54 protein-coding genes (2 of these 54 cut by a window edge) are annotated in these 57,082 nt (G+C 71.9%); 36 read left to right on the top strand and 18 right to left on the bottom strand.

Going from position 1 to position 57,082, the window contains the following annotated elements:
- From HW566_RS05550 to HW566_RS05505, 10 genes are all read left to right on the top strand, one after another.
- Window positions 1–822: the 3' portion of a carbohydrate ABC transporter permease gene (locus HW566_RS05550; RefSeq protein ID WP_178011102.1), read on the top strand. Its footprint begins 120 nt before the window's first position; 822 of the gene's 942 nt are visible here — the last part of the coding sequence; its start codon lies beyond the left edge, outside the window; its stop codon occupies window positions 820–822.
- Window positions 819–1,754, top strand: a complete 936-nt coding sequence (locus HW566_RS05545) for a carbohydrate ABC transporter permease (RefSeq protein WP_178011100.1) — start codon at window positions 819–821, stop codon at window positions 1,752–1,754. Before HW566_RS05550 ends, HW566_RS05545 begins: the two co-directional genes overlap by 4 nt.
- A gap of 3 nt (window positions 1,755–1,757) precedes the next feature.
- Window positions 1,758–4,190, top strand: a complete 2,433-nt coding sequence (locus HW566_RS05540) for a glycosyl hydrolase family 95 catalytic domain-containing protein (RefSeq protein WP_178011098.1) — start codon at window positions 1,758–1,760, stop codon at window positions 4,188–4,190.
- Window positions 4,187–6,418, top strand: a complete 2,232-nt coding sequence (gene yicI, locus HW566_RS05535) for an alpha-xylosidase (protein WP_178011096.1) — start codon at window positions 4,187–4,189, stop codon at window positions 6,416–6,418. The genes HW566_RS05540 and yicI overlap by 4 nt, the downstream gene beginning before the upstream one ends.
- Before the next feature lie 112 nt (window positions 6,419–6,530).
- The gene (locus HW566_RS05530) at window positions 6,531–6,758 is read left to right on the top strand and encodes a hypothetical protein (RefSeq protein ID WP_178011094.1); all 228 of its coding nucleotides are present in this window, start codon (window positions 6,531–6,533) and stop codon (window positions 6,756–6,758) included.
- On the top strand, window positions 6,755–7,117 hold the full coding sequence (locus HW566_RS16020) for a hypothetical protein (RefSeq protein ID WP_178011092.1): 363 nt from the start codon (window positions 6,755–6,757) through the stop codon (window positions 7,115–7,117). The genes HW566_RS05530 and HW566_RS16020 overlap by 4 nt, the downstream gene beginning before the upstream one ends.
- Before the next feature lie 120 nt (window positions 7,118–7,237).
- Window positions 7,238–8,701, top strand: coding sequence for an MFS transporter (locus tag HW566_RS05520; RefSeq protein ID WP_178011090.1), 1,464 nt, complete (start codon window positions 7,238–7,240; stop codon window positions 8,699–8,701).
- 60 nt (window positions 8,702–8,761) lie between these two features.
- Window positions 8,762–9,910 (top strand): exonuclease SbcCD subunit D, encoded by a 1,149-nt coding sequence (locus HW566_RS05515; protein WP_178011088.1) that lies wholly within the window; start codon window positions 8,762–8,764, stop codon window positions 9,908–9,910.
- Window positions 9,907–12,933, top strand: a complete 3,027-nt coding sequence (locus HW566_RS05510; protein WP_178011086.1) for an AAA family ATPase — start codon at window positions 9,907–9,909, stop codon at window positions 12,931–12,933. Before HW566_RS05515 ends, HW566_RS05510 begins: the two co-directional genes overlap by 4 nt.
- A gap of 9 nt (window positions 12,934–12,942) precedes the next feature.
- The gene (locus HW566_RS05505; protein WP_178011085.1) at window positions 12,943–13,125 is read left to right on the top strand and encodes a hypothetical protein; all 183 of its coding nucleotides are present in this window, start codon (window positions 12,943–12,945) and stop codon (window positions 13,123–13,125) included.
- Here the strand turns inward: HW566_RS05505 and HW566_RS05500 are convergent.
- Window positions 13,113–13,679, bottom strand: coding sequence for a phosphorylase family protein (locus HW566_RS05500; RefSeq protein ID WP_178011084.1), 567 nt, complete (start codon window positions 13,677–13,679; stop codon window positions 13,113–13,115). The genes HW566_RS05505 and HW566_RS05500 overlap by 13 nt on opposite strands.
- Window positions 13,676–13,807, bottom strand: a complete 132-nt coding sequence (locus HW566_RS16015; protein WP_256728881.1) for a hypothetical protein — start codon at window positions 13,805–13,807, stop codon at window positions 13,676–13,678. The genes HW566_RS05500 and HW566_RS16015 overlap by 4 nt, the downstream gene beginning before the upstream one ends.
- A 129-nt stretch (window positions 13,808–13,936) precedes the next feature.
- Between HW566_RS16015 and HW566_RS05495 the strand changes: the two genes are divergently transcribed.
- On the top strand, window positions 13,937–14,518 hold the full coding sequence (locus HW566_RS05495) for a hypothetical protein (protein WP_178011082.1): 582 nt from the start codon (window positions 13,937–13,939) through the stop codon (window positions 14,516–14,518).
- Between the two features lie 18 nt (window positions 14,519–14,536).
- On the opposite strand, the gene HW566_RS05490 is transcribed toward HW566_RS05495, so the two are convergent.
- Window positions 14,537–16,606 (bottom strand): NAD(+) synthase, encoded by a 2,070-nt coding sequence (locus HW566_RS05490; RefSeq protein WP_178011080.1) that lies wholly within the window; start codon window positions 16,604–16,606, stop codon window positions 14,537–14,539.
- A 70-nt stretch (window positions 16,607–16,676) separates the two neighbouring features.
- Between HW566_RS05490 and HW566_RS05485 the strand changes: the two genes are divergently transcribed.
- On the top strand, window positions 16,677–20,207 hold the full coding sequence (locus HW566_RS05485) for a TM0106 family RecB-like putative nuclease (RefSeq protein WP_178011079.1): 3,531 nt from the start codon (window positions 16,677–16,679) through the stop codon (window positions 20,205–20,207).
- A gap of 38 nt (window positions 20,208–20,245) precedes the next feature.
- Here HW566_RS05485 and upp read toward each other — a convergent pair whose 3' ends face one another.
- The gene (gene upp, locus HW566_RS05480; RefSeq protein WP_178011077.1) at window positions 20,246–20,881 is read right to left on the bottom strand and encodes a uracil phosphoribosyltransferase; all 636 of its coding nucleotides are present in this window, start codon (window positions 20,879–20,881) and stop codon (window positions 20,246–20,248) included.
- An 87-nt stretch (window positions 20,882–20,968) separates the two neighbouring features.
- Between upp and HW566_RS05475 the strand changes: the two genes are divergently transcribed.
- Window positions 20,969–21,400: a nucleoside deaminase gene (locus HW566_RS05475; RefSeq protein ID WP_178014714.1), complete on the top strand. Its 432-nt coding sequence runs from the start codon at window positions 20,969–20,971 to the stop codon at window positions 21,398–21,400.
- A gap of 60 nt (window positions 21,401–21,460) precedes the next feature.
- Here HW566_RS05475 and HW566_RS05470 read toward each other — a convergent pair whose 3' ends face one another.
- On the bottom strand, window positions 21,461–22,579 hold the full coding sequence (locus tag HW566_RS05470) for an alpha/beta fold hydrolase (RefSeq protein ID WP_178011075.1): 1,119 nt from the start codon (window positions 22,577–22,579) through the stop codon (window positions 21,461–21,463).
- A 109-nt stretch (window positions 22,580–22,688) separates the two neighbouring features.
- Here HW566_RS05470 and proC point away from each other — a divergent pair, with 109 nt between their 5' ends.
- Complete coding sequence (proC, locus tag HW566_RS05465) at window positions 22,689–23,531, top strand: pyrroline-5-carboxylate reductase (RefSeq protein ID WP_178011073.1); 843 nt, start codon at window positions 22,689–22,691, stop codon at window positions 23,529–23,531.
- A gap of 169 nt (window positions 23,532–23,700) precedes the next feature.
- Here proC and HW566_RS05460 read toward each other — a convergent pair whose 3' ends face one another.
- A complete protein-coding gene (locus HW566_RS05460) occupies window positions 23,701–24,372 on the bottom strand; it encodes a potassium channel family protein (RefSeq protein WP_091500290.1) in 672 nt (223 codons plus the stop codon).
- The gene (locus HW566_RS05455; RefSeq protein ID WP_178011071.1) at window positions 24,365–25,807 is read right to left on the bottom strand and encodes a TrkH family potassium uptake protein; all 1,443 of its coding nucleotides are present in this window, start codon (window positions 25,805–25,807) and stop codon (window positions 24,365–24,367) included. Before HW566_RS05455 ends, HW566_RS05460 begins: the two co-directional genes overlap by 8 nt.
- 100 nt (window positions 25,808–25,907) lie before the next feature.
- On the opposite strand from HW566_RS05455, the gene HW566_RS05450 reads away from it, so the two are divergent.
- From HW566_RS05450 to HW566_RS05425, 6 genes are all read left to right on the top strand, one after another.
- Window positions 25,908–26,315: an ArsR/SmtB family transcription factor gene (locus HW566_RS05450; RefSeq protein WP_178011070.1), complete on the top strand. Its 408-nt coding sequence runs from the start codon at window positions 25,908–25,910 to the stop codon at window positions 26,313–26,315.
- 96 nt (window positions 26,316–26,411) lie between these two features.
- Window positions 26,412–26,603 carry a helix-turn-helix domain-containing protein gene (locus HW566_RS05445; protein WP_178011068.1) on the top strand — a complete coding sequence of 64 codons (192 nt, stop codon included), beginning with the start codon at window positions 26,412–26,414 and terminating at the stop codon, window positions 26,601–26,603.
- A gap of 83 nt (window positions 26,604–26,686) precedes the next feature.
- Window positions 26,687–26,785 (top strand): 30S ribosomal protein bS22, encoded by a 99-nt coding sequence (locus HW566_RS05440; protein ID WP_003792170.1) that lies wholly within the window; start codon window positions 26,687–26,689, stop codon window positions 26,783–26,785.
- Window positions 26,786–26,877: 92 nt separating this feature from the next.
- The gene (locus HW566_RS05435; RefSeq protein ID WP_178011066.1) at window positions 26,878–27,171 is read left to right on the top strand and encodes a rhodanese-like domain-containing protein; all 294 of its coding nucleotides are present in this window, start codon (window positions 26,878–26,880) and stop codon (window positions 27,169–27,171) included.
- A 13-nt stretch (window positions 27,172–27,184) separates the two neighbouring features.
- Window positions 27,185–27,484 (top strand): glutaredoxin family protein, encoded by a 300-nt coding sequence (locus HW566_RS05430; RefSeq protein WP_178011065.1) that lies wholly within the window; start codon window positions 27,185–27,187, stop codon window positions 27,482–27,484.
- Window positions 27,481–27,783 carry a Dabb family protein gene (locus HW566_RS05425; protein ID WP_178011063.1) on the top strand — a complete coding sequence of 101 codons (303 nt, stop codon included), beginning with the start codon at window positions 27,481–27,483 and terminating at the stop codon, window positions 27,781–27,783. Before HW566_RS05430 ends, HW566_RS05425 begins: the two co-directional genes overlap by 4 nt.
- 28 nt (window positions 27,784–27,811) lie before the next feature.
- On the opposite strand, the gene HW566_RS05420 is transcribed toward HW566_RS05425, so the two are convergent.
- The 6 genes from HW566_RS05420 to aspS form a co-directional block, all read right to left on the bottom strand.
- Entirely contained in the window at window positions 27,812–28,927 is a 1,116-nt protein-coding gene (locus HW566_RS05420) for an ABC transporter ATP-binding protein (RefSeq protein WP_178011061.1), read from the bottom strand.
- Window positions 28,924–29,724: an ABC transporter permease gene (locus HW566_RS05415; RefSeq protein WP_178011060.1), complete on the bottom strand. Its 801-nt coding sequence runs from the start codon at window positions 29,722–29,724 to the stop codon at window positions 28,924–28,926. Before HW566_RS05415 ends, HW566_RS05420 begins: the two co-directional genes overlap by 4 nt.
- A complete protein-coding gene (locus HW566_RS05410) occupies window positions 29,721–30,626 on the bottom strand; it encodes an ABC transporter permease (RefSeq protein WP_178014712.1) in 906 nt (301 codons plus the stop codon). The genes HW566_RS05415 and HW566_RS05410 overlap by 4 nt, the downstream gene beginning before the upstream one ends.
- 2 nt (window positions 30,627–30,628) lie before the next feature.
- On the bottom strand, window positions 30,629–31,759 hold the full coding sequence (locus tag HW566_RS05405) for an ABC transporter substrate-binding protein (protein WP_178011058.1): 1,131 nt from the start codon (window positions 31,757–31,759) through the stop codon (window positions 30,629–30,631).
- A gap of 142 nt (window positions 31,760–31,901) precedes the next feature.
- On the bottom strand, window positions 31,902–33,098 hold the full coding sequence (locus HW566_RS05400) for a mechanosensitive ion channel family protein (protein WP_178014710.1): 1,197 nt from the start codon (window positions 33,096–33,098) through the stop codon (window positions 31,902–31,904).
- 90 nt (window positions 33,099–33,188) lie between these two features.
- Complete coding sequence (aspS, locus tag HW566_RS05395; protein WP_178011056.1) at window positions 33,189–34,529, bottom strand: aspartate--tRNA(Asn) ligase; 1,341 nt, start codon at window positions 34,527–34,529, stop codon at window positions 33,189–33,191.
- Between the two features lie 99 nt (window positions 34,530–34,628).
- Here aspS and HW566_RS05390 point away from each other — a divergent pair, with 99 nt between their 5' ends.
- The 6 genes from HW566_RS05390 (at window position 34,629) to ccsB (ending at window position 40,297) form a co-directional block, all read left to right on the top strand.
- Window positions 34,629–35,333, top strand: coding sequence for a DedA family protein (locus HW566_RS05390; RefSeq protein ID WP_178011054.1), 705 nt, complete (start codon window positions 34,629–34,631; stop codon window positions 35,331–35,333).
- Between the two features lie 67 nt (window positions 35,334–35,400).
- The gene (locus HW566_RS05385; RefSeq protein WP_178011052.1) at window positions 35,401–36,030 is read left to right on the top strand and encodes a histidine phosphatase family protein; all 630 of its coding nucleotides are present in this window, start codon (window positions 35,401–35,403) and stop codon (window positions 36,028–36,030) included.
- Entirely contained in the window at window positions 36,030–36,632 is a 603-nt protein-coding gene (locus tag HW566_RS05380) for a TlpA family protein disulfide reductase (protein ID WP_178011050.1), read from the top strand. The genes HW566_RS05385 and HW566_RS05380 overlap by 1 nt, the downstream gene beginning before the upstream one ends.
- 53 nt (window positions 36,633–36,685) lie before the next feature.
- Window positions 36,686–37,471 carry a cytochrome c biogenesis CcdA family protein gene (locus HW566_RS05375; protein ID WP_372955794.1) on the top strand — a complete coding sequence of 262 codons (786 nt, stop codon included), beginning with the start codon at window positions 36,686–36,688 and terminating at the stop codon, window positions 37,469–37,471.
- Window positions 37,452–39,230, top strand: coding sequence for a cytochrome c biogenesis protein ResB (gene resB, locus HW566_RS05370; RefSeq protein WP_256728880.1), 1,779 nt, complete (start codon window positions 37,452–37,454; stop codon window positions 39,228–39,230). Before HW566_RS05375 ends, resB begins: the two co-directional genes overlap by 20 nt.
- A 5-nt stretch (window positions 39,231–39,235) precedes the next feature.
- Entirely contained in the window at window positions 39,236–40,297 is a 1,062-nt protein-coding gene (gene ccsB, locus HW566_RS05365) for a c-type cytochrome biogenesis protein CcsB (protein WP_178011047.1), read from the top strand.
- 146 nt (window positions 40,298–40,443) lie between these two features.
- Here ccsB and HW566_RS05360 read toward each other — a convergent pair whose 3' ends face one another.
- Complete coding sequence (locus HW566_RS05360; protein WP_178011045.1) at window positions 40,444–42,576, bottom strand: YhgE/Pip domain-containing protein; 2,133 nt, start codon at window positions 42,574–42,576, stop codon at window positions 40,444–40,446.
- Complete coding sequence (locus tag HW566_RS05355) at window positions 42,573–45,398, bottom strand: MMPL family transporter (protein ID WP_178011043.1); 2,826 nt, start codon at window positions 45,396–45,398, stop codon at window positions 42,573–42,575. The genes HW566_RS05360 and HW566_RS05355 overlap by 4 nt, the downstream gene beginning before the upstream one ends.
- 125 nt (window positions 45,399–45,523) lie before the next feature.
- On the opposite strand from HW566_RS05355, the gene HW566_RS05350 reads away from it, so the two are divergent.
- Entirely contained in the window at window positions 45,524–46,141 is a 618-nt protein-coding gene (locus HW566_RS05350) for a TetR/AcrR family transcriptional regulator (RefSeq protein ID WP_178011041.1), read from the top strand.
- Between the two features lie 11 nt (window positions 46,142–46,152).
- Here HW566_RS05350 and HW566_RS05345 read toward each other — a convergent pair whose 3' ends face one another.
- Window positions 46,153–47,142 carry an o-succinylbenzoate synthase gene (locus HW566_RS05345; RefSeq protein ID WP_178014706.1) on the bottom strand — a complete coding sequence of 330 codons (990 nt, stop codon included), beginning with the start codon at window positions 47,140–47,142 and terminating at the stop codon, window positions 46,153–46,155.
- A 46-nt stretch (window positions 47,143–47,188) separates the two neighbouring features.
- Between HW566_RS05345 and HW566_RS05340 the strand changes: the two genes are divergently transcribed.
- The 3 genes from HW566_RS05340 to HW566_RS05330 are packed head-to-tail and all read left to right on the top strand — an operon-like array spanning window position 47,189 to window position 50,242.
- Window positions 47,189–48,088, top strand: a complete 900-nt coding sequence (locus HW566_RS05340; RefSeq protein ID WP_178011039.1) for a 1,4-dihydroxy-2-naphthoyl-CoA synthase — start codon at window positions 47,189–47,191, stop codon at window positions 48,086–48,088.
- Window position 48,089: 1 nt separating this feature from the next.
- Window positions 48,090–49,262, top strand: coding sequence for an AMP-binding protein (locus HW566_RS05335; protein ID WP_178011037.1), 1,173 nt, complete (start codon window positions 48,090–48,092; stop codon window positions 49,260–49,262).
- 11 nt (window positions 49,263–49,273) lie between these two features.
- Window positions 49,274–50,242, top strand: a complete 969-nt coding sequence (locus HW566_RS05330; RefSeq protein WP_178011035.1) for a 1,4-dihydroxy-2-naphthoate polyprenyltransferase — start codon at window positions 49,274–49,276, stop codon at window positions 50,240–50,242.
- 9 nt (window positions 50,243–50,251) lie between these two features.
- On the opposite strand, the gene HW566_RS05325 is transcribed toward HW566_RS05330, so the two are convergent.
- A complete protein-coding gene (locus HW566_RS05325; protein WP_178011034.1) occupies window positions 50,252–50,512 on the bottom strand; it encodes a DUF4229 domain-containing protein in 261 nt (86 codons plus the stop codon).
- 53 nt (window positions 50,513–50,565) lie between these two features.
- Here HW566_RS05325 and HW566_RS05320 point away from each other — a divergent pair, with 53 nt between their 5' ends.
- Complete coding sequence (locus HW566_RS05320) at window positions 50,566–50,967, top strand: PLD nuclease N-terminal domain-containing protein (RefSeq protein WP_178011032.1); 402 nt, start codon at window positions 50,566–50,568, stop codon at window positions 50,965–50,967.
- A gap of 2 nt (window positions 50,968–50,969) precedes the next feature.
- Window positions 50,970–52,790, top strand: a complete 1,821-nt coding sequence (menD, locus tag HW566_RS05315; protein ID WP_178011030.1) for a 2-succinyl-5-enolpyruvyl-6-hydroxy-3-cyclohexene-1-carboxylic-acid synthase — start codon at window positions 50,970–50,972, stop codon at window positions 52,788–52,790.
- A 31-nt stretch (window positions 52,791–52,821) separates the two neighbouring features.
- Here the strand turns inward: menD and HW566_RS05310 are convergent, their stop codons facing one another.
- Window positions 52,822–54,114, bottom strand: coding sequence for an isochorismate synthase (locus HW566_RS05310; RefSeq protein WP_178011029.1), 1,293 nt, complete (start codon window positions 54,112–54,114; stop codon window positions 52,822–52,824).
- A gap of 22 nt (window positions 54,115–54,136) precedes the next feature.
- Here HW566_RS05310 and HW566_RS05305 point away from each other — a divergent pair, with 22 nt between their 5' ends.
- The 4 genes from HW566_RS05305 to HW566_RS05290 all read left to right on the top strand — a co-directional run.
- Window positions 54,137–54,670 carry a DUF402 domain-containing protein gene (locus HW566_RS05305; RefSeq protein WP_178011027.1) on the top strand — a complete coding sequence of 178 codons (534 nt, stop codon included), beginning with the start codon at window positions 54,137–54,139 and terminating at the stop codon, window positions 54,668–54,670.
- A 196-nt stretch (window positions 54,671–54,866) separates the two neighbouring features.
- Complete coding sequence (locus tag HW566_RS05300; RefSeq protein ID WP_256728940.1) at window positions 54,867–55,547, top strand: class I SAM-dependent methyltransferase; 681 nt, start codon at window positions 54,867–54,869, stop codon at window positions 55,545–55,547.
- A gap of 48 nt (window positions 55,548–55,595) precedes the next feature.
- Window positions 55,596–56,651, top strand: a complete 1,056-nt coding sequence (locus tag HW566_RS05295) for a polyprenyl synthetase family protein (RefSeq protein WP_256728879.1) — start codon at window positions 55,596–55,598, stop codon at window positions 56,649–56,651.
- Window positions 56,652–56,702: 51 nt separating this feature from the next.
- Window positions 56,703–57,082, top strand: the 5' end (the start) of a protein-coding gene (locus tag HW566_RS05290) for an FAD-dependent oxidoreductase (protein WP_178011023.1). The gene runs 1,009 nt beyond the window's last position; 380 of the gene's 1,389 nt are visible here — the first part of the coding sequence; it begins with the start codon at window positions 56,703–56,705; its stop codon lies off the right edge, out of view.

Genomic DNA, 57,082 nt, shown 5'->3' with positions numbered 1-57,082 from the left:
ATCCTGCCGATCCTCACCGCGATCTGGATGAGCTTCTTCGCCGTGCAGCGCGGCGGTCTGGGCTTCGGCGGTGCCAACGAGCTGGCCTTCGTCGGCCTCGAGAACTACCTGCGCGCGTTCGGCGACGCCGGATACCTGGCCAGCTTCGGTCGCGTGCTCCTGTTCGGGGCCGTCCAGGTGCCGGTCATGATGGTGCTCGCGATCACCCTCGCGCTGCTGTTCGACTCGGCGGTCGTGCGCGCCAAGCGCTTCTTCCAGCTGAGCGTCTTCCTCCCGTACGCGGTTCCCTCGGTCGTCGCGGCGCTCGTGTGGGGTTTCCTCTACCAGCCGCGCGTCAGTCCCATCGTGGAGGGCCTGCGCGGTCTCGGCATCCCGGTCGACTTCCTCGCTCCGGGGACGGTGCTGTGGTCGATCGCGAACGTGTCGGTGTGGACCGTCACGGGCGTCAACATGATCATCATCTTCGCGGCGCTGCAGACCGTTCCGCGCGACATGTACGAGGCGGCACGGATCGACGGCGCAGGCGAGCTGCGCACGGCACTGCAGATCAAACTGCCGATGGTGCTGCCGGCCGTGGTCCTGACGACGCTGTTCTCGGTGATCGGGACGCTGCAGCTGTTCAACGAGCCGATGACGATGCGGTCGATCACCTCGAACGTCACCGGCGACTACACCCCGAATATGGCGATCTTCCAGGCCACGACCCTCGGCGGCAACATCAACCTCGGGTCGGCCATGGCCATCATCCTGGGCATCGCCACCTTCATCCTCTCGATCGTCCTGTCCCGGTTCCAGAACCGGAAGAAGGGAGCGGGCGCATGACCGCCCCGGCCGTCCTCCCCGTCGTCACCGACCCCGTCACCCCCGATCCGCCGCGCCGCGCCCGTCGCCCGCAGGTGCATGCCGAGGGTGAGCGGCCCAGCCGCACCGCGCGGATCCTCGCGGGGGTCTTCCTCGTCGCCGTGGCGCTGTACTTCCTCGTCCCGGTCTACTGGCTCGTCGTCGCCTCGACGAAGTCCACGGGCGATCTCTTCTCGACGCCGGGCTTCCTGTTCGCCGACTTCCAGTTCGTCGAGAACCTCGTGCGTCTGAGCGAGCAGGCCGACGGGATCTTCTGGCGCTGGATGTTCAACTCGCTCATCTACTCCGGGCTCGGCAGCGTGCTGATGACCTTCATCAGCGTCATCTCGGGCTATGCGCTGGCGATGTACCGCTTCCGCGGCCGCACGGTGATCCTGGCGGCTGCCCTGGGGAGCATGCTGGTACCGCAGACGGTTCTGGCTCAGCCCACGTACGTGCTGCTGGTCGAGATGGGGCTGAACAACACGATGCTCGGCGTGCTGCTGCCCAGCCTCGTGTACCCCTTCGGCGTCATGCTGGGGTTCGTGTATTCCCAGACGAGCGTCCCGATGGAGCTGCTCGAAGCGGCGCGGCTGGACGGCGCGAGCGAATGGCGCGCCTTCTGGTCGATCGCGCTGAAGCTGCTGAGTCCGGGAGCGGTGACGATCCTGCTGTTCGCGTTCATCGGGAGCTGGAACAACTTCATGCTTCCGCTGCTCGTCCTCAGCGACGCGCGGCTGCAGCCGGTGACCGTGGGCCTGTCGGGATGGAGTCAGGCTGCCATCACCGTGCCGGGGCTGCAGTCGCTCGTGATCATCGGATCGCTGCTGTCTATCCTCCCGATCATCGTCGTCTTCGTCTCACTGCAGCGGTACTGGCGATCGGGCCTGGCGGCCGGCGGCGTGCGGTTCTGATCGGTGTCGACGCTCACCTTCACGACGCCGACCGGCACCTGGCTCGAACGGCTGCCGCTCGGCAACGGCCGCATCGGGGCGATGGTCGGGGTCGCTCCCGCAGAGACCCGGATCGGCCTGAACGAGGCGTCCGCGTGGTCGGGTTCCCCGGCCAGCGCCAGGCGCGACGCCGTGGATCCGGCCGCCGCCGCGTCGGCGCTCGCGGCAGCACGCGCGAAGCTCGACCGCTCCGACCCGATCGGCGCCGAAGCCGAATTGCGCGTGCTCCAGCACCGGTACGCACAGGCGTTCCTGCCCGTGGGTGAGATCGTCCTCGCCGCGGGCGACGCCGGTGCGGATGCCGGGGCCGGTGCGGTGCGCCGGTCGCTCGACCTGCGCGACGGCGTGCATACCGCGACGGCGGCGGGGCTGGCGGCGGTGACGGCCTGCCCCAGCGAGCCGGACCTGCTCGTGCACGCGGTGCGCTCGGCGCGCCCCGTCGACATCTCGGTTCGCTTCGCGACACCGCTGCGGGTGCGGGACGAACGCGCCCCGATGGCGGAGAGGCGGGAGTGGGTGCTCGATCTGCCCGCCGACGTGGCCCCGGCGCATGAGCCCGGCGACGCCGCGATCAGCTGGGATCTGCCCGGCATCCACCCCGGGGGGATCGTCGTGGCGTGGCTCCTGCGGCACGACGGCTCGGCCGAGGCCGACGGCGAGGCCGTGATGGTGCGGGGCGCGACCCGGCTCGAGGTGCTCGTGGCGATCGAATCCACCGTGTCCGGTCTCGGGGAGGAGCCCGGAGGAACGGCCCGGGCGCGCCGTCGGGCCGCGGCGCTCCTCGCCGACGCGGCCGACGCCGAGGGCCTCGTCGCGGAACACCGGGCGCGCCACCGCGCGGCGTCGGGCTTCCGGTTCGAGCTCGGCCGTCCTGCCCCGTCGCTGCGCGGCCGAGAGGCCGTCGATCCTCTCGGGGCGGGAGCGGATGTCGCTGCGATGCCGACGGAGGCGCTGCTCGGCATCGTCGTCGAGTACGGTCACCACCTGCTGCGCGCGTCCAGCCGCGCGGGGGGCGCGCCGGCGAACCTGCAGGGCATCTGGAACGCCGAGCTGCAGCCGCCGTGGTCATCGGCCTTCACGCTCAACATCAACACCCCGATGAACTATTGGGGTGCCGAGGCGTCCGGCGGCTCCGCCGCCCACCTCGCTCTGCTCGAGCTGCTGGAGGCGCTCGCGCGGCACGGAACCGACACGGCCGCGCGTCTGTACGGGGCCCGCGGCTGGGTCGCCCATCACAACACCGACATCTGGGGGTACTCGCTCCCGACCCGGGGGGATGCCTCCTGGTCGCAGTGGCCGCTGGGCGGGGCATGGCTCGTGCGACAGTTCGACGAGCACCGCAGACACGGCGCCATGTCGCCGCGGACGCTCGAACGCTACCGCCCGATCGTCGCCGGCTGCGCACGGTTCCTGCTCGACGTCCTCGTGGCCGACGGCGACGGCGCGCTCGCGACCTCGCCGTCTACGTCACCCGAGCACCGATTCCTGACCGCACACGGGCCGGCATCGCTGACCCGCTCGTCGGCGCTCGATCGCGCGCTCGTCGGCGACGTGCTCGAGATCGCCGCCACGGTGCTCGGCGCATCCGATCCCGGTCTGGCCGACGAGGCGCGCGCCGCATCCGATCCCGGTCTGGCCGACGAGGCGCGCGCCGCGCGTGGACGCATCCCCGGTCCCCGGATCGCTCGGGACGGCACGATCGCCGAATGGCAGGGCGAGCCGGACGAGGAGGATCCGCGCCACCGTCACCTCTCGCACCTTTTCCCCTGGTTCCCGGGAGACCGTGTCGGCGACGCGGACGAGCAGGCGGCCGTCCGGGCCAGCCTCGATCGTCGGGGGGACGACTCGACGGGATGGTCGCTCGCTTGGAAGATCGCTCTCCGCGCGCGCCTGCGCGACGCCGCCGGCGTGGAGCGGCTGCTCGCGCTCGCCCTGCGTCCGGTCGCCTCGGGCCCGCGCGCGGGCGCGGCCTCGGAGCATCGCGGCGGTCTGTACCCGAACCTCTTCGCGGCGCACCCGCCCTTCCAGATCGATGGGAACCTGGGTCTGGTCGGCGCCGTGCTCGAGTGCCTCGTTCAGAGCCATCGTCCCGGCCGCATCGACCTGCTGTCGGCGGTACCGGCCGTCCTCGAGACGGGACGGCTGCGCGGCGCGGTCGCGCGTCCCGGTGTCCTGCTCGACCTCGACTGGGCCGGCGGCCGGCTCGAGCGGGTGCGCCTGCGTGCCCGCTCGGCCGCTCAGGCGGGCAGATACCGCGTGAGCACGGGCGAGCACGGCGTCGACGTCGACGTCGACGCGGATGCCGACACCGTCCTGACCGGCGCGGGCCTCACCGTCGCGCCGCCCGCGGCCGGTCCTGATCCCGACTTTCCCACCCCCGACAGGAGCACCACGTGAAGTTGACCGACGGATTCTGGGGCCTGCGCCCCGGCGTCACCGCGCTGTACGGCCACGAGGCCCACGACATCTGGGAGACCGCCGACACGGTCGACGGGCCGGGGCTGATGGTGACGGCGCCGACGAAGATCATCGAGGGGCGCGGCGACACGCTCAACCGCCCTGTCCTGACGGTCACCCTCTCGTCCCCTCTCGACGGCGTCGTCCGGGTGCGCATCGCCCATCACACCGGCGGCGTCGCCCCGACCGGCTTCGAGCTGCCGGGTGCCGTCGGCGGCGCCGGGCGGGTCGAGGTCACCGACGACGGCGGCGTCGTGCGCACCGGGAGCCTCGCCGCCGTCGTCCGCCGCGGCGACCCGTGGTCGCTGGAGTTCCGCTCCGCCGGGCGTCGCCTCACCGGCAGCGGTCGCAAGGCGCAGGGCTACGCCCGCGTCGACGCGGACGCCCCGATCGACCGCGGACCCGTCGACCTGCCGGGCCGCAAGGACGCACCGCGCGAGCGCACCTTCGTGCACGAGCAGCTCGACCTCGCGGTCGGGGAGCTCGTCTACGGATTGGGGGAGCGGTTCGGCCCGCTGGTCAAGAACGGTCAGACGATCGACATCTGGAACGCCGACGGCGGCACCGCCAGCGAGCAGGCGTACAAGAACGTCCCGTTCTACGTCTCGAGTCGCGGTTACGGGGTGCTCGTGAACGACCCCGGTCGGGTGTCGTTCGAGGTCGGCTCCGAAGCGGTGGAGCGCGTGGAGTTCGCCGTCTCCGGCGAGGTCCTCGAGTATTTCGTCTTCGACGGGCCCACTCCGAAGGACGTTCTCGCGCGCTACACGGCGCTCACGGGCAGGCCCCCTGTCGTGCCGGCCTGGTCGTACGGGCTCTGGCTCTCGACGTCGTTCACCACCGACTACGACGAGGCGACCGTCACGCGCTTCCTCGATCAGATGGCCGCGCGCGCGCTGCCGATCTCGGTGTTCCACTTCGACTGCTTCTGGATGCGCGAGTTCAACTGGTGCGACTTCGAGTGGGACCCCCGGGTCTTCCCCGACCCGGACGGGATGCTGCAGCGTCTGCACGACCGCGACGTCCGCGTCAGCGTGTGGCTGAACCCCTACATCGGGCAGCGCTCCCCGCTGTTCGAGGAGGCCCGCCGCGCCGGCCATCTCGTGCGGCGCGCGGACGGAACGGTGTGGCAGTGGGACATGTGGCAGGCGGGCATGGCCCTGGTCGACTTCACGAACCCGGACGCCGTGACGTGGTACCAGTCCAAGCTCCGCAGCCTCGTCGCTCAGGGCGTCGACTGCTTCAAGACCGACTTCGGCGAGCGCATCCCCGTCGACGTGGTCTGGGCCGACGGCACCGACCCCGAGCGCATGCACAACCTGTATGCGCAGCTGTACAACCGGGCCGTGCACGATGTCCTCGTCGAGGAACGAGGAGCGGGCGAGGCCGTCCTTTTCGCCCGCTCGGCGACCGCGGGCGGGCAGACGATGCCGGTGCACTGGGGCGGTGACTCGACGTCGACCTACGCGTCGATGGCCGAGACGCTGCGCGGCGGGCTGTCGCTCGCGATGAGCGGCTTCGCCCACTGGAGTCACGACATCGGCGGGTTCGAGGGCACGCCGGATGCCGGGGTGTACAAGCGCTGGACGGCGTTCGGGCTGTTGTCGAGTCACAGCCGCTTCCACGGCTCGCAGTCCTATCGCGTGCCGTGGATGTTCGACGAGGAGGCGGTCGAGGTGACCCGGCGGTTCACCTCGCTGAAGATGCGCCTCATGCCCTATCTGTACGCGGCGGGGCTCGAGGCGGCGTCCACCGGTGTGCCGGTGATGCGACCGATGGCCCTGGAGTTCCCGGACGACCCCGCGACGGCGTACCTGGACCGGCAGTACATGCTGGGAGCGGACCTGCTGGTCGCGCCGGTGTTCGCGGCGGACGGCGAGGTCGATCTGTATCTGCCGGACGGCGTCTGGACGCACCTCCTCACGGGGGAGCGCGTGCCCGGTGGCCGATGGCGTCGCGAGCGCCACGACGTGATGAGCCTGCCGTTGTACGTCCGCCCGGGTGCCGTGCTGCCCTGGGGGGCGCGGGAGGACCGTCCCGACTACGACTACCTCGATGGCCTGTCGCTGCGGGTCTTCGCGGGCGGTGAGGGAACGGCACGGGTCAGGGTGACGGCACCCGACGGGCGCAGCGAGAGCTTCGAGGTCGATCGGGCCAGTGTCACGGAGTGATCCCGCGGGCTGGGCACGCGCGGCTTTAAGCCGCGCGTGCCTCGGCTGTCAAGACGGTGATGGCGCACGGGCGGCCGGGTGAGACTGAGGCGAACGATCGAAGGAGACAGTCATGAACCGCGATCTACCCGAGGGCATCGTCGATCCCGATGGCGCCGGCGCCACGTCGCTGGCTGCCCAGGAAGCGAAGGACGACGCCGTGCGCGAGGCCGACACCCCCGCCGATGCGGCACCGGCCCCCGACGGCGACACCCCCGACGGCTTCGTCGAGAGCGCTGAGATCCAGCAGGGGCTCGACCCCGACCTGGTGACCGACGCGCAGGCGGAGGACGAGCGGTGAGCGGCGAAGCGGACGAGATCGACACGAGCGTCTCGGACTCTGCCACGCAAGACGCCCCCGAGACGGGTCGCGGCGGAACGCGTGCGACCTCGGCCGGGACGGACGGCGAGGTCACCCCGCCCCAGGCCGACACCCCGGTCTCGCCCGACGGCGAGCAGGATGGGCCCGCCCTCGCGATGCACACCACCGACGACGCCGAGCGCCTCGACGGGCTGCTCGCGCAGGTGCGTGCCGATCTCGCCGGACAGAACCGCTCGACGGTCGAACACGGTCTGCGGCAGCGGCTCGGCCAGGTCGGACTGCAGCTCGACGACGACGAGGTCGCACGCCTCGTCGACGAGCTGGCCGGGACGGACTGACACGGCTGTCGGACCGGGGATGTGCGGTCCGCGCCGCATCCGGAGCCGAACAGGTGAGCGGATGCGGGGACGAGCGCAAGGGCGGGGTGCGACATCCCGGACGGGCATAGCCTGTTCTCGATGAGCGACACGGCCACCATTCCCCTGTCGGTGCACCAGCGATGGCGGGCCTTCTGGGTCTGCGTCGCGGTCGCCGCCTTGACGATCCTCGACCTGACGAAAGTCAACGTCGCACTGCCCTCGATCGAGCAGGCGTTCGGCGCCGGGTCGACCGAGCTGCAGCTCATCGTGTCGGGATACGTGCTGACCTTCGGTCTCACGCTGGTTCCCGCGGGCCGCATCGGCGACCAGCGTTCGCGGCGCGCGCTGTTCATCGTCGGACTCACCCTCTTCGCCCTGACCAGCATCGTCTGCGCGCTCGCCCCCGACACCTCGACGCTGCTCGCGGCGCGCCTCGTCCAGGGCGTCGCGGCCGGCATCCAGATGCCCCAGGTGATCGGGCTGGCCCAGGAGATGTTCCAGGGTGCGGAGCGCGGGAAGGCATTCGGGCTCTTCGGCGCGACGATCGGCATCTCGACCGCGTTCGGCCCGACGCTCGGCGGCCTCATGATCGCGCTGGGCGGAGCCGACGACGGGTGGCGGTACATCTTCTGGATGAACGTGCCGCTGACGATCGCGGTGCTCGCGGGGGTGATCTGGCTGCTGCCCAAGACCCGCGAGTCGCGACCCGCGAGGCTGCAGCTCGATCCGGTGGGCCTGCTGCTGTTCGGCCTGGTCATCGTCGCGCTCATGGCGCCGTTCCTGCTGACCACGGGCTCACCCGACGACAACCCGCAGCGCTGGTGGCTGCTCGTGGCGTTCGCCGTCTTCGCGGCGGCTTTCGTGGGATGGGAGCGCCGCTACGCGGCATCCGGGCGTCACCCGCTGGTGCCGCTCAGCCTGTTCGCGATCTCGTCGTACCGCAACGGGACGCTGATCCAGGCGGTGTACTTCATGGCGCTGCCGGCCATGTTCCTGCTGACGACCCTGTTCCTCCAGCTCGGCGTCGGGCTGGCGCCGGTGTTCGCCGGAATGGTGTCGATCGGTTTCGCGGTGGCCAGCGCCGCGGCCTCCTACATCGGCGGCCGGGTCGTGACCCGCATCGGGCGACCGCTCGTGGTGTGGGGCCTCGTCATCATGCTGTCGGCCGTGATCGCGCTGACGCTCGTGGCGTACTTCGTGCCCCCCGGCATCGTCGAGATCGCCATGGCGGTGGTGCTGACGGTCGGCGGCTTCGGCGGTGGGCTGGTGATCTCGCCCAACCAGACGCTGACCTTGGCCGACATCCCGGTCAAGCAGGGCGGCCTGGCGGGCTCGGTGGGACAGCTCGTGCAGCGCATCGGAACCGCGGTCGGGACGGCCGTGGCGCTCTCGCTGTTCTACTCGACGGTCTACCGCGAGGACGACGGGGCGACGCCCGCGCTCGAGGTGTACCACGACGCCTACGCGTTCGGGATGATCTCGGTCGGGCTGTTCCTCGCGGTGGCGCTGGTGCTCGGTGTGAGCGACCTGTCGTCGCGTCGCCGCCGCGCTCGGCGCAGCTGACTCCGCGCCGCACCCGCGGGGCTCCCGGCGATGTCGGAGGGCTCTCCTAACCTGGATCGCATGCGGATCCTGCACACCTCCGACTGGCACATCGGGCGGACCTTCCACGGTCACTCCACGCTCGACGCGCTCCGAGGGGTGCTCGAGGCGCTCACCCGCCAGGTGAGCGAGAACGACGTCGACGTGGTGATCGTCGCCGGCGACGTGTTCGACTCCGCCGCGCCCGCGGCCGGATGCTATGCGCTGCTGACGGACGTCCTGCGCGGCATCGCCGACACCGGCGCTCAGGTCGTCGTCACCAGCGGCAACCACGACTCCGCCGCCCGGCTCGGCTTCCAGGCGGGCCTGCTGCGCGACGGCATCCACGTCCTCACCGATCCGAGCGCCGTCGGTTCGCCGGTGACGGTGACGGATGCCGCGGGGCCGGTGCACTTCTACGGGATCCCCTACCTCGAACCCGCGCTGCTGCGTCACCTGTGGCCCGAGGCGCGGTCGCAGGCCGCGGTGCTCGACCGGGCGATGGGACTGGTGCGCGACGACCTCGCCGCGCGCGGGGGCCGGTCGGTCGCGATCGCCCACTGCTTCGCGGCGGGGGTCGAGCCCACGCCCCACCTCGAGCGCGACATCCAGCAGGGCGGCCTCGACGTCGTCCCGCTCGCCACCTTCGCCGGCGTCGACTACACGGCACTCGGTCACATCCACGGACGGCAGCAGCTCGCGCCGTCCGTGCGGTACGCCGGTGCGCCGCTGCACTACAGCTTCGGCGAGGGCGACAAGCCCCGGGGCTCGTGGCTCGTCGAGCTCGACGCCGACGGTTTCGCGGGGGCCTCGTGGCTCGAGCTGCCGGTGCCGCGCCCCGTCGTCACGCTGCGCGCGCCTCTGGCCGACGTGCTCGCCGACCCCGCCTACGACCGGTTCGAGCAGGCGTGGCTGTGCGTGGAGTACACCGACGCGCTGCCCGAGCGCGACCCGATGCGTCGCCTGCAGGAACGGTTCCCGTTCTGCGCGAAGGTCGTCCACGTCCCGGCGGCGGCCGCCGAACGCGAGAGTCTCACCTACGTCGAACGCGTGCGCGCTGCGCGCAGCGACGCCGAGCTCGTCGAGGCCTTCCTCGTGCACGTGCGCGAGGGTGCCGGTGCCGACGACCGCGAGCGCGAGCTCCTCGCCGATGTCCTCGACGAGCGGGTGCGCGTCGAGGCGCTCGCGTGAAGCTCCACCGGCTCGAACTCACCGGTTTCGGCCCGTTCCGGGAACGGCAGACAGTCGACTTCGATGCCTTCGACCGCGACGGTGTCTTCCTGATCTCGGGGCGCACGGGCGCGGGCAAGTCGAGCATCCTCGACGGAGTGAGCTTCGCCCTGTACGGATCGGTGCCGCGCTACGAGAGCGGCGAGCGGCGGCTGCGCAGCGACCACAGCTTCCTCGGCGATCCCACGGACGTGCGCCTGGAGTTCACCGTGGGCGACCGGCGCTGGCGGGTGACGCGCGCGCCCGATTACGAGCGTCCCGCGAAGCGCGGTGACAAGCTGACGACCGAACCCGCGCGCGCGGAGCTCGACGAGCTCGTCGGCGGCACCTGGGTGGGGCGCGCGGCGAAGCCCCGCGAGGTCGGACTGCTGCTCGACGAGGTGCTCGGGCTGAACGCGCAGCAGTTCCAGCAGGTGATCCTGCTCGCCCAGAACAAGTTCTCGCGCTTCCTGCTCGCCCGCAACGACGAGCGCCAGCAGCTGCTGCGCACGTTGTTCGGCACGCGCCGGTTCGAGCAGTACAAGGACGATCTCGAGCAGCGCCGTCGCGCGGCGCAGCGCGAGCTGGAGGCCGCCGGCGACCAGACCCGCACGCTTCTCGAGCTGGCCGAAGCCGCCGGTGCCGCTCCGGACGGCCGCCCCGCGGGGGAGGGCGAGGCCGATGACCGCTCCCGCGCGCATCCTCGCCCGGCCGACCTCGATCTCGCCGCGCGTCGCGACGCCGTCGTGCGCGCGCACCAGCGCGCACTGTACGCGGTGGAGCAGGCCGCGCAGCTGCAGGAGCAGGCCGACGCCGAGCATGTCCGTGTCGCCGCCGCGCACGCCGAGCTCGTCGATCGCGTTCGCACGCTCGACGACCTCGCGTCCGCGCGGGCGCGGATGGACCGGCTCGACGCCGATGCGCCGAGCATCGCCGCGGACTCTCGTCGGATCGAGCGCGCGCGTACCGCCGAGGTGCTGCGGGCGACCCTCGAGGTCGCCGAGCGTGCCGAGGCCGCCGTCGCCACGGCGCGCGCCGACGTCGACGGCGCCGACGAGCGGTGGCGCGACGCGGGTGGCGACCTCGACGGAGATCTCGCGGCCACCGTCGAGGCACTCACCGGTGACATCGCACGGTGGACGGATGCGGCCGCCCGCGAGCGCGAGCTCATCCGCGCCGCCGCCGATCGAGAGGCGTGCGAGAGGTCAGCCGCCGATCTCGCCGCCCAGCTCGCCGGGCTGGACGAGCAGCACTCCCGCGTCCCCGCCGAGCGCGAGCGGCTCGAGGCCGAACATGCGACGGCATCGGTCGAGGCCGCGCGCGTCGACGACCTGCGAACGCGCCGCGACGAGCTGGCCGCCCAGTCCGAGGCCGCCTCGACCGCCCGGCGACTGGCCGATGACCTCGCCGCAGCCGAGACCTCGTACCTCGAGGCCAGTGCGCGCGCCGACGCGGCGGGCGCCGCCGTGACCGAGCTGCTGCGGCGACGTTTCGCCGGTCGGGCGGCCGAGCTGGCGGCCGAGCTCGTCGACGGCGAGCGGTGTCCGGTGTGCGGTGCCGTCGAGCACCCGCATCCCGCCCCCGCGGCCCGTGATCTGGTGACCGACGACGATCTCGCAGGCGCGGAGCACCGCCGCGACATCGCCGTCACGGCCGCGCAGACGGCGGGGGAACGGGCGGCGGGTATCCGCGCCGAGCAGGCCGCGGCGGCCGCTCGAGCCGCCGGTCGCACCGTCGACGACCTCGCCGCCGCGAGCGCCGTCGCCGCCGAGGCACTCGATCGGGCCGTCCAGGCGTCGACGCGCGCGACCGAGCTCACCGCCCAGCGGGCGGCGCTCGACGAGCTCGACGCGGCGGCGAGCGTCGAACGGGACCGCCTGGGCGACGCCCTCGCCCGGGCTCGCGAGCAGATGGCGGCCACATCGGCGACGGTCGCACGGCTGGAGAAGGACGTCGCCGAGGCCCGCGGCGACGCCGCGACGGTCGCCGATCGCCTGGCGGCGGCCCGCGAGCATCGCGATCTCGTGCGTGCCGCGCTGGAGGCCCGCAGCAGGCTCGCCGAGCGCGAGCGTGCCGCGCAGACCGCCCTCGCCGACCGTTTCGAGCGCGTCGCCGCATCCGATTTCGACGACCCCGACGCGGTACGCGCGGCTCTTGTGCCGGCAACCGATCTCGCGTCGCTCGAGAACCGTCTCGCCGAGCACACCGCCGACGTCTCGGCGACGCGGGCGCGCCTGCTCGAGCTCGAGCTCGCCGCCGCCGGCCTCGGCGACGAACGACCCGACCTGGAGGCCTCGAGCGCGCGGGTCGCCGCCGCCGACGCCGCGCGGGGAGCCGCCATCGCGGCGCACCGCGACGCGGTCCACGCCACCGACCGGCTGCGCGATCTCCTCGTGCGCATCGACGAGTCGTTCGCCGTGGTGGCCGAGCGCGCCGAGAGCACTGCGGCCGTCACACGCCTCGCCGACACCGTGGCCGGACGCGCGCCCAACACGCGCAAGATGGACCTCGAGACGTTCGTGCTGGCGGCGGAGCTCGAAGAGATCGTCGCCGCGGCGAACCTCCGCCTGCGCGACATGTCGTCGGGCCGCTACACGCTGCACCACAGCGATGCGTTGCAGGCGCGGGGCGCCGCATCGGGCCTGGCGCTCGAGGTGCTCGATGCGCACACCGGTCGGCTGCGGTCGCCCCAGTCGCTCTCCGGCGGTGAGACCTTCCTCGCCTCGCTCGCCCTCGCACTGGGGCTCGCCGAGGTCGTCACCGGCCGCGCCGGCGGCATCCGTCTCGACACCCTCTTCGTCGACGAGGGCTTCGGTTCGCTCGACCCCGAGACCCTCGAGCTGGCGATGCGCACGCTCGACGAGCTTCGGGCGGGCGGGCGCACGGTGGGCGTCATCAGCCATGTAGAGGGGATGAAGGAGCAGCTCGCCGCGCAGATCGTCGTCGAGGCGACCCGTGAGGGGCCGAGCATCATCCGTCAGGACGCTCGCAGCGACGATCGGTAGGATGCGGGCGTGAGGACTTTCTGGACCGTCGTCGGAGTGATCGCTGCGATCCTGATCGCCTGGGTGGTCGTCGACGTGGTGCTGCGTCTCGCGGTCTTCGCCGTGAAGCTCGGCCTCGTCGCCGTCGTGGCGCTCGTGGTGTTCCTGCTGCTGCGCCGGCTGTTCGCCCGTCGCGGCGATCAGACCCCGTAGTCGTTGCGGACGCGTGCGTACAGCGCCGCGCTGCACGCCGCAACCGCATCGTCCCAGCCCGTCGTCGCGCCGTCCTGCGCGTCGTCCGAGACGGCCTTGAGCACGCGGATCGGGATGCCGAACCGCTGCGCCACCCAGATGTAGACGTAGGTCTCCATGTCGACGAGCTCGGCGCCGAGCGAGCGGATCAGCTCGACCGCCTCGGCGTCGTCGACGAACACGTCGCCCGTCGCGATCGTGACGCCGCTCGAGCCGGTCTCGACGCGCTCGGGCATCGAGAGGTGACGGCCGCGCACCCCGGCGAGGTCGAAGACGTCGTGCTGGACCGCTGCTGCGATCTCGTAGATCCCCGGACCGAGTGCGCCGCCCACGGCCCCGGCCGTTCCCACGACGACGACCTCGTCGTAGTCGGCGCGATCGAGGGCCCGGGTGAGCTCGTGCGCGGCGGGCAGCTTTCCGGGGCCCGTGAGCAGGATGTCGAAGCCCGGGATGCGGTCGGGGAACGCCGCGAGCTCGTCCCGGTGGGCGACGACGAGCAGACGCTGTCCGCTCATGCCCCGCCTCCGGCGACGATGCCGAGGATGCCCGAGATCAGCATGTACGCGCCGACCCCGCCGGCCACGACCCAGATCGCGATGCGTGCCGAGGTCGGACGTTTGCCGCCGTCGTTGTCGAAGCTCATCCCGTCAGCCTAGGCGAGGGGCGCCGCCCGCCGGGCTCGCTTAAGCCCGGCCGACGACCCTGGCGCCTGCGGCAGGGCTCGCTAGACTCGCCGGTGAGGTCAGACCATCGACAGGCGGGAGCTGGCGACATGCAGACGGTACTTCTCGACACTCCGACGGGCATCACGGCGCGGTTGGGCTGGGACCCCGCGATCACGGTGCACGACCGACGACGGATGATCGCGCGCGAGGTGGTCGCGGCGGAGCTGCGCTGCGACGAGAAGGACGTCCGCATCGAACGGGAGGCCCCCCGCGGTTTCGGCTACCACACGCGCCTGGTGGCCTCGCGCAACGGCACGGAGGTGCCTCTCCTGGTCACGACGGCGAGCTACCGCGCTGCCACGGTGGTCGCGATCAGCGACCCGGGGCTGCCGATCGGCATCGACATCCGCGACGCCCATCCCGAACCCGCCGACCTCGCGCGTATGCGCAAGCACTCGCGTCTGTTCTCCTCGGCCGACACCCTCGACCTGATCGACCACTGGGTGCACGTGCAGGCCGTGCTCGAGGCGGACGGCCGTGGCGTGCGCGTGGCTCCCGAGCAGGTGCGACTCGACCCGGGCCGACACCGGGGCTGGATTCCCGATCGCAACATGCGCTACTCGCTGGTCGACGTCTCGCGCGACGGCTGGATCATCACCCTCGCGTACGGCACGCTCCCGGTCGGCTGAGCGCGGGTCGCTCGCGCCTCAGTCGACCAGGTCGGGGAGTGCCCGCCGCAGCTCGGCCAGCCAGGCCGTCGCGTTGCCGTCGGACGGCGCCCGCCAGTCGCCGCGGGGCGACAGCGAACCCGCCGCCGCGACCTTCGGTCCGTTGGGGATCGCGCTGCGTTTGAACTGCGCGAACCCGAAGAAGCGCTTCAGGAAGACCTGCAGCCAGTGGGCGATCTCGGGCAGGTCGTAGGCGTAGCGCTCGTCGAGGGGGAAACCGGCCGGCCAGTCGCCGGCATCCGCGTCCGACCACGCGTGCTGTGCGAGGAAGGCGATCTTCGACGGACGGAACCCGTAGCGCAGCACATGGTGCAGCGCGAAGTCGTGGAGGGCGTACGGGCCGATCGTCGACTCGGTGGACTGCACCTTGCCGTCCTCGCCCGCCGGAACCAGCTCCGGGCTGATCTCGGTGTCGAGCACCGACTGCAGCACCGCGACCGCCTCGTCGGTGAGGTCGGTGCCGGTGCCCTCGCGGTGCGCGATGACCCAGCGAATGATGTGCTGGATCAGAGTCTTGGGGACGCCGGAGTTGACCGCGTAGTGGCTCATGTGGTCGCCCACGCCGTACGTCGCCCAGCCGAGGGCGAGCTCCGACAGGTCGGAGGTGCCGATCACGATCCCGCCCAGACGGTTGGCGAGGCGGAACAGGAAGTCGGTGCGCACCCCCGCCTGCACGTTCTCGAACGTCACGTCGTACACCGGCTCGCCCGAAGCGTAGGGGTGCCCGATCCCGCGCAGCAGCTCACCGGCCGCGGGGCGGATGTCGATCGTCTCGATCGTCGCGCCGACGGCCTCGGCGAGGGCGACGGCGTTGGACCTCGTGTGGTCGCTCGTGGCGAATCCGGGCATCGTGTACGCCAGGATGTCGCTGCGCGGCCGTCCCATGCGGTCCATCGCCCGCGCCACCACGAGCAGGGCGTGCGTGGAGTCGAGGCCACCCGAGACGCCGATCACCGGGCGCGGTCCGCCGATCGCGCGCATGCGCTGCTCGAGCCCCGAGACCTGGATGTTGAACGCCTCGTAGCAGTCCTGGTCGAGTCGGGCCGGATCGTCGGGGACGAACGGGAACCGATCGAGCACCCGGCGCAGGCCGATGTCCTCGGCGGGCGGGTTCAGGAACGTCTCGACGGTGAGGAAGTCCGTGGCCGTCGAGCGCCGGTTGTCGTCGAAGGTGCCCTGTCGGAAGCGGTCCTGCCGCAGACGGTCGAGGTCGACGTCGGCCACGCTGCGGCGCGGACCGTCGGGGAAGCGCTCGGTCTCGGCCAGCAGCGATCCGCCCTCGTAGATCATCGTCTGGCCGTCCCACGACACGTCGTTCGTCGACTCGCCGAGCCCGGCCGCGGCGTAGGCGTAGGCGGCGAGGCAGCGCAGCGACTGCGACTGCACGAGCGTGCGCCGGTCGTCGGCGCGGCCGATCGTGATCGGGGAGCCCGAGAGGTTCACCAGCACCGTCGCGCCCGCCAGCGCCGCACGCGAGGACGGAGGCACCGGCACCCAGACGTCCTCGCAGACCTCGGCGTGCAGCACCAGGCCCGGAACGTCGCGCACGTCGAAGAGCAGGTTCGTGCCGAACACCGCCTCATGTTCGCCGATGCGGACGCCCTCGCCGTCCCACTCCTCGCCGGCGGCGTACCAGCGGCGCTCGTAGAACTCCCGGTAGGTGGGGATGTGCGCCTTGGGGGCGACCCCGAGGATCGCGCCGCGGTGGATGACGACGGCGCAGTTGTAGAGGCGGTTGCGGTGGCGCAGCGGCGCCCCGACGACCAGAACCGGCATCAGGTCGGCGGAGGCCGCGACGATGCGCTCGATGGCCGCCTCGACGGCATCCAGCACCGCGTCCTGGAGCACGAGGTCCTCGATCGCGTAGCCGGTCAGGCACAGCTCGGGGAACACCGCGATCGCCACCGACTCGGCGTCGCAGGCGCGTGCTTCGGCGAGTACCGCGTCGGCGTTGGCCGCGGGGTCGGCGATCGCCACCGGTATGGTGCAGGCGGCGACCCGTGCGAAGCCGTGGGCATAGGCGCTGGCGAAGGGGAGCGGGGTGGTCACCCTCCCCAGTGTGGCACCGGCGTCGGCGGTGTCGCACCCCGCGGCTAGGGTCGTTGAACGGAAGGGGATCATGCGATACATCGAGGACGAGGGCCGCATCGTGTGGAGCGCGAGCGACCTGAAGGCAGCCGCCGAGTGCGAGTTCGCGTGGCTGCGGGCCATCGACGCCAAGCTCGGTCGGGTCGCTCCCGTCGATGATCCCGTCGACCTGACGCTCGAGCGCGCGGGTCGCCTCGGCGATCAGCACGAGCGCCGCGTGCTCGCGGCCTACCAGCGCGATCTGCCGGGCGAGGTGGCGGTGGTCCCCGAGACCCGTTCGTCCGACGCGGCCGGCCTGGCCGAGGCCGTCCGCCTCACGCGTGAGGCCCTCGCCTCCGACGCGCGGGTCGTGTACCAGGCGGCGTTCTCCGATGCCGACTTCGTCGGATTCGCCGACTTCCTCGTGCGCGACGAGGCCGGGCGCTGGGTCGTGCAGGACACCAAGCTCGCGCGGCACGCCCGGGTCACCGCGCTGATGCAGCTCGAGGCCTACGCCGTCCAGCTCGACCGCGAGGGCGTGTCGGTGGCAGACCACGTCGAGCTGCTCCTCGGCGACGGCACGGTGTCGCGGCACGCGCGCGCCGACATCGGTCCCGTCTTCCGGCTGCGGAGGGAACGACTGCGCGCTCTGATCGCCGACCGCGACCTCGCCGCCGGAGCGGCCGGTGCGCCACTGGCGTGGGGCGATGACCGGGGCGAGCTCCGGATCCTCGCGTGCGGGCGGTGCGCCACCTGCGACCTCCAGGTCGTGGCGTCGCGCGACCTGCTGCTGGTGGCCGGGATGCGCCCGATCCAGCGCGAGCGACTGCGCGCGGCCGGTGTGACCACCATCGACGAGCTCGCCTCGGCCCGCGAGGCCCCGCCCCGGATGTCGTGGGACGCCTTCTCGGGCCTGCGCACCCAGGCCCGCCTGCAGCTCGTGAGCCCGGCCGGTGGCATCCCGCGAGACGCCGCGCCGTCCGCGGACGATCATGCTGCGGCGGTCGGGACCGGCACTGCGGTCCCGACGTACGAGGTCGTGTTCGCCAAGGCCCTCGGAGCGCTGCCGCGGCCCGATCGGGGCGATCTGTTCTTCGACTTCGAGGGCGATCCGCTCTACACCGAGGGTGCCGCCCAGCACTGGGGGATCGACTACCTGTTCGGATGGGTCGATCAGGACGAGCAGTACTCGGCACTGTGGGCCCACACCTTCGACGACGAGAGACGTGCCTTCGAGACGTTCCTGCAGATGATCGATGTGCAGCGGGCGGCCCACCCGGGCATGCACATCTACCACTACGCCCCGTATGAGCCCACGCATCTGCTGGCGATGGCGGCGCGTTACGGCGTCGGTGAGGCTGCGGTCGACCGGCTGCTGCGCGACGGCGTCTTCGTCGACCTCTACCCGATCGTCCGGCGTGCGCTGCGCGTCGGGTCGCGCTCCTACTCGATCAAGAAGCTCGAGCCGCTCTACATGGGCGCCGAGGTGCGCACGAGCGATGTGCAGAAGGGCGACGACTCGATCGTCCGGTACGTCGAGGCCCGCGCGCTCGCCGACGTCGGCGAGCGGGAGGCGGCGGATCGCATCCTCGCCGACCTGGCCGACTACAACCGCTACGACTGCGTCTCCACGCGTCGCCTGCGCGACTGGCTCGTCGATCGCGCCCGCGAGGCCCAGTTGCGCCCGTCCGCCGACGTCGAGCCCGAAGAGCGCGCCTACGAGCCCTCGCCCCGGGCCGCCGCCCTCGGTCGCCTCGCCGATGCGGCGGCCGACGAGGACACCGCGGCGCGGGAGGCGCCCGCCGCGGTCGCCCTGCGGCTCGGCGCCGCCGCGATCGACTACTACCCTCGGGAGGCGAAGTCTTTCTGGGCCACGCACTTCCTGCGCCTGCGCGAGCCGCTGTCGATGTGGGACGAGACCCGCGACGTGGTCTCCGTCGCACCAGACCGCAGCGGCGTCGTCGAGGACTGGCACCGGCCCGAGGGAGCCCGAACCGACCGCAGGCTGATCGAACTGCGCGGGGATGTGGCCCCGGGGACGCGCCTCGCGGTCGACTCGTCGCCGTTCGCCCTCTACGAGACGCCGGCTCCTTTCCCCACCGAGCCGCGCCCGCGCTTCATCCATGCGGATCGCCGCGTGCGGATCGTCGAGGTGCTCGACGACGGCGCGGTGGTCGAGGAGCTCGCGCTCGGCGGGTTCACGTGGTCCGAGCTGCCGATCGCGCTCACCCCGGCGGCGCCCCCGCCGGCGGGAAGCCAGCAGGCGGCCATCGACGCCTGGGCCGACACGGTGATCGCCGCGGCGCCCGTCCTCCCGGCCGACCCGGCCACCGACCTGTTGCTGCGCCGCGCGCCCCGCACCCTCGGCGGCGCGCTCGTCCGGGGCAGCAGCGACGATGTGTCCGACATCGCCCGCACCATCCTCGATCTCGACCGGAGCTATCTCGCGGTGCAGGGGCCCCCCGGCACCGGCAAGACCTACGTCGGATCCCACGTGGTGGCCGAGCTCGTGCGCGAACGCGGCTTCCGCGTCGGGGTCGTCGCGCAATCCCACGCCGTCGTCGAGAACATGCTCGACCGCATCGCGGCCGCGGGCGTTCCCCGAGCGCAGATCGGCAAGGCCGTCAAGGGCGAGCCGTCGGGCGACGAAGCGTTCACCGTGATCGCCAAGAACGGCGTGGCCGATTTCACCGCATCCCGGCCCGACGGTTTCGTCGTCGGCGGCACGGCCTGGGATCTCACGCATGCCGGGCGCATCCCACGGGGGAGCCTCGACCTGCTCGTGATCGACGAGGCCGGGCAGTTCTCGCTCGCCTCCACGATCGCTGTCTCGGTGGCGGCACCGCGGCTGCTGCTGCTGGGCGACCCGCAGCAGCTTCCGCAGGTGAGTCAGGGCACCCACCCCGAGCCCGTCGACACATCGGCCCTCGGCTGGATCATGGACGGCGCGCACGTCGTCCCCGAGGAGCGCGGCTTCTTCCTCGCCGAGACGCGTCGCATGAGGCCGGAGGTCGCCCGGCCCGTGTCGGTGCTGTCGTACGACGGCAAGCTCGCCGCGCACCCCTCGACGGCGTCGCGATCGCTCGACGGTGTTCCCGCGGGTGTCGTGCCGCTGCCGTTGCGTCATCGACGCAACGCGACCGCGTCGCCCGAGGAGGCGGAGCGGGTGGTCGATCTGGTCCGCGATCTCGTGGCGCGCTCCTGGACACCCGACGACGGCGCCGTCGCCCGTGCGCTCACGCCGCGCGACATCATCGTGGTCACGCCCTACAACGCGCAGCAGGTGCTCGTGGAGGAGGCGCTTTCTGCTGCAGGCTTCGCGGACGTCCCCGTCGGGACGGTCGACAGGTTCCAGGGGCAGGAGGCCGCGGTGGCGATCGTCTCGCTCGCCGCCTCATCCGGGCGAGACGCCCCCCGCGGGCTCGAGTTCCTGCTGCTGCAGAACCGGCTCAACGTCGCGGTTTCGCGCGCGCAGCACACGGCATACGTCGTCTACGGCACCGGCATCCTCGACGATCTTCCCCGCACGCCCGAAGGGGTGGCGCGGATGAGCGCTTTCGCGCGCCTCGTCGGCGTGGCCTGATCGATCGGATGCCGCGGGCCGGGCGGCACCCAGGGGGATCAGCCGACGGTGCCGTACAGGCGGTCGCCCGCGTCGCCGAGACCCGGGACGATGTAGCCCCGCTCGTCGAGCCGCTCGTCGAGCGAGCCCAGCACGAGGGTGACATCGCGGTCGCCGACCTGCCGTTCGATGGCGGCGACACCCTCGGGCGCCGCGAGGATGCAGATCGCGGTGACGTCCTGAGCCCCGCGCTGGAAGATGAAGTCGATGGCCGCGCCGAGCGAGCCGCCGGTCGCGAGCATCGGGTCGAGCACGAAGCACTGCCGGTCGCTGAGGTCGTCGGGAAGCCGCTCCGCATAGGTCGTCGGCTCGAACGTGACCTCGTTGCGCGCCATGCCGAGGAAGCCGACCTCGGCCGTCGGGAGCAGCTTGGTCATGCCCTCGAGCATGCCGAGCCCGGCGCGGAGGATCGGCACCACCAACGGGCGCGGGCGGGCGATCGCCAGGCCCGTGGTGCGGGTGACGGGGGTCTCGATCTCGACCTGCTCGGTCCGCACGTTGCGCGTGGCCTCGTAGGCGAGCAGCGTCACGAGCTCTTCGGTGAGCTGGCGGAACACCGGCGAGGGGGTGTTCTTGTCGCGGAGCACCGAGAGCTTGTGGGTGATGAGGGGGTGGTCGGCGACGTGAACACGCATGGCTCGATCCTACGCGGCCGGCCCGGTGCGCCCCGGCCCTACGCTGGAGCGGTGACCCTGCCGGCATCCTCGGACGATCTGCGCGCCATGGCGCGTGCGCTCGAACTGGCGCAGGCGGCGGCAGCCGAGGGTGAGATCCCCGTCGGTGCCGTCGTCAGGGACGCCCGCGGAACCGTGATCGGTGAGGGTCGCAATCGGCGCGAGACGACGGGTGATCCGACCGCTCACGCGGAGGTCGTCGCCCTGCGCGCCGCGGCGCAGGCGATCGGGTCGTGGAACCTCACCGGGTGCACCCTCACCGTCACACTCGAGCCGTGTCTGATGTGCGCGGGCGCGCTGCTGCAGGCGCACGTGTCGCGACTCGTGTTCGGGGCGTGGGACGACAAGGCCGGCGCGGCCGGTTCGCAGTACGACGTGGTGCGCGACCGTCGGCTGCCCGTGCGGGCCGAGGTCGTCGCGGGCGTGCAGGCGGACGCCGCATCCGCCCTGCTGCGCGAGTTCTTCGAGCGCCGTCGCTGAGGCACCCGGTCGAGACGCCGGGCGGACGGCCGCGAACGGGCGAGTCGGGCCGTCGGCGGCTCAGTCCCAGGAGCTGAGGATGATCGCCTCGGTGGGCGGGGCGGGCGAGATCGGGGTGCCCAGGTAGCCGATCGTCGACAGGATCGCGGTGCGCACCTTGCCCGGGCGCTCCAGGTGCACGGCGTGGCCGACGCCCTCGATCACGACCTCGGTGACCCGTCCTCCCGCGGCGCGGTAGCGGTCGAAGACCGCGCGGGTCTGGGTCACCATCTGCTGCGCCGGCGCCACCTCGACGCCTGGCCAGCCGGGGATCGCCCCGATTTCGCCGAGATGACCGCTCTCGGCGAACGATCCGTCGGCCACGACGACGTCGGCACCGCCGCGGATCCACAGGATCGGTGGCGCGTCGTACCCTGCGCCCGTGTCCGCGATGGCCGAGACGTCGAAGTTCGCCGGAGCGAGGGCGTTCTGCACGCCGAGGCGCCCGGCCGCGAACCCGGGCCAGTTCTCGCTCGGCACGCTGTCTCCGGGGTAGTTGCCCTCCGCGGTGGAGGTCGACAGCATCGCCTCGATCCAGGTGTCCTCGTTGTCGGACTCGTAGTCGGGTGAGACGAAGGTGGTGCGGAAGACGGAGCGGGCAGAGCCGTCCTCGTCGCCGTCGTCGCGCGCGGTGAGGCGTTCGACCACGATGCGGCTGATGGCGCCGCCGCCGCATCCGGCGTCGTCCTCGGTGAGGCGCGTGCCGTCGATGTCGGTCCCGCCGAATCCGTAGGGCGAGATCGGAGAGATCAGGCTCAGCGAGAGGACGCGATGATCGAGCGCGTACTGCAGGGCGACGGCCGCCCCGAGCCCCCAGCCGACGAGGTGGACGGTCTCGAGGTCCAGCGCCTCGAGCGTCGCGTGCAGGTCGTCCGAGAAGTCTCGGACACCGCGGGTGGCATCCACCGGCGCGTGCTCGGTGCCGCCGAAACCGCGCAGGTCCACGGCGATCGGACGGACATCGCTCGGAAGGTCCTCGATGATCTCCTGCCAGAAGAGGCTCGAGCCCGGAGCGGCGTGCAGCAGCACGAGGGTGCGGTCTGCCGGCGTGGCCGGGTCGTCACCGGCGCGCTCGAGGATGTTCACCGCCAAGCGCGCGGTCTCGATCGTGCGTGGCGTGATGCCGTCGAAGAGGGGCATGGCGGGATCCTTCGCTCTGCGCGGCGAGCGCTTCCGCGCCCGCGGACGTCTCGACTCTACCGCGCACCTGTTCCCCGCGCTGGGAAACGGCCGGACTTAAGATGGCCGCATGCCCGACGCCTCCGCTCTTCCGCCCATCGCCATCCTCGGAGCCGGCTCGATGGGCGGTGCGATCCTGTCGGGGCTCGTCGCCTCGGGCGCGGCTGCGGGCGGCGTCACGGTCACCAACCGGTCGTCCGACAAGGCCGCTGCGCTGGCGGAGCTTCCGGGGGTGACGAGCGTGGCGCTCTCCGAGACCCCCACGGGCAACACGGATGCCGCCGCCGCGGCCGACATCGTGCTCATCGGTGTCAAACCGGCGATGGTGCCCGATCTGCTGCGCGAGATCGCTCCGGCGCTGCGCCCGGGGACCGTCGTGGTGAGCCTCGCGGCGGGCGTCACGATCGAGACCTTCGCCACGCTCCTCGGCTCCGACGTGCCCGTCATCCGGTCCATGCCGAACACCCCGGCGGTAGTGGGCAAGGCCGTCACCGGGTTGGCCGCCGGGCAGGCGGCATCCGAGGCGGACGTCGCCGTCGTCCGGGCGCTGTTCGAGACCTGCGGAGTCGTCGTCGCGGTTCCCGAGGATCGGATCGACGCGCTGTCGACGATCTCGGGCTCCGGCCCGGCCTATGTCTTCCTGCTCATCGAGGAGCTCACGCGTGCCGCGGTGGGCAAGGGGTTCGACGAGGCCGACGCGCGGACCATGGCCGAGCAGACCTTCATCGGCGCGGCGGCCCTCCTCGACGCCTCGGGCGAGGAGCCCGCGGAGCTGCGTCGCCGGGTCACCAGCCCGAAGGGGACGACCGAGCGCGCGATAGCCGTCCTGCAGGACGCACGACTCGACGACGTCTTCGCCCGCGCGACCGACGCCGCGCTTGCGCGGGCTCGTGAGCTCGCCGCCGGCTCCTGACCTCCGAGCCCCGACGAGCCCGGACGTCGCGGACGAAGAGGGGGCGCCCTCACCGGGTCTCGTGTCTGCCTGAGCGTCGGCCGTGCCACCGTCACGTCGCCCCCCACCCTCACGGCTCAGGCAGGCAGCCCCGCCGCCAGCACTCCACACCCACCGGGGCGGGGGCACGTCAGCGGTCGAGGGAGGCGAAGCGCTCGATGTCGGAGTTCGTGCCGGACACGATGATGAGGTCGTGGTTCGTGACGACGGTGTTGGCCTCCGCGTAGCGGAACGGCTTGCCCGGGCTCTTCACTCCCACCACGGTGACGTGGTACTTCGTGCGCACGCCTGACTCGTTCAGACCCACACCGCGGATGAACTTCGGCGGATACATCTTGGCCAGCACGAAGTCGTCGTCGAAGCGGATGAAGTCGAGCATGCGCCCGCTGACGAGGTGGGCCACGCGCTCGCCCGCTTCGCGCTCGGGATAGACGACGTGGTTCGCGCCGACGCGGGCGAGGATCTTGCCGTGCGACTGCGACACGGCCTTGGCCCAGATCTGCGGCACCTTCAGGTCGACGAGGTTCGCGGTGATGAGCACCGAGGCCTCGATCGAGGATCCGACCGCGACGACGGCGACCTGGAAGTCCTGCGCACCGATCTGCTTGAGCGCGTCGAGGTTGCGCGCATCGGCCTGGACGGCGTGCGTGACCCGCTCCGACCACTTCTGCACCAGCTCGAGGCTGTCGTCGATCGCGAGCACCTCGCGGTCGAGGCGATCGAGTTCACCGGCGCACGCGGCGCCGAAGCGCCCGAGCCCGATGACCAGGACGGGGGCGTCGCCCCGGATCTGCTCAACCAACGATGGGCCTTTCGACGGGGAGGGCGTACAACTGCGAACGGGATGTCGCAGCGACCGCCGCGGCGAGTGTCACTGTACCAACGCGTCCCATGAACATCACCAGGGCCATCACGTAGACGGCCGAGTCGGGCAGCTCCGCCGTCAGCCCGGTCGACAGCCCGACCGTCGCGAAGCCCGAGATGACGTCGAAGAGCACGAGGTCCACGGGCGCCTTGGTGATCTGCGCGATCGTGACCGTGCCGAGGGCGACGATGGTCGCGCTCCACGCGACGACCGAGAGGGCCACGCGCTGCACATCGCTCGGGATGCGGCGACCGAAAGTCTGCACCGAGGGGCGTCCCTTGGCCTCCGACCACACCGCCAGCGCCAGCACGGCGAGGGTGGTGACCTTGATGCCGCCGGCGGTGGAGGCCGACCCGCCGCCGACGAACATGAGCATCGATCCGACGATGAGGGAGGAGCCGTGCATCTCGCCGATGTCGACGACCGAGAAGCCGCCGGAGCGCGTCATCGCCGAGAGGAAGAAGGCCTGGAAGGTGGTGTCCCACGCCTCCATCGAGCCGAAGGTCGCCGGGTTGTCGTACTCGAGCAGCAGGAAGACCCCGGCACCGGCGAAGAACAGCACGATGGTCGTGATGATCGTCAGCTTGGCGTGCAGCGACCACGCCCGGACGTGCCAATGGTGGCGCCACAGGGTGAAGATGACGGGGAACCCGATCGAGCCGAGGAAGACGCCCGCCATGAGGACGGTGAGCATGATGTAGTCCTGGGCGAACGGCTGGAGCCCCTCGGCGTTCGGTGAGAAGCCGGTGTTCGTGAAGGCCATGGCCGCGTAGTACGGCGCCTCCCACAGCGCCGTCAGCGGGTCGACGCCGCCGATGAGGAGCGACGGGTAGAGCAGCACGGCCAGCCCTGCCTCGATCACGAGGGTCGAGAGCGCGACGGTGCGCAGCAGCAGGCCGACCTCGCCGAGGCGCACGGCCTGTCCCTCGTTCACCGGACCGCCGTGGGCGCGCATCGGGTTGCTGTCGCCGGCGGCGATGAGCTTCGCGCGCAGGCCGAGGCGCTTGGAGATCACCAGGCCGAGGATCGAGGCGAGCGTGAGCACACCGAGCGCGCCGACGTTGACGCCGATGTAGATGAGGACGTGACCGAGGGGCGACCAGTGCGTGGCCATGTCGACGGTCGCCAGCCCCGCGACGCAGATGGTCGAGACGGCGGTGAAGAGGGCGTCCGCGAAAGGCGTCGCGACGCCGTCCGCCGAGGCTGCCGGCAGCGAGAACAGCGTCGTGAAGACGAGGATGAGCGTCGAGAAGATCAGCACCGCGAAGCGGGAGGGCGACGCGGTCGCGAGGTCGCGCCCCGCATCCCAGGCGCTCCGGCCGAAGGATCTCAGGCGGCGGAGGACGATCGCGCCGACGGACCGGTCCGCCATGCGTGTCCTCCCCCTGGTCGCTGCGCGTGCACAGGGCGCCGGCCGCAGCTCGGCGCCGATGTCATGGTACTCGGGCGCGCACGGCGACTAACCTGATTGCATGGCGGACATCTTCGACGTGATCGCCGACGGTACCCGTCGGGACATCCTGCGTCTCCTGCTCGACCGTGACTCCGACCCCCGCACCTCGGGGACGAGCGTCTCGCAGATCGTCAACGAGCTCGGGGTGAGCCAGCCGACGATCTCGAAGCACCTGAAGGTGCTGCGCGAGGCCGAGCTGGTCACCGTGCGCGAGGAGGGGCAGCACCGCTACTACAGCCTCTCGCCCGAGCCGCTCGACGCCATCGACGACTGGCTCGTGCCGTTCCTGACGTCGGAGGCCTACGACGCCGAGCCGGCCGTGGCGCTGCCCGAGCAGGCGGCGGCCGTCGCCGAACGGGTGGGGCGCGCCGCCGCATCCGCGAAGCACGCCGTCACCAGCGTGTTCGGCAAACGCCCGCCGCGCTGATCCCACCGGCCGCAGGGCGAGTCCCACCCGTCACACCGGTTTACACGCGTCGCGCCGTCCCCCTAGAGTGATCGCAGCCGGGGGAAAGGGATGACGATGGCCGAGCTGCCCGATGTGCGCTTTCTCACCGTGGCGGAGGTGGCGGAGATCATGCGGGTGTCGAAGATGACCGTCTACCGTCTCGTCCACTCCGGCGAACTGCCCGCCGTCCGCTTCGGTCGCAGCTATCGGGTGCCCGAATCAGCGGTGCGCGAAGCACTGCAACGGCCGATCTCCGACGTCGGCTAGACTGATCCGAGGCATTTTTCGCGAGATGCCTGTTCCCGGACGCAGAAGAGAAGCGTCCAGACCCTGACATAGTGAGGTTTTCCGTGGGTTCTGTCATCAAGAAGCGCCGCAAGCGCATGGCGAAGAAGAAGCACCGCAAGCTGCTTCGCAAGACTCGCCACCAGCGCCGCAACAAGAAGTAAGTCGCGGCGACGTCACTGAGCGCCCCATTCGGCTTCGGCCGAGGGGCGCTTCGTGCTTTGTGCCGCCCTAGGCTGAGAGCGGAGGAACCAGCATGAAATCCATCACCATCGACCAGCTCCGCGCGGGCCGCGACGTTCCGCTCATCGACGTGCGCGAGGACCACGAGTTCGCGACGGGTCGCGTGCCCGGAGCGATCAGCATCCCGATGTCGCAGCTCGGCGAGCGGCTGTCCGAGCTGCCCGACGGCGCGTTCGACGTCATCTGCCAGGCGGGCGGTCGCTCCGCCCAGGTCGTCGCGGCGCTCGAGGCTCGCGGTCACGACGCGACCAACGTCGCCGGTGGGACCGGCGAATGGGCGGATCGCGGCTTCGAGCTCGAGCGCTGACCCGGCTCGACCGATGACGACTCTGACGCTCGTCTCCAAGCCCGACTGCCACCTCTGCGACGTCGCGCGAGAGATCGTCGACACCGTCGTGGCGGACCTCCCCGACGGCGAGGTCGATGTCACCGAGGTGTCGATCCTCGACGACGCGGCGCTGTATGAGCAGTGGTGGGAGAAGATCCCCGTCGTGCTGATCGACGACCGGCTGCACGCGCACTGGCGCCTCTCGGCCGATCGGCTGCGCGCCGCGCTGGCCGCGTCGCTCCGTGATCCCGCCGCGCCCGCGGCATCCGCCCCCACAGAGGAGTCCGCATGACCATCCGCCACGTCGTCGCCTGGAAGCTCGCCGCCGAAGATGCCGAGACCCGCGCCGAGCACGCCGCCGAGGTCTCGCGTCGCATCGGCGCGCTCGTGGGCGTCGTGCCCTCGATCCGCTCGCTCAGCATCGGGCCGAACGTCGCCTACGCCGACGTCAACGGCGATGTCGCCGTCGTCGCCGACTTCGACGACCTCGCCGGGCTCGAGGAGTATCAGGTGCACCCCGCGCACCAGGAGGTCGTCGGCTACGTCCGCAGCGTCGCCGGGTCCCGCATCGCCGTCGACTTCGAGGTCTGATCCGCCGTCAGCCGCTGAGCCGGCTCCGTCAGCCGCGCTGCCGCACCGTCACCGGCTCGTCGCGGAGGCCCACGACGACGCCGTCGCCGTAGCCGAGTCGCTCGCCCGCGGCGTGCTGGACACGGATCAGCACGCCGTCGGCGGTGCGCACCAGCGAGCGGCGGTAGCTGCCGAGGAACGTGCTCTCCTCGACCACGGCCGCCACGCCGCCGCCCTCGGATCGCGCTCCGCGGTGCAGCACGACGTTCTCGGGGCGCACCAGCACCGCGACCTCGCCGTCCGGCGCCTCGCCGTTCGCGGGCAGATCGTGACCCCACACCGACACTCGGCCGGCTCGGAGCACGCCGGGCACGACGCTGGAGAGCCCGACGAACGCGGCGACGTGGGGCGTCTGCGGACGCAGGTAGAGCTCCTCGGGGGAGCCGATCTGCTCGATGCGGCCGGCGTTCATCACCGCGATGCGGTCGGACACCGCCAGTGCCTCCTCCTGGTCGTGCGTGACGAAGAGCGTCGTCATGCCCAGGCGCAGCTGGAGCCGGCGGATCTCGTCGCGCAGCTGCACCCGCACCTTCGCATCGAGCGCGGAGAGCGGCTCATCCAGCAGCAGCACGCGGGGCTCGGTCACCAGCGCGCGCGCGAGCGCCACCCGCTGCTGCTGGCCTCCCGACAGCTCGTGCGGGTAGCGCGCCGGCAGGTCGCCGAGGCCGACGAGGTCGAGGGCATCGCCGGCGCGGCGGGCGGCCTCCGCACGGCCCACTCCGCGCCGGCGCAGACCGAACGCGGTGTTCTCCAGCACGCGCAGGTGGGGGAACAGCGAGTACGACTGGAACACCATCCCGAGGTCGCGCCGGTTGGTCGGCACTCCCGAGATGTCGCGGCCGCCGACAACGGCCGACCCCGAGGAGGCACGTTCGAGCCCGGCGAGCACGCGCAGCGCCGTCGTCTTGCCGCACCCGGAGGGTCCGAGGAGCGACACGAACTCGCCGGGCGAGATGTCGAGATCCACGCCGTGCAGCACCCGGGTCGCTCCGTAGTCCTTCACGATGCCGCGGAACTCGACGCGTGCGCCGTCGCCGGCCCCCGAGAGCAGCGCGTTGTCGGACGTGCGCGGCAGCGGCCGCAGCGTGGGGTCGGTCGAGGTCATGGGGCTTTCCTTCCGGTGCCGACGCGTCCGACCCGCCCGATGACGAGCAGCAGCACGAACGCGAAGGCGAGAGCGAGCAGAGTGAAGATGGCGGCGGCCCAGGCATCCTGGCGGTTCACGACGACCAGACCGGTCTGCAGCACCTGCCGGTTCAGCAGCGATGCGATCGTGAACTCGCCGAGGACGACGGCGACCGAGATGAGGGATGCCGCGAGCAGGCCCGGCCGCAGGTTCGGTGCGATGACGCGCACCAGGATGGCGGGCCACCCCGCCCCGAGCGTGCGCGCCGCCTCGGAGAGGGTCTTCAGGTCGACGGCGTCGATCGATGCCTGGATCGAGCGGTAGGCGAAGGGCATGACGAGCACGCCGTAGGCGAAGGCGAGGGTCCAGGCGCCGGTTCCGACGGTGCGGCCGATCGCCAGGTAGATCGGTGCCAGGCCCACGACGAGCACGATGGCGGGGATGGCGATGGGCAGGAGCGCCACGAACTCCATGCCCCGACGCAGACCCGGGAACCGCAACGCGACGAGGACCATCGTGGGGGCGAACAGGAACAGCACGATCGCGACGGTGACGACGGCCAGCACGAGCGAGTTCGCCAGCCCTGTCCATACCGGGGCGTACCGCGCGGCGTTGGCAGGGTCGGCCAGTGCCAGCCATCGCTCGAACGAGTAGCTGCCGTCAGGCAGCGTGAGGGTGAACAGCGCGGTGGCGACGAACGGGACGGCGAACACGGTGCCCACCAGCACGCCGATGACCCAGCGCGCGGCGGGCGAGGGCGAGAGCGCACTCCTCATCGCTGCCACCTCGCCGCGCGGCGCTGGATGAGCGCGTAGCACGCCATGACCGCTGCGACCACGACGATCATTCCGAACGCCAGCGCACCCGCCAGGTTCTCGCGGCCCAGCACGGTCTCGCTGGTGAGGGCGGCGCGGATCTGCAGGGGGACGATCTGCGAGCCCTGGCTCGCCAGCGCCGCGGCCGTGGCGTACGACGAGAAGGCGTTGGCGAACAGCAGCAGGAAGCTGGCGAGGAACGACGGCGCGAGGACGGGGAAGCCCACGTGCGGCCAGAAGCCCGCTCGCGTGCCACCGAGCGTCAGGTGAGCCTCGGCCCACTGCGGCTTGAGCGCCGCGAGCGCGGGCATGAAGGTGATGATCATGAGCGGGACCTGGAAGACGATGTAGGCCGGGATGAGCCCGGGGAGCGCGTAGATCCAGGCGCCCTCCGCGTAGAGGCGGATGCCGAGCACGTCGGCCAGCACGCGGGTGACGACCCCCTGCGTGCCGATGGCGGCGATCATGACGAACGCGAGCATGACGCCGCCGAACTGTGCCAGCACCCCGGACGCCGCCTCGACGATGGTGCGGACCGTGCCGCCCTCGCGCAGCCCGAGCATGGCGTAGCAGACCAGCGCCCCCACGACCGCGCCGATCGCCGCGGTGAGCAGGGACACCCATGTGGAGTTGGCGAAGGTCGCGAGGATGACGGGATCGGCGAGGGCGGCGAGGTTGTCGAGCGTGAAGGCCCCGTCACCGTCGAACAGTCCGGTGAGCAGAGCCAGCGCGGTGGGAAGCGCGAGGAACAGCGCGACGTAGACGGCGAAGGGCACCAGGCCCAGCCACGACCAGTCGAGGCGCTGTGCGCCCCGACCGGTCGTGCCGGTGCTGCCCGGTGCGGTGTGCGGTGCCGGGCTCAGGGTCACTGGACCGCCGCGGCCCACTTCTCGCCGAGGAGCGTCCCGGCGGCGGTGGACTGCTCCTCGGTCGGCACGACCGTCTCGGCGGGAGCCTCGGGGAGCTTCGCCGCGAGGTCCTCGTCGAGCGTTCCGGCGGCGAGCATCGCCTCCATGCGGGCCGGACGCGCCCCGCCGGCGAGCCAGAGGTTCTGCACCTCGTCGCTGTAGAGGAACTCCTGCCACAGGCGCGCCGCGGCCGGGTTGGGCGCGTCGATGTTGATCGCCTGGTTGTAGTAGCCCGCGTAGCCGGTGCCCGGGAAGACCACCGTCTTCCAGGTGGGCACGCTCTCGGCGTGGGCGGCGTTGAGGTAGTCCCAGTCGAAGACGACCGGGGTCTCACCGCTCGCCACGGTCGCGCTGGTCACGTCGAGCTTGAGCATGTTGCCTGCGGCGTTGAGCTCGCCGAAGAAGTCGATGCCGGGCTGGAAATCGTCGAGGCCGCCATCCGACTCCACCGTGGCCAGACCCACGGCGGCGAAGGCCGCACCCGCCTGGGTGGGGTCGCCGTTGATGGCGACGGCGCCGCGGAACTGCTCGCCCAGCAGATCGTCGATCTCCTCGGGGGCGTCGAAGCGGGCGGAGTCGTAGCCGACCGACATGTAGCCGCCGTAGTCGCCGACGAACAGCCCGGTCGACTCCTTGAGGGCGTCGGGGATGTCGTCCCAGGTCTGCACCTGGTACGGCGCGAAGCGGTCGGTGTTCTGCAGGGCGACCGTCAGGCCCAGGTCGAAGACGTCGGGCGCGGTGTCGAGTCCCTCGTTGGTCTCCGCGGCCTGGATCTCTTCGGCGCTGGAGATGTCGGGAGACTGCTCGTTGACGGTGATCTCGGGGTAGCGCTCGGTGAACAGGTCGATGATCTCGCCGTAGTTCGCCCAGTCGCGCGGCAGCGCGATGACGTTGAGCTGGCCCTCCGCCTTCGCGGCGGCCTCGAGATCGGCGAAGGTGCCGATGTCGGCCAGGCTCGTCGCGGTGGCGGCGTCGGAGCCGGCGGCGTCGGTCGCCTCCGCGGTTCCGCCGCAGCCGGCGAGGACGAGTGCGGATGCCGTCGCGAGCGCGACGACGGCGCCGGTGCGGCGCAGCAGGGTGCGGGACATGGGGTCGTTCCTTTCGGGTGGCCCCTGGCCGCGCGCACGGGCAGCGCCGGAAGCAGGGGAGCGGAAGGAACCTATGGGTGCCAGGTGTCGCGCGTGCCCTCGCCCGGTGAACGGCCGATGACCGTTCCCCGTCGCGACGGCGTCACCCGCGCCGGTCGCGCTCCCCGGGGTCCTCGTCCTCGGCGGCCGGCACGATCGGGATCGCGTTGGTGAACGTGCTCGCGCGCCGCTCGGCCTCGGCGCTGCCGGTGAACAGCCCGTCGTTGGTGGGAGTCGGGTCGTGCGTCACGCGATGCTCGGCGCCGGCGGCGGCGGCATCCGTCATCATCACGCGTTGCATCGGGACCGCCTGCGGCATCGTCCGCTGCACCCAGGTCACCATCGCCTCGCGGACCAGGCACCGCAGGTCGAAGAGCGTGGGGGCGTCCTTCGCGGTGACGAGGATGCGTACGCGCACGTAGCCCGCGACGGCATCGGTCACCTGCAGCACCGATGCCCGCCGATCCCACAGCTCGGTCTTCTCGAGCACGTCGTGCAGGTGGGCGCGCATCGCGGCGGGCGAGACGTTCCAATCGAGGTCCATCTCGACGGCGCCGAGCAGCTCGGAGCCGCGCCGCGTCCAGTTCTCGAACGGCGTCGTGGTGAAGTACGTGCACGGCAGCACCAGGCGCCGGTCGTCCCACAGATCGAGCACGACGTAGCTCAGTGTGATCTCGCCCACGCGTCCCCACTCGCCGTCGGCGACGACGACGTCATCGACGCGGAGCGCGTCGCTGAAGACGATCTGGAGCCCCGCGAAGACGTTCGCGAGCACCGACTGCGCCGCCAGGCCCGCCACGACCGAGGCGATGCCCGCCGAGGCCAGCACGCTGGCGCCGACCGCGCGCACCGAATCGAACGTCAACAGGACCGCGCCGATGCCGATCACGATGATGATCGCGACGGCGAGCCGTCGAACGATGAGCATCTGGGTGCGGATGCGGCGGGCGACGCGGTTGTCGGGAACGTCGATGCGGTAGCGACCGAGCGCGACATCGGTGACCACGATCACCAGCGACGCCAGCAGCCACGCGCTCGCCGCGATGATGAGGATCGTCAGCACCTGCGCGAGGATCGACCGCCACAGCTCGTCGGGGAACGACGTCTGCACCGCCGCCCACAGTGCGATGGCCGTGAGGAGCGCGCGGAACGGGGCACGCGAGCGGCGGCTGAGCACCTCCGGCCAGCGCTGCCGCCGACCGGCGATCCGCAGCGCCACAGCGGCGACCACGGCCACCACCGCCGCCACCGCGAGTCCCACCAGCACCGCGATGCCGAAGTCCATCCAGCCGTCCCACATACGTCTCGCTCCCATCGGTCGCCGAGGGAGCCACGATACGGGTGGCGCCCGGCGCCCGCTGAGGACTTGCCGGGTGGACGGGGTGTCGTGTTACGGGGCGAGCCGGGTGGGGCCGCGGAACAGGTAGGTCACCTCGCGGATCGACGACTCGCCCAGCAGCAGCATCAGCACCCGCGCCAGACCCATCCCGAAACCGCCGTGCGGCGGGGCGCCGTAGCGGAAGAAGTCGAGGTAGAAGTCGAGGTGCTCGGGCTCGAGCCCCTTCTCCTTGGCCTGCTCGATGAGCACGTCGACGCGGTGCTCGCGCTGCGCGCCGGTCGTGATCTCCACGCCGTTGAAGAGGAGGTCGTACGACTTGGTCAGCCCCGTCTCCTCGTCGCGCATGTGGTAGAAAGCGCGGATCTCGGGGTGGTAGTCGGTGATGAAGACGAACTGGTGCCCGAAGGTCTCGGCGACGTGCGCGGAGATCTGACGCTCGCCCTCGGGGTCGAGGTCGCCGTCGGTGCGGGGGATGTCGTAGCCGCGGGCGGCGACGATCTCGCGCGCCTCGGCCAGGGGGATGCGGGGGAAGGGGATCTGGGGCACCTGCACCTCGACGCCGAACAGCTCGGCGATCTCGGCGCCGTGCTTGTCCTGGACGGCCTGGAAGGCGAACTGCAGCAGCTCCTCCTGCATCGCCGCGACGTCCTCGTGCGAGTCGATCCAGCTGATCTCGGCGTCGATCGAGGTGAACTCGGTCGCGTGGCGCGACGTGAACGAGGGGTCGGCGCGGAAGACGTCGCCGATCTCGAAGATCTTGCCGAAGCCGGCGGACTGGGCCATCTGCTTGAAGAACTGCGGGCTCTGCGCGAGGTAGGCCGTCTTGTCCTCGAAGTAGGGAACCTCGAACAGCTCGGCCGCCGACTCGGAGGCCGAGGCCATGAGCTTGGGCGAGTGGATCTCGATGTAGTCGCGCTCGATCCAGTACGTGCGCATCGCGTGCTCGAGGGTCGTCTGCACGCGGAAGATGAGGTTGTTGCGACGCTGACGCAGGTCGAGGAAGCGCCAGTCCATCCGCTTGTCGAGCCCCGAGTCGGCCGCGATGGGCGTCTCGGGGAGGGCGGCGGCTGCGATCTCGAGCGCGCCGATCTTGATCTCGACGCCGCCGAGCTTGACGCGCTCGTCGTGCTTGAGCTCACCGGTGACGGTGAGGAACGTGCCCGTCGACAGGCCGGAGATCAGCTCGGTCAGGGCCAGCGCCGCGGCATCCTGCTCGGCGCCGTCCTCGGACGGACGGGTGGCGGGGTTGACCAGCTGCACGGCACCGGTCTCATCCCGCAGGATGACGAACTGCACCTTCTTCTGATCGCGGACGGTCTCGACCCATCCGGACACCGACACGGGGCCGTCGGGGCGGGCCTGCAGCTGCTGGACGAGAACGCGTTCACTCACGAGGGGAGAGTCTACGCGTCCAGCAATCTCCGACGTCGCGGCCCTAGGCTGTGCGCGGGGCCCGCTCGGGCATCCGATCACCGAGCGCGAAGGCACCCGATGACCGACATGACCCGGACCGCGTACGCCCATGCGGCGGCATCCAGCAGCGGCGGCGGCTCCTGGCTCTCCACCCTCGCCGACTGGACCGTCTCGCTCATGGACACGATCGGGCCCGCGGGGGCGGCGATCGCGGTGGGGATGGACAACCTCTTCCCGCCGATCCCCAGCGAGGTCGTGCTGCCGATGGCCGGGCTCGCCGCCTCGCGCGGCTCGTTCACGCTCGCCGAGGCGATCCTGTGGACGACGTTCGGCTCGGTCGCGGGTGCCTACATCCTCTACTTCCTCGGACGCTGGCTCGGCGCCGACCGGCTGCGCCGCATCGCCGACAGGCTGCCGCTGGTCAAGGGAGACGACGTGGTGCGCTCGGTGCACTGGTTCGAGAAGCACGGCTCGATCGCGGTGTTCTTCGGCCGGATGGTCCCCCTCTTCCGCAGCCTCATCTCGATCCCGGCCGGTGTGTCCCGCATGCACTGGTGGAAGTTCGGCCTGCTCACGACGGCCGGCAGCCTGATCTGGAACTCGATCTTCGTGATGGCCGGCTTCCTGCTGGGGGAGAACTGGCACATCGTCGAGCAGTACGCCGAGATCTTCCAGACCGTCGTCATCGTGGGCGTCGTCGTCGCCGTGGCCTGGTTCGTGATCGTCCGGGTGCGCGCGCTGCTGCGCGATCGTCGCGACGGCGAGCGGTCGGAGTCGGCGTAGTCCGAGGGACCTCGACGCCGGGAGCGCTCAGGGTCCGCATAGGAGGGGGCGCCGTAGACTGGAGACCGTGCCTGCAGCCCGCCTTCATCTCGTGCGTCACGGTGAGGTCCACAACCCCCGCCGCGTGCTCTACGGGCGGCTCCCGCACTTCGGTCTGAGCGAGGACGGGCGCCGGATGACCCGGTCTGCCGCCGAGCACGTGAAGTCGCTGGGGCGCCCCGTGACCGCCCTGGTCTCGTCTCCGCTGCAGCGCACCCGCGAGTCGTCGGAGCCGTTCACCGAGCTCTTCGGCTTGGAGCCGGTCATCGACGAGCGCGTCATCGAGCCGCACAACGTCTTCGAGGGGCGTCGCATGCGCCACGCGCTGATCAACCCCCTCAACTGGCTTCACCTGCGCACCCCGGCCACGCCGAGCTGGGGCGAGCCGTACGCCGAGATCGTGGCTCGTATGGATGCCGCGATGCGCGACCTGTGGTCGGCCACCCCCTCCGGCGACGCGGTGATCGTGTCGCATCAGCTGCCCATCTGGATCACGCACCTCGCGGTGGCCGGTGAGCCGCTGCGCCACGACCCCCGTCGCCGCCGCTGCGCGCTGTCGAGCGTGACGAGCTTCGAGCTCGACGGCGACACGTGGCGCGAGGTCGCCTACGCCGAGCCCGCGTCGACCGCGGGCGCCGTCGACGTCGGAGCCGTCTGATGACGCGTCGCCTGCTGGCCGGCGTCCTCGCCCTCGCGCTCACGGCGGGGCTGGCCGCCTGCACGAGCCCCAACGACGACCTCGCCGGGCAGTACCGCGAGGGCGACAACAAGGGCTTCATCTCAGGCGACGGCACCGTCACCGAGATCGCCGCCGAGGACCGGGGCGCGCCGATCGAGTTCACCGGCACCGCCGTCGACGGCTCGTCGGTCTCGAGCGCCGACTATGCCGGTCAGGTGCTCGTGCTCAACTTCTGGTACGCCCAGTGCGGTCCCTGCCGCGCCGAGGCGCCGCTGCTCGAAGAGGTCTACACCGACACGCAGGACGTGGGCGCCGAGTTCCTGGGCATCAACATCTACGACGGTCCCGAGCAGGCCGGATCGTTCGAGCAGACCTACGGGATCAGCTATCCGTCGCTGCTCATGCAGGGCGACGCCGACCTGAAGCTCGCCCTCGCCGCGTCGGCCTCGGTTCAGGCGGCGCCCACGACGCTGGTGCTCGACACCGAGGGTCGAGTGTCGGCGCGCATCGTCGGTCAGCTGCGCGAGGCGTCCATCCTCCGCACCCTCGTCGAGGACGCGGCATCGGCGGGAGCGTCGTGAACCCCGGCGAGATCGTCTTCGGCGGGGCGCTGTGGCTCGCGGTGCCGATCGCGATGCTCGCGGGGCTCGTGTCGTTCCTCTCGCCGTGCGTGCTGCCGCTCGTGCCCGGCTACCTCGGCTTCCTCGGGGGCGCCGTCACGCCGCGCGAGCCGCGCGCGGTCCGCGGCGGAGGCGACGCCTCGGCATCGGGTGCGGTGGGCTCCGCCGGATCCGCGCCGGTCGCGGTCCGCACCCGGACGGCGCCCGCGCCGTCGTCGCCCGGTCGCGGGCGGCTGCTGCTGAGCGTCGGTCTGTTCATCTCGGGATTCACCGTGGTGTTCCTCGCCATGGGAGTGTTCGCCGGAACCCTCGGGCGGGTCTTCTTCGAGTACCAGGACGTCATCACCCGCGTGCTCGGCGCGGTCGTGATCGTGCTCGGTCTCGTCTTCGTCGGGGTCTTCGGCGTCGCTCAGCGCACCTACCGTCCGCAGCTGCGCCAGAATCTGGGCCTCGCCGGCGCGCCCCTGCTCGGCGTCGCGATGGGCATCGGCTGGGCGCCGTGCATCGGTCCGACCCTGGCCGCCATCCTCTCGATCGCGTACAGCCAGGCCGACCCCGCGCGCGCCGGCATCCTCGCCGTGGCGTACTCGTTGGGTCTCGGCATCCCCTTCGTCCTCCTCGCGCTCGGCGCGAGCTGGGCGACTCGATCGGTCGCGTTCGTCCGTCGCCACATCCGTGTCGTCAACATCGTCGGCGGGGCGCTGCTCGTCGTCCTCGGCCTGCTGATGGTCACGGGCGTGTGGACCGCCTTCATGTCCGTCTTCCAAGGAGTGGTGGCCGGTGTCCCGACCTTCCTCTGACCAGGCCGATCCCTCGGCCCCGTTGCGACCGGGGGACTACTCCGGCTCGCGCGACGACGACCGCGAGACCCGCGACGACCGAGACATCGTCCAGCCGACCCTCGGTGTCATCGGCTGGATGCGGTGGGGCTGGCGTCAGCTCACGAGCATGCGGACGGCTCTGGTCCTCCTCCTGCTCCTGGCCATCGCGGCGATCCCCGGATCGATCGTGCCGCAGCGCGGAGCCGACCCCAACGGCGTCACGCAGTGGCGCGCCGACAACCCCGACCTCTACCCGGTCCTCGACGCGCTGCAGCTGTTCGACGTCTACACGTCCGCCTGGTTCTCGGCGATCTACATCCTGCTGTTCGTCTCGCTCATCGGGTGCGTGATCCCGCGGACGAAGCACCACTGGCAGGCCATGAAGTCGCGCCCGCCGCGCACGCCGGTGCGGCTCTCGCGCCTCGCCGACCATCGCACGGCCGGCGTCGCGCTCGCCGAGGGCGAGGATGCCGCGGCAGCGGCGGCATCCGTCATCGACGACGCGCAGCGACAGTTGCGCAAGTCGGGCTACCGCGTCGAACGGTACGACGCGGGCGGGACCGCATCCGTCTCGGCCGAGCGCGGCTACCTGCGCGAGACCGGAAACCTCGTGTTCCACGGCGCGCTCGTCGGCGTGCTGCTCTCGGTCGGCATCGGCGGCGGCGTGACCTACACCGGGCAGACCGTCATCATCGAGGGCGACACCTTCGTCAACTCGCTCGGGCTCGGCTACACCTCGTTCAACCCGGGCCGCTTCGTCGACACCGATGAGATGCCGCCCTATTCGTTGACCCTCGACAGCTTCGACGTCTCCTACGGCGAGTTCACCGGAGAGCCGGGTCACGGGATGGCCGGAGACTTCCAGGCGAACCTCACCGTCGCCGAGCCGGGCGAGCAGCCCCGCGACGGCGATGTTCGGGTCAACCACCCGTACGAGATCGAGGGCGACCGCATCTACCTGATGGGCAACGGCTACGCACCGACCATCACAGTGCGAAACGCCGCGGGCGACATCGTGTTCAACGAGACCGTGCCGTTCCTCCCGCAGGACAACAACATGACCTCGCAGGGCGTCGTCAAGATCGCCGACGGCATGCCCGAGCAGCTCGGCCTCGTCGGGTTCTTCTACCCGACGGCGGCGACGCTCGCCTCGGGCGCGGTCGGCTCGGCCTACGGTGACCTGACCAACCCGCTGGTGACCTTCTGGGTCTACCAGGGGGACCTCGGCATCGACGACGGCACCCCGCGTTCGGTGTACACGCTCGACCCCACCGGGATGGAGCAGATCGCCGGTGCCGACTCGGGCGTCGCCTCCCTCGAGCTCGAGCCCGGGCAGACCGTCGACCTGCCCGACGGTCTCGGCACCGTCACGTTCCAGGACGAGCGGACGGCGGGGGCCGACGAGTCCGTCAAGCGCTACGTCTCGCTGTCGATCCACCGTGACGTGGGCGCTCCCTTCGTGCTGGTCTTCGCCATCCTCGCCACCCTCGGGCTGCTCGCGGGGCTCTTCGTGCCGCGCCGGCGCCTGTGGGTCAAGGCCACGCCCGTCGACGGCGCGCTGCGGATCGAGTACGCCGGGCTCGCGCGCGGCGAGGATCCCGCCATCGCGCAGGCGGTCGCCGACCTCGAGCGCAACCACCTCGCGCACCTCGGCCGCCCCGAGGCCGAGGTGCCGGCCGAGACCGCGCGTCCGCGCCGCCCCCGCCCCGCCCGCGCTGACGCGCCCGACGTAGACTGAGGACCATGCCCGAAGACCTCTCGCTCGACGCTGTTTCGGTCTTGCTCGTATGGACGGCCGTGGCCGTCTACGCTCTGGCTTTCATCGCCTACGCGGTCGACCTGGCACGCCGATCCGACCTCGCGCTCAAGGCGAAGGACGCCGCCCCGGCGACCGCCGCCGCCCCCGTCCTGGTGGCAGCCGGTGGACAGACGATCGGGCAGATCCGCGCCGCCGAGGCCGAGGCCGAGCTCGCGCTGAACGCCCGCCCGGCGGAGCGACCCCGCCTGCTGTGGGCGCGCATCGGAACCGCGCTGACGTGGATCGGCTTCCTCTTCCACGTCGCAGCGACCGTCCTGCGCGGCATCGCCGCCGAGCGCGTGCCGTGGTCGAACATGTACGAGTTCGCCATGACCGGAACCGTGCTGGTCGTCGCCGTGTACCTCGTCGTGCTCTTCCGCTACGACCTGCGCTTCCTCGGCACGTTCATCACCGGCCTGGTGGCCGTGCTGATGGGCGGGGCCGCGACGAGCTTCTACGTCGTGGTCGTGCCGCTCGCCGACCCGCTGAAGTCGGTGTGGCTCGTCATCCACGTCTTCGTCGCCTCGCTCGCCACCGCCTTCCTCGCGCTCGCATTCGCGCTGTCGATCGTGCAGCTGATGCAGGCGCGACGCGAAGCCCGTGCGATCGCACGGGTCGGCGCCGAGACCGACGGCGGAACGGCATCCGCTGCCCGTTCGCGTGACGGCCTGCGCTTCCTCCGCACCCTCCCGAGTGCCGACGCCCTCGAGTCGCTCGCGTACCGATTCGCGATCATCGGCTTCATCTTCTGGACGTTCACCCTGATCGCCGGTGCGATCTGGGCTAACGACGCCTGGGGCCGCTACTGGGGCTTCGACACCAAGGAAGTCTGGACCTTCGTCATCTGGGTTCTCTACGCGGGATACATCCACGCCCGAGCGACCCGCGGATGGCGGGGCAGTCGCAGCGCCTGGCTGTCGATCGTCGGCTTCTCGGCGGTGCTGTTCAACTTCATCATCGTGAACCAGTTCTTCAAGGGCCTGCACGCCTACAGCGGCCTGACCTGATCCACGCTGCGGACGCGGTCGGCGCGCATGGTGCGCCGCCGGAATCTTCTCGTGCCACGGAGTCTCGACGTGGATCGCGAGTCTCGCCCGAGACCGCCTGACCCGCACCGCCGACGCACCGTGCCGCCGCGCGCCGGCGGGGCGGGTCAGGCGCCGGCGGGGTGCAGAACGGCGCGGACCGAGGTGGTGCGGGCGCGGGCGGTGACGATGACGGTGACCACGAGCGAGAGCACGAGCCAGATCACCAGCCCGGCGACCGCGGCGCCGCCACCTCCGGCCGAGGTCAGCACGGCGAGCAGACCCTGATACGCGGATGCCGTCGGCAGCAGGCTCGCGATCTGCGACAGCACACCGGGCACGGTCGACACGACACCGGTCGCCACCGCGAGGACGGCCACTCCCGCCGCGACCCATCGGCCGGCGCCGCCGAGGAGTGCGACGAGCGCCTGGTTGATCGCGGCGAAGGCGACGCCCGCCAGGGCCGCGAGACCCGCGAAGGCCGCCCAGGTCCACGGATCGTACGAGGCCGCGAGCTGCACGACCACAGCCACGAGAACGCCCTGCACGAGTCCGATCACGGCGGCCGGGGCGAAGGCGCGCAGGGTCAGCACGACCGACGGGCGGCGCGAGCTGAGCGCACCGCGCGGCAACGCCTGCAGGGCGATGAACGATCCGATGGCACCGAGCCAGAGCGCGAGCCCGGTCAGCAGCGGGATGGCCGAGGCGCCGAACAGGTCCGACCCGAGCCCTTCAGCCTCGACCGGGGCGGCGACGACGCTCGCGAGGTCGGTCGCCTGCTGGTCGGTGTACGAGGGCAGGGCGGCGGTGGCGGTGTCGAGCCCGTCGGCGAGTGAGACGGTGCCGTCGGCGACCGTCCCCACACCGGAGGCGAGGTCGCCCGCGCCGCTCGACAATTCGCCCGCGCCGCTCGAGAGCTGCGACGCGCCGTCTGCGAGCTGGCCCGCGCCGTCCGCGAGCTGGTCGGCACCTCCGGCGAGCTGGCCGGCGCCGCCGGCGAGCTGATCCGCGCCGGTGGAGAGCTGCGCGACGCCGCCCGCTGCGGCGTCGGCGCCGGCTGCCAGCTGGTCGATGCCGCCCGAGAGCTCGTCGAGTCCCGACGAGAGCTCGGCGATGCCCGAACCCAGTGCCGGCAGCGCCTGCAGGCCCGTGGCGATCGCGCCGGCGTTCGCGACGATCCCCTGGACGGAGGCCAGGTTCGCGTCGACGGCCGACGACGCGGCGGCCACGTCCGCGCACCACTCCTCGGGCACGGGGGATGCCGCGCACTGCTGCGCGAGCGTCTGCAGCGTGCCGGCGGCCTGCGTGAGGCTCGCGTTGATGCTCGCCTGGTCGGCCTCGACGGCCTTCGCGGCATCCACGACGCTCTGCGGGACCTCGGGGATGGGGCTCGCCGTGAAACCGTCGGCGATGGCACCCAGCCCGCCGGCGATCGTGCGCCCGTTCTCGGCGATCACCCGCGCACCCGCCGACCACTGCGTGAGGCCGGTCGCGGCGGCGTCGGCACCGTCGGCGAGCTGCGACGCGCCACCCGCCAGGTCGGTGGCGCCGCCCGCGACCTCGGATGCACCGCCGGCGAGCTCGGACGCGCCGCCCGCGAGGGTGCCGGCGCCGCTCGCGAGAGCACCTGCGCCGTCTGCGAGCGCGGTGGCGCCGTCGGCCGCCTGGCGGCCGCCGTCGGCGAGCTGCCGGGCTCCGTCCGCGGCGTCGCCGAGCTGGTCTCCAAGCGTGGTGAAGCCGAGGAAGACGTTCTCGAGGTAGACCGCCGACAGCTGCGAGCCCATGAGCGAGGTCGCGGCCTGGGTGATCTGCGCCGTGATCGCGTCGTCGACGACGAGGCTGTCGGGGGCGGTGTCGACGCGGATGGTGGCCTTCTCGGGGGTTCCGCCCGGCGCCGTCGAGGTGGCCGCTGCCGAGAACCCGGTCGGGATCGTGATGACGGCGTCGTAGGTGCCGTCGGCGAGCCCCGCGGAGGCGTCCTCGTCGTTCGAGATGACCCAGTCGAGGTTGCTCGGGACGTCGTCCGAGCCCGCGACGAGGCCCGCGGTGAGCTGACGGCCCAGGGGGGCGAGCTGACCGTCGATCTCGACCGGCTGGTCGTCGTTGACGATCGCGGCGCGCATGTTGTCGAGCCGCTCGGCCGGGTTGTACAGCGCCGCGACCAGCACGCCGCCGATGAGGACCGGCAGCAGGATGACGCCGACGATCGTCAGCCACGTGACGGGCTTGCGCGAACGTGCGCGCTCGATGGGAAGAGTCATGACGAGATCACCTCGGTGTTCGGGTGCGACGGATCCGACGCGGGCGCCATGGGCGCGCCGCCATGGAGGGGAAGGGACTGCGGGGCCGAGCGGTGGGCGTCGGCGAGGATATCGAGCACCGCGTGTTCGCGGCGCGCGACGACGACGAGCGTGAGAGCTCCCGCCCCGGCGTGGCGGTCGTCGAGGTCGGATGCCGCGTCACGCAGCACGGCGGCGGCTTGGTCGCGCTCGGCGCCGGCGAGGAGGTCGAGCCCGTCGACGACCAGGAGCCCGGTGCCCCCGGCCAGCGCGTCCCGCAGCTGCGCGACGGGGTCGGCGGCGCCGTCGAGCAGCGCGAGGCCGACGTGGGCGCGCACCCAGGCGGCCCGTTCGGGCAGGAGGTGCCCGCCGACGCGGAGCCGTCCGTCGTCCACCCGCAGGCGCCCCGAGACCGCCAGGGCGAAGGTGCGACCGACGCGGGGGTCGGCGTGCGTGACGACGAGCGACCCGCCCGGCTCCACCCGGAAGTCGGCGCCGGAGAAGACCGCCTCGTCGCCCTCCTCGTCGGCGTGGACGGTGACGCCCTGGCCGACGAGGGCTGCGGACGTGTTGCGCTCCGGCCAGTCGCGCAGCGACAGCTCGCGCTCGACGGCCTCGCCTTCGATGTCGAAGTGGGGCAGGACGCGGTCGAGCCAGCGCGGCATCCACCACGCCTTCTCGCCGAGGAGTGCCATCACCGCGGGCACGAGGGTCATGCGGATGAGGAATGCGTCGACGGCGATCCCGACGGCGAGTCCGAGCGCGATGGGCTTGATCGAGGAGTCGCCCTCGGGGACGAACGCCGCGAACACCGCGAACATGATCACCGCCGCAGCGGTGACGACCCGCGCCGAGGAGGTGAACCCCGACCGCACCGCACCGATCGCGGTGAGGCGGTCGGCGCGACCGCCTCGGGCACGGCGACCGTGGACGTAGTCTTCGCGCATGCGCGAGACGAGGAAGACCTCGTAGTCCATCGCGAGCCCGAACAGCACGCCCATCAGGATGATCGGCATGAAGCTGATGACCGGTCCCTCGCGGGTCACGTGCAGCAGGTCGGCGAACCATCCCCACTCGAACACCGCTGCCACGACGCCGAACGCCGCGAGCACCGAGAGCAGGTAGCCCAGCGCCGCCTTGATCGGCACCCAGATCGAGCGGAAGACGATCGTGAGCAGGATGAGCGAGAGGCCGACGACGAAGATCCCGAAGGGCAGCAGCGCCTCGCCGAGCCGGTCGGAGATGTCGATCCCGACGGCGGTGAACCCCGTGACCTTGAGGTCGACGCCGTACTCGTCGAGCAGCCGGTCGTGCTGGGCGCGCAGCTCGCGGACGAGGTCGGCGGTCGCGGGGTCGTCGGGTGCGGTGTCGGGCACGATCTGGACGAGACCGGTGTCGGCGGTCTCGTTGGGCGTGGCCAGCGCGACCTCCTTGACCCCCGGGATGCGGGCGATGTCGTCGCCGATGTCCTCCATCAGGGTCAGCGGATCCGTCGACGTGACGATCGTGCCGGTCATGATGAGCGGGCCGTTCGCACCGGGTCCGAAGTGCTCGGCGGTGAGGTCGTAGGCCTGCCGGGCCTCGCTCGAGGGCGGCTGCACGCCGGCGTTGGGAAGGGCCAGTGTGAGGCTCGCGGCGGGGATGGCGACGACGCCGAGGCCGGCGACGACGGCGATGGTGGTGACGAGGGGATGCCGCGTCACGCCGCGCACCCACCGGTCGGCGAACGACCGGCGCGGCTTCGCAGGCTCGCGCCGCGAGCGGCGGGGACGCCGGGCCCACCCGGCCACGCGCGCTCCGGCGAAACCGAGCAGGGCGGGGGTGAGGGTCACCGCCACGACGACCGCGATCGCCACGGCGACCGCCGCTGCGATCCCCATCGTGGTGAGGAAGGGGATGCCGGCGAAGCTCAGACCGATGAGGGCGATGAGCACCGTGATGCCCGCGAACGCGACGGACGAGCCCGCGGTACCCGTCGAGCGGGCCGCGGACTCCTCGGGGTCCATCCCGGCGCGCACCTGGTCCTGATGTCGGGCCGCGATGAACAGCGAGTAGTCGATGCCGACGGCCAGTCCCAACATCACCGAGAGCAGCGGCGTGGTCGAGGAGACCGAGGCGAACTGCGTCGCGACGAAGATCATCGCCGTCGCGAGGGCGACGCCGATGAGCGCGCTGACGAGCGGGAACCACGACACGGCGAACGAGCGGAACGTCACGATGAGCACGAAGAGGGCGACGAGCACGCCGATGACCTCGACGATCGACAGTGCCGGTATCGAGGTCGAGAAGAGATCGCCGCCGAGGGCGATCCGCGTCCCGTCGGGAAGGTCGTCGCGCAGCTGCTGGGCCACCTCGGTCAACGCGTCCGTCGTCGCGGTGTCGACCGATGTCGCCTCACCGTCGAACTGCACACGGACGATGGCGGCACGGTCGTCGTCGGAGACGAGCCCCGAGACCGTCTCGTCGAAGGGATCCGTGACGGCGAGCACGTCGTCCCCGAGGTCTCCGAACGCCGTCACCGTGTCGGCGATCTCGGCGGCGTACGGGTCGTCGCGGACGCTCCCGCCCTCGGGGGCCACGATCACCAGCTGGGCACTGGTGCCGCTGGCCTGGGGGAAGGTGCGGTTCAGCAGCTCCAGCCCCTCCTGAGCCTCCGTGCCGGGGATGGTGAAGGAGTTGTCCGTGCCCTTGTTCAGCAGGAGCGCGCCGCCGCAGGCGATCACGAGGATCAGCAGCCACGACACGAGGACGCGCCACGGGTGACGGAACGACCAGCGCCCGAGGGTGAAGAGGAGTGTGGACACGGGCGCTCCTGGTCTCGCAGATCGTCACGGAAATTCGATACAGCGCTGTATCCGATACACCAATGTATCCTAGGTTCACCGCGCGTCGCCCAGCCTGAGCGAACGGTGTGAACACGAGGAGCACCATGGATGCCGAGGGTCGTCCCTCCACCCGCAGCCGCGAGAACACGCGGGCGCGATTGCTCGACGCCGCCGCGGAGGTCTTCGGCGAGGTCGGGCTCGACGCGGCCTCGGTCGAAGCGGTGTGCGATCGCGCCGGGTTCACGCGCGGTGCCTTCTACTCGAACTTCGCGTCGAAGGACGAGCTCTTCCTCGCGCTCGTCGAGCGCTCCTCCAGCGAGAAGCTCGATCGTGTCGCCGATCGCGTCCGGGGGCTCGACCGCAGCGCGGAGCCCGATCCCGCCTCGCTCGTGCCCGAGGTCGTCGGGGTGTCCCTCGCGGGGATGGAGCCGAGGCTGGTCTCGGAGCTGCGTGCGCAGGCGATCCGCGACGAGCGGATGGCCGCGGCATACCTGCGACTGCAGGACGGCATCGTCGACCGGGTGCATCGCATCATCGAGGACATCCGCAGCGTCTACGGACTGCGGTTCCGCATCCCCACCCGCGAGGTCGCGAATCTGATGGTCGATCTCTCGGACGCCACCTGCGAGCGCGCCGCGATCCAGGGACTCGGCGAGCCCGAGACGACGGAGCTCCTGCACGCGCGCATCGGCGTGCTGGCCACGGCGCTCCTCGTCGACTGACCGCGGCGCGCTCAGCGCGACGCGGCGAGCACGCCGTGACAGCGCTCGAGGCGGTCGAGCCACCATCGCCGGCGGTCGTCCGAGACGGCCAGGGCTGCGACGGCGGCGGGGTCGACCGAGACGCGGCCGACCGGCAGCCGCCCACCCGCCGGGCGGAGCGGGGGAGCGGTGACGTCGGCGGCGAACAGCGAGGCCGTTCCCAGCCCGCAGTCGTAGTCGAGCTCGGGGAGCGACGCCGCGAGGGCCACGCCCATCGCGAGTCCGATGCTGGTGTCGAGCGCGCTCGAGACCACCGCCGGCAGTCCCGCTTCGGCGACGATCGACAGTGCCCGCGCGACGCCGCCCAGAGGCTGCGCCTTGATCACGATCAGGTCGGCGGCGCCGGCTCGTGCGACGGCGATGGGATCGTCGGCCTTGCGCACGCTCTCGTCGGCCGCGATGGGGATGCCCATGTAGCCGATGCGGCGCCGCAGTTCGGCGAGCTCATCGACGCTCGCGCACGGCTGCTCGGCGTATTCGAGATCGAACTCGGCGAGAGCATGGAGGGCGTGCTCGGCCTCGTCGAGGTTCCAGCCGCCGTTCGCATCGATCCGCACGCGTCCCTCGGGCCCCATGGCCTCGCGGACGGCCCGCACCCGGGCGATGTCGTCGCCCAGAACCTGGCCGCGCTCGGCCACCTTCACCTTGGCGGTGCGGCATCCGTCGAATCGCGCGAGCACGTCGCCGACCCGGTCCGACGAGATGGCGGGGACCGTCGCGTTGACCGCGACGCTGTCGCGGTGCGTCGGGGGCGAGGGCAGCCACCCGAACTCGACCGCCGCCGTGAGCCAGACCGCCGCCTCGTCGTCGGCGTACTCGAGGAAGGGCGAGAACTCGGTCCAGCCCGCCGGTCCCTCGATCACCATCGCCTCGCGCACATCGACGCCGCGGAACCGCGTCGTCAGGGGCAGGGCCACCACGTGCGCTCGCTCGACGAGCTCGGCCAGCGGCGGCAGGGTCATCTGAGCGTCCACGCGATCATCCTGCCACCCGGCATAGGCTGGCGGCATGGTCTCGGAACTGTTCGATCCCGCGGAATGGTCGCTCGCACCCGGCGCGGAGCGATACACCGACATCACGGCGCACGTGTCGCTCGACGGCCGCATCGCACGCATCGCGTTCGACCGTCCCGAGGTGCGCAACGCCTTCCGGCCTCACACCGTCGACGAGCTCTACCGGGCCCTCGACATCGCGCGGCAGGACCCGAGGATCGGCGTCGTGCTGCTCACCGGCAACGGTCCGAGCCCGAAGGACGGCGGCTGGGCGTTCTGCTCGGGCGGTGATCAGCGCATTCGCGGCCGTGACGGCTACAAGTACAGCGACGATGAGGCCGCGGTCGCCGATCCGGCCCGCGCCGGCCGGCTGCACATCCTCGAGGTGCAGCGGCTCATCCGGTTCATGCCGAAGGTCGTGATCGCCGTCATCCCGGGGTGGGCGGCCGGCGGCGGACACTCCCTGCACATCGTCGCCGACCTCTCGATCGCCTCGGCCGAGCACGGCCGCTTCAAGCAGACCGACGCCGACGTCGGCTCGTTCGACGCCGGATACGGCTCGGCCTACATGGCGCGGCAGGTCGGGCAGAAGGTCGCCCGTGAGGTGTTCTTCCTCGCAGAGGAGTACTCCGCCCAGCGCGCTTATGAGATGGGCGCGGTCAACCGTGTCGTCCCGCACGCCGAGCTCGAGCGCGAGGCCGTCGCGATGGCCCGCACCATTCTGGGCAAATCGCCCACCGCGATCCGCATGCTGAAGTTCGCCTTCAACGCCGTCGACGACGGCATGGTCGGCCAGCAGGTGTTCGCGGGTGAGGCGACGCGACTGGCCTACGGCACCGACGAGGCCGTCGAGGGGCGCGACGCGTTCCTGCAGAAGCGCGACCCGGACTGGTCGCCGTACCCGTATCACTTCTGACGTGGCCGTCGACCTCGTCCCGGTCGGCCCGGAGCCGCGTGACGTGCTCCGGGCGCTCCGGCGCACCCTCGACGGGGCCGGTCCGGCGCTCGCTCTCGGAGCGGCGCCGGTGGCCCGCCCCGCAGGCGGCGCCCCCCGGAGCGCACCCGCCGGCACGGCCGCCGTCGTGACGACCTCCGGGTCGACGGGTGTGCCCAAGAGCGTCGTGATCAGCCGGTCCGCGCTCATCGCCAGTGCCACGGCCACCGCCGAGCGGATCGGTGAGGGGCGCTGGCTGCTCGCGCTGTCCCCGACCTACGTCGCGGGTCTGCAGGTCCTCGTCCGAGGGCTGCTGGCAGGCCACGAACCTGCGGTGTTGTCGGGGTCGTTCTCGCCCGCCGCGTTCGCCGCCGTGACGGCGTCGATGCGCTCCAGCATCGGCGGGCGAGCGGTGCCGGCGTACACCTCGCTCGTCCCGGCGCAGCTGAGCGCGTTGCTCGACGCGGCGCAGACGGATGCCGCGGTGGCGGCATCGCTGCGCGCGTACGAGGCCATCCTGGTCGGCGGGCAGGCGCTGCCCGCCGCGCAGCGCGAGCGTGCGCACGCCGCGGGGGCCCGCATCGTGCGCACCTACGGCTCGACCGAGACCAGCGGCGGGTGCGTCTACGACGGCCGGCCGCTGAGCGGGGTGTCGGTGAGGGTGTCGGCCGGCGAGGTCCAGCTGGGCGGCGTGACGCTCGCCGAAGGCTACCTCGGCGAGGACGAGCGCACCGCCGAGGTCTTCCTCACCGAGGAGGGAACGCGCTGGTATCGCACCGGCGACGCCGGCGAGGTGCGCGACGGGGTCCTGCAGGTCACGGGGCGGATCGACAACGTGATCGTCTCGGGCGGCGTCAACGTCTCGCTCGACCGGGTCGAATCCGTCGTGCGCGAGCTGCCGGGCCTCCACGCCGCCGTCGTGTCGCCCGTCGTCGACGAGCGGTGGGGCGAGGCGTCCGTCGTCGTCGTCGAGGCCGCCGCCCTGTCGGACGCGGGACTCGACTCCGACGCGGCGCTCGTTGCCCTCCGCGGCGCCGTGGCGGAGCGTCTGGGCAGGCCCGCCCGACCCGCCCGGGTGGTCGAGGTCGAGGCGCTGCCGATGCTCGCGAGCGGCAAACCCGACCGGTCGGCCGTGCGCCGCATGCTCGCGATCTAGGATGAACCCTCGTGGCTCGCTCGTCTCGCTCCCCGAAATCATCCCGCCCGGCACCGCGCGGCGGTAACCCCGCCAAGCGCGGGCTCGTCTCCGCCCCGCCGCCGCGCACCGCCACGGCGCGCGATTGGATCGGGGCTGCCCGGCTGCGGACCCTTCCCCTGGCGGTGACGCCCGTGCTGATCGGCACCGGGGCGGCGATGCTCGTGGACCGCGAGCTCCACTGGGTCATCGCGCTGTGCTGCCTCGCGGTGGCCGTGGCTCTGCAGATCGGCGTGAACTACGCCAACGACTACAGCGACGGCATCCGCGGCACCGACGACGTGCGGGTGGGGCCGGCGCGACTCACCGGAGGCGGACTGGCGCAGCCCCGGACGGTGCTGATCGTGGCGCTGGGCTTCTTCGCCCTCGCCGCGGTCGCCGGCGTCGCGATCGTCGTCCGCACCGGCCACTGGTGGATGCTCGTGATCGGCGCGCTCTGCGTCGTGGCCGCCTGGTTCTACACCGGTGGCAAGCGCCCGTACGGCTACGCGGGCCTGGGAGAGCTGTTCGTGTTCGTCTTCTTCGGGCTCGTGGCCACGGTCGGCACCACGTTCGTGCAGGCCGGATCGGTGCCGCAGGAGAGCTGGTTCGGCGCCGTCGCCGCGGGTCTGCTGGCGTGCGCGGTGCTCCTGGCCAACAACCTGCGTGACATCGACCAGGACCGCATCGCCGGCAAGCGCACGCTCACGGTGCTGATCGGCCGCACGGCCACCCGCATCGTGTTCTCGGTGTTCGTGCTCGCGCCGTTCGCGATCGCCGTGCTGCTCGCGCTGGTGTACCCGATTGCGTGGCTCAGCCTGTTCGCCCTGCTGCCGGCGCTATCGGCGATCCTCATCGTGTGGACCTACCGGCAGCCGCGCGAGCTCGTGGTCGCCCTCGCGCTGACATCGCTGACGTCGGTCGCCTACGGCGCGTTCCTGTTCTGGGCGTTCGTGGGCTGACCCCGGCGGTCAGGACGCCGCGTCCTCGGCCTCGGCATCCGCTGCCTCACCCGAACGGCGGCGGGTGCGCCGCTGAGCGAGTCCGGATGCCACGTCGTCGAGGGGACGCCGGAGGAAGATCATCGACAGGCTCAGGCCGATGAGGGCCGCGAAGATGGCCGAGAGCCAGTAGTACTCCCGCATGATCGGCACGAGCATCATCAGGCCGAAGGGGACGATGAAGGCGAGCAGCCGCAGCACCGAGTAGACGACGGCGGAGCGCGCATTCATCCTGTCAGTCTACGTCCGGGTCCGGGGCCCCGGCAGACGCCTAGGATGGAGGGATGGCGCGGCTCCTGCTCATCGGTGTGCTGCTGGCACTCGCCTTCTGGGTGTTCAGCATCGTGGATTGCGCCCTGCAGGACGCGACGCGTCACCGGGGCGTGAGCAAGCCGGTCTGGATCCTGATCGTCGTGCTGCTGCCGGTCCTCGGCGGCATCCTCTGGTTCGTCGTCGGCCGTGCCCGCCGTTCGAAGGCGCCGGCGCGCCGAGCGCCCGACGACGACCCCGACTTCCTCGGGAGCATCGGCTCGGTCCGCGACCAGGACGAGCGCATCCGCCGACTGGAGGAGGAGCTCGCCGCGCTCGACGCCGAAGCCGACGATCCCCGCGACGTCCCGCCGACCCCGTCGGCGAGCGACGACGACGCCGAGGGCCCGGCCGGCACCCGCGGCCCGCGCCCCTGACGATGGCGGTTCCCGGCGAGATCGGCGCCGCCCTGCCCGACCGGGCCCCGGCGACCGACGCGGCTGCGGCCCTCCTCGGTGCCCTCGTCGCGCGGGGCGTGCGCCACATCGTGCTCAGCCCCGGTTCACGGTCCCAGGCGCTGGCCCTGGTGGCCGCGGAACTCGAGCGCCGCGGCGTCATCCGACTGCACGTGCGCATCGACGAACGCGCCGCCGGTTTCACCGCCCTCGGCATCGGCCGGGAGACCCGACAGCCCGCGGCGATCGTGTGCACGTCGGGAACCGCAGTGGCCAACCTCCTGCCCGCGGTGCTCGAGGCCCACCACTCCGGCGTCCCGCTGCTGCTGCTCACCGCCGATCGGCCCCCCGAGCTCCGCGGGGTCGGCGCCAACCAGGCGACCCGGCAGCCGGGGATGTTCGCGGGTTTCGTGCGGTACGAGCTCGACGCGCCGACGCCCGAGACGATCGACGCCGACGGGACGGGTGCCGAGGCGGTCGCCCTGCAGGCGGTCGCATCCGCGGCGTTGACCGCTGCGCGCGGCGACGGACCGCGCCCGGCCGGGCCCGTGCACCTCAACCTGCCCTACCGCAACCCGCTCTCGGGTGCCGTGCCCGACTGGCTCATCGGCGCCCCTGCCGGATCCTCCGAGCAGTCGGCGGATGCCGCGCCGGGTTCCTTCGTCGCGCCCGATCCGTCGACCGCGTCGGGTGCGCACTACCAGGGCGGCGGGGGCATCGGCGAGGCCGAGGAGTCGGTTCCGGACGAACGGTCGATCGCGCTGGAGCTCGGGCCGCGCACGCTCGTGGTCGCCGGGGCCGACGCCGGCCCCACCGCCGAGGACATCGCGCATCGTGGCGGGTGGCCCCTCGTCGCCGAGATCGTCAGCGGATCGCGGTTCGGCCGCAATCTCGTGCACGGCTACCGGCGCGTGCTCGATCGCGCGGAGTTGGCCGATGCCGTCGAGCGCGTCGTCGTGTTCGGGCACCCCACGCTCAGCCGTGAGGTCGCCGCGCTGCTCTCGCGCCCGGACGTCGAGGTGATCGCCGTCCGCGGACCGGGGGAGCCCCTCAATCTCAACGGCGCGACCGTGCCCGCGACCGCAGTTGCGGTTTCGCCTGGGGAGCCGGACCGGGCGTGGCTCGGTGCGTGGCTGCGAGCGTCGCGCGAGGAGTCCGTCGACCTCACCCCGGCCGCTCCCGACGCCGACGGGCTCGCGTCGACCGTGCCGCAGGAGCGTCTCGGCGCTATCTCGGCCGAGATGGCGGTGCTGCGCGCACCGCTCGACCGCGAGGCCCTGGTCGACGCGGTCTGGCGCGCGAGCTGGCCGCACGACCGGCTCGTCTTCGCGTCCTCGCGCCTCGTGCGCGTGGCCGACGCGGTGCTGGGCGGAAAGAAGATCCCCGTGCACGCCAATCGCGGCCTCGCGGGCATCGACGGCATCGTCGCGACCGGGATCGGCATCGCGGTGGCCAGCCAGGACGAGGGGCGGTCGGGCGTCACGCGTGTGCTTACCGGCGACCTCTCCCTGCTGCACGACGTCGGCGCGATGCTGCTGCCCTCCGCCGAGGACGAACCGCGCATCCAGGTCATCGTGGGCAACGACGGCGGCGGCACGATCTTCGACGGTCTCGAGGTGTCGCAGTCCGCCGACCCGCGAGCGGCCGATCGGGTGCTGTTCACGCCGCACGAGACCCGCCTGGAGCAGCTCGCCCTCGCGTACGGCTGGGAGTACCGGCGGGTGACGACGCGGTCGGCGCTCGACCAGGCGCTCACCTCCCCGGTGGGCGGACGCCAGCTCATCGAGGTGCCGCTGCAGCGCTGACCCGGCCCGGACCGCCGCCCTTCCCCACGTGTCAGGCGAGGGCGTCGACGATCGGCCGGAACTTCACCCGCGTCTCGAGCATCTCCGACTCGGGGTCGCTCGCCGCCACGATGCCCGCTCCTGCGTAGGCGGTGAACGGCACGGGCGCAGCGACGCCGTGGGGCTCGCCCGTCCGGAACTGCGCGCACCGCAGCGCGATCGCCCATTCGCCGTCGCCGTTCGCGTCGGTCCAGCCCACCGGCCCCGCGTAGCGGCCGCGATCGAACGGCTCGAGGCGTCGGATGACGTCGAGCGCGACGCTGGTGGGGGTGCCGGCGACCGCGGCGGTCGGATGCAGTGCGGCGACGAGGTCGAGGGCGGACGCGTCGGCAGCGAGCTCGCCCTCGACGTCGGTGGCGAGGTGCCAGACGTTCGGCAGCTTGAGCATGAAGGGCTGCTCGCCGGCGACGAGCGATGAGGTCGAGGGGCGGAGCGCCTCGAGCACGCTCCGGACCGCATAGCCGTGCTCGTCGAGGTCTTTCGTGCTCGTGGCCAGGGCCAACGATGCTGCGGTGTCGGCATCGGCGTCGGCACCTCGCGCGATGGTGCCGGCGAGGACTCGGGCGGTCACGGTACCGCCCGAGACGGTGACGAGGGTCTCGGGGCTGGCGCCGATGAGGCCGTCCACCGCGAAGCCCCAGGTGTCGGGGTAGGCGGAGGTGAGGGCACGCACGAGGCGCCTCAGATCGGCGCCGGCCGGGACGGTGCCGGCCAGATCGCGGGCGAGCACGACCTTCTCGACCTCGCCGCCGCGGATGGCGTCGACCCCCGCGGCGACAGCTGACTGGTACCCCTCGGGTGCCAGCGCGCCCGGACCCACGGTCGCCGACCAGTGCGGACCGAAGCCGACGGGCGCGGGAAGCTCGGCGACCGGATCCGACCCGTCGATCGAGAACGCGGTGACCCAGGACCGCGATCCGCGGCGTCCCACGACGAGGCGAGGCACGAAGAAGCTGACCTGCTCGCCGGCCTGCGCGCGGCGCGCATCGGGGCGCGGGTCGAACGGCAGGGCGCCGAAGGCGACCAGCCCGGTGCCGGGCAGGCGCACGGGATCGTCCACCTCGGCGGCGGCCACCAGCTCACGCCACCATCGCGAGACGGCCGCCGCCCCGCCGGAGCCGGACTCCGGCTCGTATGCGACGGCACGTCCGCGAGCGGCCAGCGCGTCGCCCCGGCGGGACCACGCGATCGGGTCGTGCGGGTCGGCGTAGACGAGGATCTCCTCGATTGGATCGACCTCGCGGGTCACCGCGCGCAGCCGGACGGCGGGCGCAGAATCGTTCACCAGACCAGCCTAGACTCGGCGGGTGACCCTCCGTCCCGCGCCGGGAACCCCGGTGACCTTCCGCTGGCGCAAATGGGACGGCGGGACGCACTGGGTGCACTCCTGCACGTACCTCGGTGCCGACGAGCACGGGGAGTGGTTCGGGCAACGCCCCGGCGATGGCAGCCACCGGCCCGGGCGTCGGTTCGTCGCGACCCACCCCTGCGTCATGCTGCTGCCCCCGACCGGCGAGTGGGTGCTGACGATGAACGCGCCGCCGCACCCGACGCGGGTGTACATCGATCTCGCCTGGGACGTCCGTTGGGATGAGGGTGGCGAGCCCACCGGGATCGACATGGACCTCGACGTCGTCGACGACGCGCGTCGGGGCGTGTGGATCGACGATCGCGACGAGTGGGACGAGCACCGGGTGGCCTACGGCTACCCGGCCGCCGTCGTCGACCGGCTCGACGGCCTCGCCAGCGAACTCGAGGCCGCCGTCACCGCGCATCAGCCGCCGTTCGACGAGGCCACCACGACCCGTTGGCTCGCCGTGCTCGCGGCGCTCCCCGCCTGATCCCTCGCCGCCCCCTTCGCGAGCCCACGTCGAGGTGCCGCTTCGTCCGGGTACGTCGCGGGATTCCCGGCCGAAGGCGGACCCACGGGACGGACTGCGGGCGCGAGCTCGCGGCCCGCACGGCGCCTAGACTCGACGCGTGAGCACCGAGCCCAACCGCGCCGACCTCGGCAAGGACCCGTCCCGCGTGAGCGGCATGTTCGACCAGGTGGCCGGCGCGTACGACCGCACCAACGACATCCTCAGCCTCGGACAGGATCGCCTGTGGCGGGTGGCGGCGACCCGGGCGATCGCCCCGCGACCGGGTGAGCGCATCCTCGACCTCGCGGCCGGCACCGGCGCCAGCTCGGTCTCGCTCGCCCGCAGCGGAGCGGAGGTCGTCGGAGCCGACTTCTCGCCCGGGATGATCGCCGAAGGCGTTCGCCGCTACGGCCCGGGGGCCGCGGGGGGCGGCATCCCGAATCTCTCTTTCGTCGAGGCCGACGCCACGAACCTGCCCTTCGCCGATGCCGAGTTCGACGTCGTGACCATCTCGTTCGGGCTGCGCAACGTCAACGATCCGCAGAGGGCGATCGCCGAGATGCTGCGCGTGACCAAGCCCGGTGGGCGGCTGCTGATCAGCGAGTTCTCCCACCCGCCGTCCCGCGCCTTCGACGGCCTCTACCGCTTCTACAACGACCGGGTGCTGCCCACGGTGGCGCGGTGGGTGAGCTCGAACGCCGAGGCCTACGACTACCTCAACGAGTCGATCCGCGACTGGCCCGATCAGCGCACACTCTCGGCCTGGCTCCGCGACGCCGGGTGGACCGAGGTGGCGCACCGCGACCTCTCGTTCGGGATCGTCGCGCTGCACCGCGCTGTCAAGCCCGTCGCCTGAACCCGGCTGAGCGGATCGGGGCCGCCGCCCGGCCGGTAGGCTGGCCTCGTGACATCGAGCCCCTCCGCGCCGCGGCTGGCGAAGCACCTCGGCATGACCGAGCGCATCTTCGCGGGTCCCCGGACCCGAAAGCTGCTCGCGACGGTCGAAGCCGGGCTCGAGCGTGTGGAGGCGCGCCTCGGCGACGAGCTCACCGTCAGCGACGCGCTGGTCGACGCGAAGACCCGCTACCTCTACGAGGCGGGCGGCAAGCGGCTGCGACCGATGCTCGCCCTCATCACGGCTCAGCTGGGCGACGGTGCCACGGACGACGTGCTGGCCGGCGCGGCAGCCCTGGAGCTGACGCATCTCGGCTCGCTGTACCACGACGACGTCATGGACGGTGCCGACAAGCGGCGCGGTGTGCCCAGCGCCCACGAGGTGTGGGGCAACAACGTCGCGATCCTCACGGGAGACCTGCTGTTCTCGCGCGCCAGCCAGCTGATGGCCGGCATCGGCGAACGGGCGATCCGCCTGCAGGCCGACACCTTCGAGCGGTTGGTGCTCGGGCAGATGCACGAGACCATCGGCGCACAGCCGGGCGATGACCCCGTCGCGTTCTACATCCAGGTGCTGGCCGACAAGACCGGTTCGCTCATCGCCGCGGCCGCTCAGGTGGGGGTGCTGTTCTCGGGCGGACCGGAGGAGCTCTCCGCGCCGCTGCACGCGTTCGGCGAGAAGGCCGGTGTCGCGTTCCAGCTGCTCGACGACGTCATCGATCTGTCGGCCGACCCCGCTGCCACCGGCAAGGTGCCCGGCACCGACCTGCGCGCGGGCGTTCCCACCATGCCCTATCTGCTGCTGACCCGCGCCACCGACGACGCGTCACGCGTCCTCGCGCAGACGATCGACGAGGGCGTCGCCGCGATCGCCGAGGGTGCCGACCCCGCGATCCTCGACGAGCCGCTCGCGCGACTGCGGGATCACGACGTCACCACCCAGACCCGACGGCTCGCCGAACAGTGGGCCGACGACGCGGTCGCGGCTCTCGAGCCGCTGCCCGCCGGCGCCGTGCGCGACGCGCTGACCCGGTTCGCCGAGGTCGTCGTCGACCGCGCGAGCTGACCCGCCCCCGCAGCGCCCGCGCTCGGGCGCGAACAGGAACGAGGAACACCCATGACCAAGCTCAGGCTGGCCATCGTCGGCGCCGGACCCGCCGGCATCTACGCCGCGGATCTGCTGTTGAAAGCCGAGCGCAAGTTCGACGTCTCGATCGATCTCTTCGACCACCTGCCCGCGCCGTACGGACTGGTGCGCTACGGCGTCGCTCCCGATCACCCGCGGATCAAGGGCATCATCAATGCCCTCCGCGATGTCATCGACAGCGGCGACATCCGCCTCTTCGGCAACGTCCGCTTCGGCGAGGACATCACCCTCGACGACCTGAAGCACCACTACAACGCTGTCATCTTCGCCACCGGCGCCGTCCGCGACGCCGCGCTCGACATCCCCGGCATCGACGCCGCCGGCTCCTACGGCGCCGCCGACTTCGTCAG

Source organism: Microbacterium oleivorans (genome assembly GCF_013389665.1).
Taxonomy (GTDB): domain Bacteria; phylum Actinomycetota; class Actinomycetes; order Actinomycetales; family Microbacteriaceae; genus Microbacterium; species Microbacterium oleivorans_C.
This window is presented reverse-complemented; position numbering and strand designations above follow the sequence as displayed.

Coding starts and splice junctions, on each gene's coding strand:
- HW566_RS05545 (WP_178011100.1), top strand. CDS start 819: ATGACCGCCCCGGCCGTCCTCCCCGTCGTCACCGACCCCGTCACCCCC.
- HW566_RS05530 (WP_178011094.1), top strand. CDS start 6,531: ATGAACCGCGATCTACCCGAGGGCATCGTCGATCCCGATGGCGCCGGC.
- HW566_RS05520 (WP_178011090.1), top strand. CDS start 7,238: ATGAGCGACACGGCCACCATTCCCCTGTCGGTGCACCAGCGATGGCGG.
- HW566_RS05515 (WP_178011088.1), top strand. CDS start 8,762: ATGCGGATCCTGCACACCTCCGACTGGCACATCGGGCGGACCTTCCAC.
- HW566_RS05500 (WP_178011084.1), bottom strand. CDS start 13,679: ATGAGCGGACAGCGTCTGCTCGTCGTCGCCCACCGGGACGAGCTCGCG.
- HW566_RS16015 (WP_256728881.1), bottom strand. CDS start 13,807: ATGAGCTTCGACAACGACGGCGGCAAACGTCCGACCTCGGCACGCATC.
- HW566_RS05495 (WP_178011082.1), top strand. CDS start 13,937: ATGCAGACGGTACTTCTCGACACTCCGACGGGCATCACGGCGCGGTTG.
- HW566_RS05485 (WP_178011079.1), top strand. CDS start 16,677: ATGCGATACATCGAGGACGAGGGCCGCATCGTGTGGAGCGCGAGCGAC.
- upp (WP_178011077.1), bottom strand. CDS start 20,881: ATGCGTGTTCACGTCGCCGACCACCCCCTCATCACCCACAAGCTCTCG.
- HW566_RS05475 (WP_178014714.1), top strand. CDS start 20,969: ATGGCGCGTGCGCTCGAACTGGCGCAGGCGGCGGCAGCCGAGGGTGAG.
- HW566_RS05470 (WP_178011075.1), bottom strand. CDS start 22,579: ATGCCCCTCTTCGACGGCATCACGCCACGCACGATCGAGACCGCGCGC.
- proC (WP_178011073.1), top strand. CDS start 22,689: ATGCCCGACGCCTCCGCTCTTCCGCCCATCGCCATCCTCGGAGCCGGC.
- HW566_RS05455 (WP_178011071.1), bottom strand. CDS start 25,807: ATGGCGGACCGGTCCGTCGGCGCGATCGTCCTCCGCCGCCTGAGATCC.
- HW566_RS05450 (WP_178011070.1), top strand. CDS start 25,908: ATGGCGGACATCTTCGACGTGATCGCCGACGGTACCCGTCGGGACATC.
- HW566_RS05445 (WP_178011068.1), top strand. CDS start 26,412: ATGGCCGAGCTGCCCGATGTGCGCTTTCTCACCGTGGCGGAGGTGGCG.
- HW566_RS05435 (WP_178011066.1), top strand. CDS start 26,878: ATGAAATCCATCACCATCGACCAGCTCCGCGCGGGCCGCGACGTTCCG.
- HW566_RS05430 (WP_178011065.1), top strand. CDS start 27,185: ATGACGACTCTGACGCTCGTCTCCAAGCCCGACTGCCACCTCTGCGAC.
- HW566_RS05425 (WP_178011063.1), top strand. CDS start 27,481: ATGACCATCCGCCACGTCGTCGCCTGGAAGCTCGCCGCCGAAGATGCC.
- HW566_RS05420 (WP_178011061.1), bottom strand. CDS start 28,927: ATGACCTCGACCGACCCCACGCTGCGGCCGCTGCCGCGCACGTCCGAC.
- HW566_RS05415 (WP_178011060.1), bottom strand. CDS start 29,724: ATGAGGAGTGCGCTCTCGCCCTCGCCCGCCGCGCGCTGGGTCATCGGC.
- HW566_RS05405 (WP_178011058.1), bottom strand. CDS start 31,759: ATGTCCCGCACCCTGCTGCGCCGCACCGGCGCCGTCGTCGCGCTCGCG.
- HW566_RS05400 (WP_178014710.1), bottom strand. CDS start 33,098: ATGTGGGACGGCTGGATGGACTTCGGCATCGCGGTGCTGGTGGGACTC.
- HW566_RS05390 (WP_178011054.1), top strand. CDS start 34,629: ATGACCGACATGACCCGGACCGCGTACGCCCATGCGGCGGCATCCAGC.
- HW566_RS05380 (WP_178011050.1), top strand. CDS start 36,030: ATGACGCGTCGCCTGCTGGCCGGCGTCCTCGCCCTCGCGCTCACGGCG.
- HW566_RS05375 (WP_372955794.1), top strand. CDS start 36,686: ATGCTCGCGGGGCTCGTGTCGTTCCTCTCGCCGTGCGTGCTGCCGCTC.
- ccsB (WP_178011047.1), top strand. CDS start 39,236: ATGCCCGAAGACCTCTCGCTCGACGCTGTTTCGGTCTTGCTCGTATGG.
- HW566_RS05360 (WP_178011045.1), bottom strand. CDS start 42,576: ATGACTCTTCCCATCGAGCGCGCACGTTCGCGCAAGCCCGTCACGTGG.
- HW566_RS05350 (WP_178011041.1), top strand. CDS start 45,524: ATGGATGCCGAGGGTCGTCCCTCCACCCGCAGCCGCGAGAACACGCGG.
- HW566_RS05345 (WP_178014706.1), bottom strand. CDS start 47,142: ATGACCCTGCCGCCGCTGGCCGAGCTCGTCGAGCGAGCGCACGTGGTG.
- HW566_RS05340 (WP_178011039.1), top strand. CDS start 47,189: ATGGTCTCGGAACTGTTCGATCCCGCGGAATGGTCGCTCGCACCCGGC.
- HW566_RS05325 (WP_178011034.1), bottom strand. CDS start 50,512: ATGAATGCGCGCTCCGCCGTCGTCTACTCGGTGCTGCGGCTGCTCGCC.
- HW566_RS05320 (WP_178011032.1), top strand. CDS start 50,566: ATGGCGCGGCTCCTGCTCATCGGTGTGCTGCTGGCACTCGCCTTCTGG.
- menD (WP_178011030.1), top strand. CDS start 50,970: ATGGCGGTTCCCGGCGAGATCGGCGCCGCCCTGCCCGACCGGGCCCCG.
- HW566_RS05300 (WP_256728940.1), top strand. CDS start 54,867: ATGTTCGACCAGGTGGCCGGCGCGTACGACCGCACCAACGACATCCTC.